The sequence below is a fragment of the Streptosporangium sp. NPDC002721 genome (genome assembly GCF_042888905.1).
Lineage (GTDB): Bacteria > Actinomycetota > Actinomycetes > Streptosporangiales > Streptosporangiaceae > Streptosporangium.
The window spans coordinates 268,892-326,562 of sequence record NZ_JBIAQI010000007.1; the positions used below are offsets into that span (position 1 = coordinate 268,892).

A 57,671-nucleotide genomic window follows, 5' to 3' on the forward strand; every position below is an offset into this window, starting at 1 on the left:
GACGATCGACTGGATCAACAACACCTACGGCGCCGCGATGATCGACGAGTTCACCGAGCGCGGGATCCCGTTCTTCAACCGCGACGTCTACGACATGTTCTACATGGGCTACGGCGACACGGTCCCGACGGCCGGGTTCAACGCGGCGGGCATGACGTTCGAGAAGGGGAACGCCTCCCCGATCGCGGCCCGAGCCTTCGAGCAGTGGCTGACCCAGTGGGTCTCGCTCTCGGCCGCGGCGGAGAAGAAGACCGAGATCCTCACCACCTGGCACCGCATGTACGCCGACGCGCTCAAGCAGGGGCTCGACGGCAAGCTGGAGCCGAACCAGGTCTACAACCCGGGCAACGAGGTCATCACCCAGGTTCCCGACCGCAAGGTGCGCCACTACTTCCTGCGCGCCGACGACCCGGCCAAGAAGGCCGAGACCGAGCTGATCGTACGGCGGCTCCAGCGCATGGACGTCCAGGTGTACAAGCTCGCCCTGCCGCTCACGGTCAGGGACTTCAAGGCGTACGGCAGGCCCGAGGCCAGGACCACCCTGCCCAGGGGCACCTACTGGATCCCGATGGCCCAGGGCCAGAAGCACTGGATCCAGGCCATGCTGAACGAGGACACCTACACGCCGTTCCCGTACTTCTACGACGTGACCGCGTGGAGCCTGCCGCTGCTCGGCAACGTCTCCGGCGGGTCCTCCGGCCAGGTGCTGCTGCCCCTCGCGACGCCGGTCCAGCCGGTGGGCGCCCCGTCGGCCAAGGTGACGACCTCCCGCAAGATCGGGGTCCTGCAGCTGTCCGGCGGCACGGCGCAGAACGCCGCCGAGTCCTCCGGCTGGCTGCGGCACCGCCTCGACCGCGACTGGAAGCTGCCCTACACGGTGCTCACCCCGGCCGACGTCGCCGCGGGCAAGCTGACCGGGCTCGACGTGGTGCTCGTACCCGACGGCTCGGCCAACGCGGCGAACACCACCCTCGGCGACGCCGGGCGCGCGGCGCTGCGCGACTGGGTCAGCGGCGGCGGACGGTACATCGGCTGGGCGGGCGGCACCCAGCTCGCCGTCCTGGCCGGGGTCTCCGGCGTGACGCTGACCGAGCCGACCTCGGACATCCCCGGCACGCTCTTCCGTACCACCGTGGCCGCCGGGCCGCTGAGCGGGAACGTCGGGTCGAGCGTCATGCAGTTCTACGCGTACGACCTGGTCATGCGCGCCGCCGACCCCGCGCACGTGGTGTCCTCCTACCCTGCCGCGAACTCGCCCGACTGGTACCAGTCCGGTTTCGCGCTGGGCGCCGAGGAGCTCGGCGGGACGGCGGCGGCGGTCGACGAGCCGGTGGGCGCCGGCCACGCGGTGCTGTTCGCCGCCGAGCCGAACTTCCGCGCCTTCACCGACGGCACAGCGAAGATCGTGTCCAACGCGATCACCGCCGACCTGCCGTCCGCCTCCGCGAGGGCGCGGGCGCTCCCCTCCACGCCCTCCGCACCCGAGGCCTCCCGGGCCGCCGCGGCCATCCCGGACCGCGGCGCGCCGATCCGCGTCACGGTCCCCGCGGCCGACCGCGACAAGGTCGCCGCGGCGCTGAAGGGCTTCGGCGCCACCTGGACCGAGCAGCCCGCCACCGGCGGGGCCGTCCGGTTCACGGTCGCCAACCCCGAGGAGCTCGACCTGCACGAACACCCCTGGGCCCGGAAGCTCCCCGGCGCCCTGCGCACCGCCGGGGTCTCCCCGCTCGCGGTGGTGATGCCTCAGTAGCCCTTCCTGTCAGCGGTACGGCTTGTTTAGCAGTGCGGCTTGTTTAGCAGTGCGGCTTGTTTAGCAGTGCGGCGCGCGTCTCCTTCCCCGGGACGCGCGCCGTCGCGTTTCGGTTTCGCGGGAGTCAGAGCGCCTCGGCCAGGGCGCGGGCCAGGTTGGCGGCGGCCCCGGGGGCGTACCGCAGGAACAGGTAAGGCTCGGTGAGCTCGACCTCGATGAGAGCCGGACTCCCGTCGGCCAGGCGGACCAGGTCCACCCGCGCGTAGAGCACTTCGGGGAACTCGCCGAGCACCCGCTCGGCCAGGGCGAACTGGTCGGGCTCGGGGACGCGGAGCTCCCCGTGGTCGTTCCCCTGCCCCGGCCTGCTCGCGCTCTCCACCAGCATCGCGTTGCGCCGGACGGCGTGACTGAACCGGCCGCCGAAGTACAGCAGCGAGGTCTCCCCCTCGCTCTCGACCATGTCCAGGTACGGCTGGATCATCGCGGTCCGCCCCCCGGCCGCCAGCCGGGCCGCGTGGGCCTCGGCCTCCTCCCGGTCCCGGGTCCTGATCGTGTCGCGGGCCCCCGCCGAGATCGAGGGCTTGACCACGTACTCGTCCAGGACGGGAAAGTCCACGGCCTCCCCCGCCCCAACCCAGTAGGTCGGGATGATCGGCGCGTCCAGCTCCCGCAGGTAGGTCTTGTCGGTGTTGCGCTCCAGCACGGCCGCCGGATTGAGCAGCCGGGTGACCGACTCCGTCCGATGGGCCCAGGCGAGGAACTCCGCCCGCCGCTCCACGTAGTCCCACGGCGTACGCACCACGGCGGCGTCGAACGCGGCCCAGTCGACCTCGGGGTCGTCCCACCGCACGATCTCCCCGGCGATCCCCTCCTCGGCCCACGCCGTGACGACGACCTCCTTCTCGTCGTCGAACCCGTCCGGGTCGGCGAAGGTCACGTACGCCACGGAAACGCCCACTGAAAGCCTCCTGCGTCAGCACCAAATCAATAGAAGGCACCTTACCTAGGAGCTTATGCCGGGTTATGGGCGGGATGTCGCGTATCTCCGGGCCATGCGGGGGCGGACTGGCCGCGCTTTCTGCACTGCCCGTGCTGCCTGAGCCGTCCGCGCTTTCTGCACTGCCCGTGCTGCTTGACCGTTCGCGCTTTCTGCACTGCCCGTGCTGCCTGAGCCGTCCGCGCTTTCTGCACTGCCTGTGCTGCTTGACCGTTCGCGCTTTCTGCACTGCCCGTGCTGCCTGAGCCGTCCGCGCTACTTGCGCGCCGTACGGGCTCGCGTCGTGCCGCCCGTGCGCGCTCCGGTGGGCGGGTGCTCCGGCCGGCCGTCTCAGTGGCCGTCTGTCAGTCAGGCCTCCGGCCTGGCGGGCGCGACGGTGGCGGTTTCTTATAAGCCGGCCGGAACACCCACCCACCTCCGCGCCTTCCGCCCCGCCGTACCGCGCGCGGACCGTAGCCGCTCCCTCTCCGGCCGCCCATCGACCTCGCCGTCGCTGAAGCCACCACGACGAGACCGCTCAGAGCGGGTCGCCGTAGCTGAAGCGTGTCTCTCCGACACAGCGCAGGGCTGATCGCCGTTCCACCGGGTGTACGCGGGACGTCACCCACGCTCCCGGCGGGCCGGAGACTTCGGGGACCGCTGTCAGATCGCGGACAGGTCCGCGGTGATGTCCGCCGCCGGCGCGTTCCGTGCCCGGCTCCAGGAGGTCCCGGCCCACAGGTGCAGTGTCTCGGCGTCCCCGCCGGCCGCGGCGGCGCGGCGCATGGGCGTCGTCAGGTGGTGAACCTGCGGATAGGCCGCGGGTGCCCGGCCGGAGTACTCCGTCATGAACCGGTTGACCAGGCCGCGCGCCGGACGTCCGGTGAAGGCCCTGGTGACGGCGGTGTCCGTGAAGCGGGGGTCGGTCAGCGCCGCACGGTGGACCGCACTGGTGCCGCTCTCGGGACAGAGCAGGTACGCGGTGCCCGCCGCGGCCGCGACCGCTCCCGCGGACAGGACCCGGGAGACGTCGGCGGACGAGGCGACAGCACCGGCCGCGATGAGGGGAAGCCGTGACGCCTCCCGTACCCGGGACAGCAGGCTCTCCAGGCTCATCGCCTCGGCGTCCGCGTTGGCGAACGACCCTCGGTGGCCACCCGCCTCCTCCCCCTGGACGCACAGCATGTCGGCCGCCGAGGCCAGCCGTGCCTCGGCCGCCGAAGTCACCGTGACCACCACGGTGGTCCCCTTGCGACGGAACGCCTGGATCAGCTCGTCCTCCGGGCAGCCGAACGTGAAACTCACCACCGCGGGCGGGTCCGCCAGCAGATCCTCGACCTTGGCCGTGAAATCGTCGTCGCCCCCGCGCGGGACTCCCAGGGGAGCGCCCAGCCGCCGCGCCTCCCCCTCTATTACCTTCGCATAGGCGTCGATCTCGGCCTGGTCGGCGTCGTCGGCCGTGGGCATGAAGACGTTCATCCCGAACGGGCGGGACGTGAGCTCGCGCGTCTGCTTGATCTCCTGGCGCATCTGGTCGGCCGTCTTGTAGCCGGCCGCGAGGAATCCCAGGCCACCGGCCTCTGACACGGCCGCGGCCAGTTCGGGCCTGGAAGCCCCACCGGCCATGGGAGCCTGCATGACCGGCAACCTGGACGGCCACGACACCGGATCGGACATCGGCTCCTCCTCCCCCAGCGCCCTCGTGGCCTGACCGTCGGCTCCACGACGATGAACAGGACCGGACGGCCACGGCACGGGCGACATCTCCATCGGCTTCTGGCAGCCTATGCCTCCGCCCGGCGCCACCTCGCTTCAGGTCAGACATCTGGCGGTGCTCTGCCAGGCAGTATCGGCGGCGGGTGGGGCGGTTCGACCGGGGCCGGATCGCATCACGGACATGGGCCGGGAACGCCTGACGAAGTGGGCCACATGCCCGGCGATGATATGGGGACAGCTCCCGTTTCGTCAGGGGCTCTGAGCCCCGAGAACCGGTTCCGGGTCGGGGGTGTCGACGAGGAGCTTGGCGACGGCGTCGCCGATGTCGGCGGGGTCCCAGCGGGCGCCCCGGTCGGTGCGGGGGCCGTGCCGCCAGCCGTCGGCGAGGGAGAGGGCCCCGCCCTCGACCTCGAAGACCCTGCCGGTGACGTGCCGGGACCCGGCCGAGCCGAGCCAGGCCACCAGCGGGGCGACGTTGGCCGGGTGCGTGGCGTCGAAGCCGCCCTCGGGCCCGGCCTCGGCGTCAAAATCGCCCTCGGGCCCGGCCGTCGCGGGCCCTTCGGTCATCCGGGTGCGGGCGGCTGGGACGATCGCGTTCACCGTGACGCCGTAGGGGCCGAGCTCCGCCGCGGCGACCTGGCTGAGGGCAGCGACGCCCGCCGTGGCCGCGGAGTAGTTGCCCTGGCCGACGCCGCCGAACAGGCCCGCCCCGGCGGAGGTGTTGATCACCCGGGCGTCCACGGGCTCGCCCGCCTCCGACCGCTCCCGCCAGTGGGCGGCCGCGTGCCGCAGCGGCAGGAAGTGGCCCTTGAGGTGGACCCGGATCACGTCGTCCCACTCCTGCTCGGTCATCGAGACCAGCATCCGGTCACGGACGAAGCCGGCGTTGTTCACCAGGACGTCCAGCCGCCCGAAGGCGCTCAGCGCCGTCTTGACCAGGCGGCCCGCGCCGTCCCACTCGGTGACGTCGTCGCTGTTGGCCACGGCCCGGCCGCCCAGGTCGCGGATCTCCTCGACCACAGCCAGGGCGGGGCCCGCGGAGCGACCGTCGCCCTCGCGGCCGGTGCCGAGGTCGTTGACCACGACCCTGGCTCCCTGCCTGGCGAACTCCAGGGCGTGCTCCCTGCCGATGCCGCGCCCCGCGCCGGTCACGATGACCACACGCCCGTCACAGATCCCGCGCATGCCAGGGCCCCTTTCGCCACGATCATGCAGAGTTTCCCGGCTGTTTACCTTTCATGTCTAGATGTGGCCCCGCACCGCGCCGGACTTCGAGGCGTCAGTTCACGGTGAGGCCCCGGTCGGCGAGGATGAGGGCGGCCTGGGTCGGGCTGATGACCGCTCCGCGCAGCGACCGGAGGCGGGTGTCGTCGACCTCGCCGAGGTCGGCGCCGCGCAGGTCGGCCTTGGTGAAGACCGTCTCGACGATCCGGGCGCCGATCATGCGGCAGTCCTCGAACACGGTCTTGGTGAAGTCACAGCCCGACAGGTTGGCGTCGTCGAGGCGGACGCCCCGCAGGTGGAGACCCCGGAACGAGCAGCCGGTGAGGTCGGCCAGCGCCAGGTTGGAGCCGTCGAACCGGTAGCCGGTGCCCCGGCAGGCGGAGAGCACCGCGCCGATCATGCGGCAGCCGGTGAAGGTGACGTCGGTGAGCAGGGCCAGCTCGAAGCGCGCGCCCGACAGGTCGACGTCGGTGAAGGTCGCGTCGACGAGCTCGGCGTTCGCGAACCTGAGGCCCGCTCCCCCGCCGCCGGAGAAACGCGCCCCGTCCAGGTCCGCGCGGCGGAAGTCGGCCCCCTCCAGCACGCACTTCTCGAACGACGCCTCCACCAGCGACGCCCCGGTGAGGTCGGCGCCGGTGAGGTCGCACTCCCTGAAGACATATGGCCCGTCACCGGTCAGATGATCGCCGAGCGAGAGCCCCGACAGATCGGCCCCGTGGATCTCCCGCTGGTCCCCCAGCAACTGTGCCGCGTTCATCCCGCGATTCAAGCAGCCCGCCCCGACAGAATCCTCAACGCCCTCAGTGCCCTCGGCGCCGTGCTCTTGGGAAAGCGCCGTACGCCGGAAAAGCGCCCTGTCCCGGGGGGAGCGCGACCGGTCAGGTGGTGGCCGTGTCTCCGGCGAGGAGTTCGGCGGCGGCCTGGCCGCAGACGCGGGCGGCCCCGTGGGTGGCGATGTGGACGGCGCCCAGGTCGGAGCGGCCCGGCAGTCCCATCTCCACCACGACGGCGTCGGCGCGGGCGGCCAGCAGGTGCCGGAGCGCGTCGGCCTGCCAGGGGTGGCGGTGCGCGTCGCGGACGACGATGACCAGGGGGCGCTCGGCCGCCGCGGCGAGCACGGCCTCGACGGCGCCTCCGGTGGCCGTGGGGGCGGTGAGCCGGGTGACCGTGGTGCCGGGGAGGAGCTTGCCGAGCGGCTCGCCGACGCCCCACGGGGTGTCCTTCTCGATGGCGAGGTTCATCTCGGGGGCGAGCTCGACGACGTGCGGCGGGGCGGGCAGGGGGAACACCGCGGCCGAGGAGCGGCGGGTGATCCGCAGTGCCCGCCGGGCCGCGGCCAGGCCGATCGACGGGGTGCCCGGGCCTCCGGAGGGACCCGAGGACGTGCTGGGACCGGTGGTCGTGGTCCAGAGGGCGAGCTCGCAGACGCGCCGGGAGGCGTCGGCGAGCCGCTCCTCGGAGAGCCTGCCCTCGATCACGGCGTCCACGATCGCGTCGCGGATGCCGATCGCGGTCTCCTCCCCCGCGTGCTCGCCGCCCACGCAGATCGCGTCGGCGCCCGCGGCGACGGCGAGGACCGAGGCCCCGCCGATGCCGTACGGGCCGGAGACGGCGGCCATCTCGATGCCGTCGGTGACGATGACGCCCTCGAAGCCGAGCTCGACCCTGAGCAGGTCGTGCAGGACCGGGCGGCTGAGGGTGGCGGGCATCGCGGGGTCCAGGGCGGGGACGAGCAGGTGCCCGGTCATGACCGTGCGCACCCCCTGCTCGACGGCCGCGCGAAAGGGCCGCAGCGCCATGTCGTGCAGTTCTCCGAGGGGGGCGGCGACGAGCGGCACGCCGTGGTGGGAGTCGACCGAGGTGTCGCCGTGGCCGGGGAAGTGCTTGGCGCAGGCGGCCACCCCCGCCGACTGCATTCCCCGGATCCAGGCGGCGGTGTGCCGGGCGACGAGATCGGGGTCCGCGCCGAAGGAGCGCAGGCCGATGACCGGGTTGTCGGGGTTGGAGTTCACGTCGGCCGAGGGGGCGAAGTTGAGGTTGACGCCCGCGCGGGCCAGGTCGCGGCCGAGGTCGGCGGCGAGCTCCTCGGTGAGGCCGACGTCGTCGGCCACGCCGAGGGCGAAGTTGCCGGGCCGGGTGCTCCCGCCCACGGCCTCCAGGCGGGTGACCTCACCGGACTCCTCGTCGATGCCGACCAGGACCTGGGGGTTCTCCTCGCGGAGCGCGGCCGTGAGATCGGCCACCTGGGAGGGGGTCGCGATGTTCCTGGAGAACAGCACCACCCCGGCCAGCCCCTCGCCGAGCCGGCGCCGGATCCAGTCGGGCGGGGACTTGCCCTCGAAGCCGGGGAAGACGACCGTCTCCGCCAGACGGAGCAGCTCTGGGCCGCGCTTCATTCACCCCTCCTCGCCTGACGGCCGGTCGGCGTTCCTGCCGAAGACGCGCAGACACCACGTGGTCACCGGACCCCTGGGGGAAAGCGCTCCCACAGCGGCTCTGCGCAAATCTAATAGGAAAGTTTCCTAATTGCTAGTGGGCTGACCATAGGCCTTTCGCTCAGGATTTTGCGGCCGGGGACGATGGACGGGGTCGGGATCCGCTGATACGGAGCCGAGAAAAGGGGGGGTCGGCGTACGACGGGAGCCGCCGTCACCCGCACGGAACGACGGATCCGCCGACGAAACCGACGAATCCGGTCGTACGGCCGACGAAACCGGCGGTTCCGGTCGCGCGGGCGGGTGGCGCCGGCGAGCTCGTCCGGAGGCGGGCGAGGCTTTCCCGTGGCCCGCACGGATTTCCGCCCGGTGCGGACCGCGTCGGAGACGCCCCTCGCGGCGGACGTGGCGAGCGTCCGGCCGGAGCCGGGAACGGGAATGAGCTGGCGCGTTCCGGTGAACAAGCGATTGCGCAAGGGCTCATAATGGGGGCGTGAACACGCGAAAGAACTCCGGCGGCGCGACCACGACCCCGGTCAGGCGCCAGGGCGGGAACAGGCGCGCGGCCACATCCGGCCCCGCCTCGGAGCGCCGCGACCATCTCGTCAAACTCGCCGCCGAGCTCTTCGCCCGCAAGGGCTTCCAGGCGACCACCGTGCGGGAGATCGCGGAGGAGGCGGGCATCCTCTCGGGAAGCCTCTATCACCACTTCGACTCCAAGGAGACGATCGTCGACGAGGTGCTGACCACCTTCCTCGACGACATCGTCGGCCGCTACCGCGCCGCCCTGGACCAGAACGGCGACCCCCGCACGATCCTCTCAGAGATGGTGCGCATCGGGTTCAGCACGCTGGAGCCGCACCGCGCGGCGATCACCGTCATGCAGAACGACTGGAACTACCTGAGGTCACTGCCCGGCGACCGCTTCGACTACCTGGTCAAGGCCGAGGACGAGGTCGAGCGCATGTGGGTCGAGCAGATCAAGCTCGGCCAGGCCGAGGGCCTGTTCCGGGCCGACGTCGACCCCAAGCTCACCTACCGCATGATCCGCGACACCATCTGGGTGGCGGTTCGCTGGTTCCGCCCCGGGGGCCGTCTCAACACCACCGGCCTCGCCGAGCACTACATCACCGTCCTGTTCGACGGCCTGGCGACCGGCGAGCGGAGCAGCCAGAAGACATGACGCCCGCGGAACCCGGCGCGTCGAGCGGCTCGGCCTGTGAGAATCAAGCGTCCGCGAAGCGAACGGGAAGTGGTGGGCGAGCATGGAGATACTGCAGAAGGCCGTGCGAACGGCGCTCACCGACGTGGCCGACCCCGCCAAGGCCCCGGTCATGCAGGCCTACATGAAGTCGTCGATGCCGTTCCTCGGCGTGCAGGCCGCCCCTCGGCGCGCCGCGCTGAAGCGGGTCTTCGCCGACTATCCCGTCGACGTGGCGTCCGCGTGGCGGGAGGCGACGCTGGGGCTGTGGCGCGGGGCCGAGTACCGCGAGGAGCGCTACGCGGCGATCGAGCTGTCCGGCTTCCGCCTCTACCGCGCCTTCCAGACGCTCGAAGCGCTGCCGATGTACGAGGAGATGATCGTCACCGGGGCCTGGTGGGACTACGTCGACGAGCTCGCCGTCCACCGCGTCGGCGGCCTGCTCGCGGCCTTCCCCGACACCATGCGCCCCCTCATGCTCCGCTGGGCCCGCGGCACCGACCTGTGGAAGCGCCGCACCGCCATCCTCAGCCAGAACCGCTTCAAGTCCGCCACCGACACCGGCCTGCTGTACGCCTGCATCGAGCCGAGCCTGTCCGACAACGACTTCTTCGCCCGCAAGGCGATCGGCTGGGCCCTGCGCGAGTACGCCAAGACCAACCCCGGCGAGGTCGTCCGCTACGTCGACCACACCCGAATCAGCGGCCTGAGCCGCCGCGAGGCCCTGAAGAACCTCCCGGCCCGATAACCTCCGGGTGCCGCCGAATCACACGATAAATCGGCACGCGTCATCCGTAACCGCGGCGATCCTTGACCAGGACGAAATCCGCGGCACTTAACGTCGTGTGCCACAGGTTTCGCCCCGGAATCCTGAGCCTGCGGGATCCGTCCCAGCCCGCCGTCTCGACCTTCGTCCGTCCCGCTCGGGCCGCCATTTCCAAGGCGGGCTCCATGTCGGTGTCATGCGAGGCTAGGATGACAACGTTGTACGGCCCAGCCTGGGCCTGTTGCACCAGCTCAAGGGCAAGCATGACGTCAATCCCCTTTTCCCGGGGGCGGTCAAAGCATGAGGGCTTCCCCCAGTCCGGCGGGTATCGAAGCGTGCGATATATCACGGAAACTCGCTCATCGCGCGTCCACGCCGCCCGCTGACGTTGGCTGATGCTGTAGAGAACCGGCTCTCTGGCGTTACTCGGAGCACCTCGGTAAACACAGACTTTGGCAAGGGCAAGCGCCTTCTGATTGGGCTGCTGGCGGGCGGCCCGGACCTGCAGCACGCGTTCGGCGAAAGCCAACGGGTCAATAAGTGCCTCTTTTTACCGGAACCCCGTAAGGTGGGCACAAATCCCATGCCGTGAGATGGATGTTCTGATAATCGATCAAAACACACGCGGCGAGCGTGTCATTGATCACCACTGTGCACCCCGGAAAAATAAAATGCCCGCCAGTTCCGGAGAACGGCGGGCAGCAACGAGTTAATGATAGTTCCACATGCGCGTCCGCGCAACATGCCCGAGTCAAGGCTAGATCAAATGACTCCAACGCGCATGGATATCGCTCGATAACAGAGGGTGCCCCCTCGCGACCTCGCACGACCACGTCTGGATGGACTTTTCACAAGGATCGCCCACAAAGATCAACAATGCTGGCGATCGCTTCCTTGCTGGTCGAGCGAACAGACAAGCCGCCAAACTTCATCGGAAAGAGGAGGAAATCGAGAGCCGACGTTCTCGTATCATCGACGATGACTCTCGTTATTCGAGAGCGTCGGCTGTTGTTCAAGAGCGTCAACGGCGCCCGTCGGGAGTGTCGCGGGGAGGCCCCGGCGGTGTCCCGTCCGCCGGGGCTCCGGGGGAGGTCAGCCGATCTTGAAGGGGTCTCCGTAGACCTTCCAGGACAGCGGGGTGTTCAGGTCGAGGTTGCCCTTGTCGAGGAAGACGCGCTGGGCGGTGTCGACGCGGCTGGTGTCCTCGTGGGCCTCCTCGGCCCTCATCGCGACCTTGCGGGCGTCGAGGAAGGCGTGCAGGTACTTCGTCTCGTCACCGCCCTGGGCGGGGGGCTTCGCCTTCTTCAGGGCGTTCTTGCGGATCGCGCCGAAGCTCTGGGGGTCGGTGCCGCCGCCGTGCGTGACGATGGCGTCGTAGTAGGCGAACTGCCCGAGGGCGCGCAGGCCGTCCTTCTTGGCCTGGTCGACAGCGGGGTTGAAGTAGACCCGGTCGCGCTCGTCGTTCTGGGCCTGCTGGAAGACCGTGTCCTTGGCGGCGGTGGCCCAGTCCTTGGGGTAGTTCGGGTCGAGGCCCTTGTGGGAGGCGGTTCCGTCGACCTTGCGCAGGGCGGGGAGATACTTGGCGAGCACGTTCCCCGGCTTGAGCCGGGTGTAGCGCTCGACGAGGTCGAGCATGTCCCCGGTGCCGGAGCAGAAGCCGATGATCCCGGCGGTGTAGCCGCGGCCGTCCTTGATGTCCTCGATGTACTTGTACTGCGCCTTCCAGTTCAGCGAGGAGTTCTCCGCGCTGGACACCAGCTGCATGGCGATGTCCTTCTTGCGCGGGTCGGTGAGGTCGACCGCGGCGGAGGACGACGAGGACGACGCCAGGCCGGCGGGCACCACCGCGGACCCCGGGGCGGGAGAGAGCTCGACGGTGTGCCCGGCACCGGCGAGGGTGATCAGGGCCGGGACGGCGACCGCGGCCGCGGTCGCGACCAGGAGGCGCGGGGTACGGCGGCCGGAGCGGGGGTTCGACGAGAAGGGCACGTGTCTCTCCAGGAAAGGGGACGGAGGAACGCCCGGAGGCTCTCCGGAGAGGAGAACACCCCTTCGCGGGGGCTCTCCGGAACGGGGGCGAGGAGCGCGGGCGGACAGAGGATACGGGGTGGAGGAGATGGCGCTGGGCGGAAACCCGCACCGCTCATTAGGAAACTTTCCTAACGAACTTACTCCTCACCACTCCCCGCGCGTCAACCCGTTCGCGCCGGAGGAACCTGAAGACAGCCTTATGGGAGGCTCAAGCGGCCCTACTTGAGCGCGCCCGCGGTGAGGCCCTTCTGGATCTGGCTCTGGAAAAGTGTGTAGACGATCAGCATCGGCAGGATGGCCATGCTCAGCGCGGCGAACAGGGCCGACCAGTCGGCGTCGTAGCCCGCGGCCGTGGAGATGTCGGCGATGCCCTGGGTGAGCACCCACTTGTCCCGGTCGGAGTTGAGCAGCACGAGCGGCAGCTGGTACTGGTTCCACTGGCCGAGCACGTTGAAGATGGTCACGCTGACGATGCCCGGCTTGGCCATCGGCAGCATGATCTGGAAGAACACCCGGGCGTGCGAGGCCCCGTCGACGAAGGCCGCCTCGGCCACCGCCCCCGGCAGCGTCCTGAAGAAGGCCGCGAGGAAGAAGACGGTGAAGGGCAGCGAGTAGGCGATGTAGACCAGGATCAGCCCGCCGTGCGTGTTCAGGCCGATGAACGGGCCGATCACCGGGACCGCCCCCATGTTCTGCACGACGAAGAACAGCGGGGTCAGCGCCAGATAGACCGGGAAGGCCAGGCCGGAGACGAACAGCAGGTAGATCGACCGGTTGCCCCGGAAGCGGTAGCGGGCCAGCACGTACGCGGCCATCGAGCCGAACAGCATGGTGCCGAAGGTGCCGAAGGTCACCACGACGACGCTGTTGACCATGTACTGGCCGATGTGCGCCTGTTCCCAGGCGCGGGCCCAGTTGTCGAGACGCAGGGACGCCGGCAGCGACCAGGCGTCGCCGAAGATCTCGTCCTCGCTCTTCACCGACGCGAGGAACGTCCACACGATCGGCACGACCACCAGGACCGTCCAGACCAGCAGCGCGACGTGCGTCAGGGCCGACAGGGGGCCCAGGCGCCTCCTGCGCTCCTCGCGGGCCAGGGCCCGGCTCCGGGGAATCACGACGTCCGCCACTAGAACTCGATCCGCTCACGCCGCGACAGGCGCAGGGCCAGCGCCGCGAACCCGATGGTGAAGAAGAACAGCACCACGCCCATCGCGGAGGCGTAGCCGAACTTGAAGTACTGGAAGGCGGTGCGGTAGATCTCCGCCGCCATCACGGTCGTGGAGTGGTCGGGGCCGCCGTGCTCGGCCGTCATCACCCACACGATGGCGAAGACGTCCAGCGCGGCGATGCCGAGATAGACCCAGCCGACCTGGATGGTGTCCCACAGCAGCGGCAGCGTGACCCGCAGGAACAGCTGCGGCCCCCCGGCGCCGTCGATCGCCGCCGCCTCGAACAGGTCGCGCGGGATGGAGGCGATGCCCGCCGAGAAGAGCACCACGTAGAAGCCGACCGCCTGCCAGACCAGCACGGCGAGGATCGACCAGAACGCGACGTCGGTGCTGGACAGGAAGCCGACCGGCTCGAACCCCAGGGCGATGAGCGGCGCGTTGAGCATGCCACTGCGGTCGGGCCTGAACACCTGCTGGAACAGGACGGCGACCACCGCGACGGCCAGCACCTGGGGGAAGAAGAACACCACGCGGTAGAACTTCGACCCCCGGATGCCCCCGGTGCCGCCCCGCCCGCCCGCGTTGAGCAGGAATGCGAAGAAGAGCGCGATCCCCAGCGTGAGGACCGGCATCAGGATCAGCAGGACGAGGTTGTGCCGGACCGCCTGCCAGAACACGTTGTCGTCCAGCAGCCGCCGGAAGTTCTCCAGGCCCACGAGGCGCGGGCTCGCGTTCACCCCGCGCCAGTCGGTGAACGCGATGTAGAAGGCCTGCGCGTAGGGCGCGATCACGTAGATCAGGTAGAGCGCCACGGGGATCGCGAGGAACCCCGTGACGAACCGTGCCCTGCCGTGGTTGATCACCGGATCACCGCTCCCGCTCCCGCTTTCCCGACGGCTCGCCGCCGCCCGGCGGCGTCGTCCCGCCATATGACCCGGTCACCGGCCCGCCGCCCCCGGACGCACCGCCACGCCGCGCCTCGTCACCGGCCGGCCGCCCCGCGGACACACCGGCACGCCGCGCCTCCTGACCGGCCCGCCGCCCCCGGGCGCACCGTCGCGCACCGTCGCGTGCCGTCGTCACCGGCTGAACTTCTTCACCGAGGAGTCCTTCTTGATGGCGTCGGCCTTGTTCTGCGCGCGCTCCGCCCACTGGTCGACGGTCAGCTTGCCCGCCATGAGCTGCCCGGTCGCGGCGGCCACCTCGTCGTGCAGCTCGACGTACCACTTGCGGAACAGGAACCAGACGGCGTTGTCGCCCGCCGCCTCCAGCGCGGTCGAGGCGCTCTTCAGGCCGGGCTTGAGCGTACGGCCCTCGTCGGCGCCCTTGACGACCGTGAGCGTGGAGACCAGCTCCATGAACTTGCCCGCGCCCTCCTTGGAGAGCATGGCGCGCATGTACTCCAGGCCCGCGCGGGGGTTGGCCGACCTCGCCGGGACGACGTACTCCTCCCCCGGCTGGGCGTGCAGGGTGCCGTACGGGAGGGCGTCGGAGGGGCCGAAGTCGGGGAGGGCGAACATCGCGTAGCCGAAGTCGGCCGGGGTGGAGTCCTTCTGCTCGTTCTCCAGCCAGGAGCCGCAGGGCAGCATGGCGACCTGGCCCTTGTTGTGCGCCGTCTGGGTCTGCACGTGGTCGAGGCCCGCGGTGCCCTGCAGCAGGTACTTCGACCCGATCTCGACGAAGGCCTCCGCGGCCTGCCTGACCGGCTCGGCCTTCCAGGCGCCGTCCTGGAGGTTGTCGATGTTCTTCAGCACGTCCTTGCCGCCGATCTTCGCGGCGAGCGTGAGGATGGCCTCGTAGATGTAGAACGGGTGCTTGCCCGCGTAGGTGAAGGGCGCCATCTTGCCCGACTTCTTGATGGTCTCGCACAGCGCCAGGAAGTCGGCCCAGGTCTTGGGGACCTGCCAGCCCTCGGCCTCGAAGAGCTTCCGCGAGTACCAGATGCCCCAGACGGTGTTGGCGTAGTTGAGGACGTACGGCTTGCCGTCGTAGCTGCCCAGCTCGATCGCGTTCGGGTCGATGGTGTCGCGCACCTTGACGGCGGGGTCGTCCCAGCTCGGCGCGTCGTACAGCGGCGTGAGGTCGGCGAGCTGGCCGTCCTGGACCAGGGCGCCGAAGTCCATCGCGTTGGCGCCGGAGTTGTTGACGAACTCCGGCGGGTCGCCGCCGGCGAAGCGCGGCTGGAGGGTCTTGGCGACCTCCTTGGTGGCGTTGTGCTTTATCTCCAGCTTGGGGTGCCTGGCCTTGAGCAGCGGCTCGTGGACGTCCGTGGCGTAGGCGTCGCCGAAACCGCCGTCGAAGATCCAGATCTCCAGGGGCCTGTCCTCGGCGAAGCCGAGCGGGTTGACCGCGCTGGTGGCCCCGACGACGGGCGCCGGGGAGGTGGCGCCGCCGTTGCCCGCGGGGGTGGCGCACGCGGACAGGACCGGCAGCGTGAGGCCGGCCAGGGCCGCGCTGCGCAGAAGCTCGCGCCTGGATAGCTGGGTCATGCTTCCTCCTGGAAGTGGCCTGGGAGTGGAAGGCGGTGGCCTGGGAGTGAGAGAGGGCCCGGGGGTGGGGGGCGGTGGTCAGGCACCTCGCCGGATCCTTCCGGCGTAGCGGTTCTCAAGGGCGCGGTTGTGCTCGTCGCCGCCGGTCACGTTGGCGGAGCGGTAGATCGGCGGGGTCAGGCCCGCCTCGGTCAGGCCGCGCACCACCTCGGCCACGACCATCTGGGCCAGCAGCGCCGAGGTGATCGTGGACACCGCCCCGAACGTGCCGCCGTCCCTGAGCGGGAGGACCGCGTCGCCGTACGGGGCCCGGTTGTCGAGCACCACGTCGGCGAGGTCGAGCAGCTTGCGGCCCGAGGGGTGGCGGGAGGTCATCGCGGTGCTGTGCCGCACCGAGGTCAGGGCGATCAGGTCGTGCCCGTGCTCCTTGACGATCGAGGCGAGCTCGACCACCGACCCGTTCACCCCGGAGCTGGAGATCAGCACGAACACGTCCCCCGGCCGGACGGGGGCCAGGTCGTAGATCCGCCGGGCGACCGAGGGGTCGCGCTCCAGCTCGCCGGACGGTCCGAGGAGGACGCCGACCGGGGCGTCCCCGTACAGGACGACGTCGCGCAGGGCCAGGCGGTTGCTGGGCACCAGGCCGCCGGCGCGCCCGGCGATCTCCATCGCGATCGCCTCGGAGTGGCCGGAGCCGAACGCCTGGACCACACCGCCGCCGGTCAGGGAGGCGACGATCAGCCCCGCCGCCGCCCCCACCGCGGCCGCCTGGGTCCTGGAGACCTCGTCCACCAGGGCCTTGACCTCGTGAACGTATTCGGAAGCACCGATCTCCACGGTCAGCTCCTCTCCACTCGGTGGCTCTCCAGAGCCCGGATCGTCAGCTCGAAGGCCTCGTTGGTCTGCTCGTAGGTGCGCTGCGCGACCGCGACATAGACGGTGTCGAGGACGAAGAGCTGGGAGTGGACGGCGGCCAGGCCGCCCAGCCGGAAGGTGGTCTCGCGGCTGGCGGTGGTCAGGACCAGGTCCGACAGCTCGGCCAGCGGGGAGCGGGCGAAGGAGGTGACCGCGACGGTCAGCGCGCCCCGGTCGCCGGCCTCGCCGAGGGACTCCAGCACCTCGCGGGTGCGGCCCTGGTGGGAGATGCCGATCGCGACGTCGCCCTCGCCGAGCAGCGCGGCGTCGGCGAGGGCCTCGTGCGCGTCGGCGTGGCTCCAGCAGGGGACCCGGATCCGGCGTAGCCGCCCGCCCATCATCAGGGCCACCGCCCCGCTGGTGGAGACCCCGAAGATGAGGACGCGGCGGGCCGCGACGATGGCCTCGGCGACCCTGGAGACGGTGCCCGCGTCCAGCTGGGCCGCCGTCTCCTGGATGAGCCGGGAGTCGGCGGCGGCCATCACGCCGATCGCCGCGTCGAGCGGATCGGTGGGGCCGATCTCGTGGCCCACCCCCGCGTCCCAGTTGGCCTGCGCGACGCGCCCGTTCTCGGTGGCCAGCGCGACCCGCAGCCCGGCGTACCCGGCGAAGCCGAACACCCGGCAGAAGCGGGTCACCGTGGCGGGCGAGCTACCGCTCCGCTCGGCCAGCGTGATGATCGTGGAGCGCGCCGCCTCGGCGGGGTCGGCCAGGATCGCCTCCCCCACCCGGCGCAGTGCCTCGGGCAGCGCGGGCGTCTCGGTCTGTATGCGTCCGAGCGCGCCTGCGGCCACAAGCATTCCTTTCATCGGAAGTCATCTGGGTGAAAATTATTCTCAAGTCAAGCTCGCGTCAAGGCTGTCGAGGGCACGGTTGGGGGCACAACGCCCACGGCGCCGGGGCTTCGGGAAAAAATTCCGACAACCTCCGGCGCCTTTCGAGCGTCGTTCCTAACAGAGGTTCCAGAAAAGGAGCCGCCTGACGGAGGCGAACCCCACGATGACTCCACGTCCGGCCGACACGCCGCACCAGGTTTCCAGCACGCACGTCCACGACGAGCTGGCCGCCCGGCGCGCCCGGCGCGCCAGGGACCAGAGACTGCGCAACGACCCCCATATCCGGCTGCTGGAGCGCGAGCACGGCGTCCGCTTCACCGTCGAGGAGCTCCAGGCGGCGGACCGGCAGGCCGAGGAGATGCTCGCGCCGATCCGCCAGGAGCCGCCCGTCGACGAGGAGACCCGCTCCCTGCAGCTGCTCGTCTGGCGCCGTCTGGGCCCGAGGGGGTTCCAGGGGTTCATGCGGGAGCTGGAGGAGATGGAGGCCGAGCTGGCCAGGGCCCGGCACGACGGCTGGGGCGACATCAGCTAGACCCTCTCCCCGAGAGTTCTCCACCCCGGCAGGCCCTCACGCCCGCGCGCCCGCCGTCGCGATCTCACCTGTTCACGGTGACGCGACCACCCCCCAGGCAAATGATTGCTTGTTTTCGTGCGCGGTAAGGTGATGGAAGGTTCCACTGTCACGTGTTAGGCGACCATGCTCCATCAGCGACTCCAGCCCTCCACGCCGTACGCCGCCCTGATCTTCGACTGCGACGGGACCCTCGTCGACACCGCCGCCGCCAACGAGAGCGCCTGGCGGACCGCGCTGGCCGGATGGCAGGTCGACCTCGACTCCACCTGGTACCAATCCCGCACCGGCCTGTCCGCCGATCGCCTGCTCGCCGAGCTGGAGACCGAGACAGGGGCCGAGCTCGACTACCGGGCGGTGCAGGCGGCGGCCCTGGACGCCTACCAGTGGCTGATCCCCACCATCACCCCGCACCAGACGGTCAGCGCCGTCGCCGAGGCGCACCGGGGACGCGTGCCGATGGCCGTGGCCTCGGGAGGCGCCCGCCAGGCCGTCGAGGAGACCCTGCGTCTCACCGGCCTGCTCCCCCTCTTCGACACCGTGGTCACCAGGGACGACGTCCGCTACGGCAAGCCCGCCCCCGACGTCTACCTCCTCGCGGCCCGTCGCCTCGGCGTCGCCCCGCACGCCTGCGTCGCCTACGAGGACACCGACGAGGGGGTGGCCTCCGCCCTCGCCGCCGGGATGACGGTCATCGACGTCCGCCCCTCGCTCCGCTGAGGCGGTCCTCGCATTGGCTACCTGTACTATCCAACGATGCGGATATCCGAGCTCAGCGCCGCATCGGGCGTGCCCATCCCGACGATCAAGTACTACCTGCGCGAGGGCATGCTCCCCGCCGGGGAGCAGACCTCGGCCACCAGGGCGCGGTACGGCGAGGAGCACGTGCGCAGGCTGCGGCTGATCCGGGCACTGCTGGAGGTGGGGCGGCTGCCCATCGCCGCCATCGGCAAGGTGCTGGCCGCCATCGACGACCCGGACCTGAACCTGCACCACGTGCTCGGCGTCGCGCAGTACGCCATCGCCCCGGCCGTCGAGCAGCACGCCTCCGACGAGGAGTGGGCGCGCGCCCGCGCCGACGCCGACGCCATGATCGACGATCTCGGCTGGGAGGTGGATCCCGGCGCCCCGGCCCGCGACGAGCTGGCCCAGGCCGTCCTCACCCTCGGCCGGCTCGGCATGCCCGCCGACGGCCAGGCCCTGCGGCCCTACGCCGACGCCGCCATGCGGCTGGTGACCGAGCACGAGATCGGCACCATCCCGCTCGACGGCTCCCGCGAGGCCGCGGTCGAGGCCATGGTCCTCGGCACCGTCCTGCACAGCAGGGTGCTCGACATCATGCGGAGGCTCGCCCACGAGTCGGTCTCGGCTCGCGTCTTCGGCGCCATGTGACCTCCCCCAGTACGTCCACGGCCGTTCCATATGAGACAAAAGCGACGAAAGCGGCCTAGAGCAATAATCCGTCTTCGCTGTGACCGATGTCTCCATCGTTCCAATCGTCCCGCGAAATGGCAGCTCACAGCCCTGAAACGAGGGCTGTGCGGCTTTCGGGACGGCCACTGCCTGCTCATATAGGGCCGGGTAACACCCTGTTCACATACGGGCAACAGATGCGAAATCGCGACTTGCGAATCTTTGGGGGCAGCAGATCCCTCCATCCTCAAGGACTCCGCCGATGACCTTCAAGGCTGAATACATCTGGATCGACGGCACCGAGCCGACCGCCAAGCTTCGTTCCAAGACCAGGGTGATGGCGGACGGCGCGGAGCTCCCGATCTGGGGCTTCGACGGGTCCAGCACGAACCAGGCCGACGGCTCCTCCTCGGACCGGGTGCTCAAGCCGGTCTTCACCTGCCCGGACCCGATCCGCGGCGGTGACAGCGTGCTGGTGCTGTGCGAGGTGCTCAACATCGACATGACCCCGCACTCCAGCAACACCCGCGCCGCCCTCGTCGAGGTCGCCGAGAAGTACGCCGACCAGGAGTCCTGGTTCGGCATCGAGCAGGAGTACACCTTCTTCAAGGAGGGCCGCCCGCTCGGCTTCCCGATCGGCGGCTTCCCGGCCCCGCAGGGCGGCTACTACTGCGGCGTCGGCGCCGACGAGGTCTTCGGCCGCGAGATCGTCGAGAAGCACCTCGACTACTGCATCGAGGCGGGCCTGGCCATCTCCGGCATCAACGCCGAGGTCATGCCCGGCCAGTGGGAGTTCCAGATCGGCCCGGCCGGTCCCCTCGAGGTCTCCGACCACATGTGGATCGCCCGCTGGCTGCTCTACCGCACCGCCGAGGACTTCAACGTCGCCGCCACCCTGGACGCCAAGCCGGTGAAGGGTGACTGGAACGGCGCGGGCGCGCACACCAACTTCTCCACCAAGGCGATGCGCGAGGGGTACGACCCGATCATCACCGCCTGCGAGGCCCTCTCCGCGAACGCCCTGGAGCACGTCAAGCACTACGGCTCCGGCATCGAGGACCGTCTCACCGGCCTGCACGAGACCGCCCCCTGGAACGAGTTCAGCTACGGCGTCTCCGACCGCGGCGCCTCGGTCCGCATCCCGTGGCAGGTCGAGGTGGAGAAGAAGGGCTACATCGAGGACCGGCGTCCCAACGCCAACGTCGACCCCTACCTGGTCACCCGCCTCATCGTGAACACCTGCTGTTCCGCCCTGGAGAAGGCCGACCAGGTCTGATCCCGAGCGACGGACTCGAAGGCCGCGGACGCCCTGCCGGGGGCGCCCGCGGCCTTCGGCGTTCCAGCCGGGGCGGGGGAACCCGAGGGCCGGGCTCGCGGGTCGCCGCGCGAAGATAGGTCAGGCGACGCCCATAAAGCAAGACGAGACGTTTCGACTCGCAAATGCTACATTCGGGCACGTGAAGACACCGAATCCGGCCCGTCGCAGCGAGCAGTCGCGCCGGGCCATCCTGAGCGCCGCCTTCGACCTGGTCGTCGAGTCGGGATACGGCAAGCTGACGGTGGAGGCGATCGCCGCCCGCGCGGGGGTGGGCAAGCAGACGATCTACCGCTGGTGGCCGTCCAAGGGCGCCGTGTTCGTCGACGCCGTCCTCGCCGTGACCGGGGACGAGAAGGGGCACCACGCGCTGCCCGACACCGGCGACCTCGGCGCCGACCTGCGCCTCGTGCTGCGGGCCATCGTCGACGAGTACAACGACACCAGGCTCGACACGATGAGCCGGGCGATGACCATCGAGGCGCTGAACGACCCCGCGATCAACACCGAGATCACCAAGCGGATCATGGGGCCGCACCTGGAGGCGACCAGGGAGCGGCTGCGCAGCGCCCAGCGGGCGGGCCAGGTGGCCGGGGACGCGGATCTGGACGTGGCCGTCGAGCTGCTGTACGGGCCGATCTACCACCGCTGGATGCTGCGCACCGCCCCCCTCACCCACGGGTACGCCGACACGGTCGCGGAGTTCGCCCTCAGGGCGCTGAGGCCGCTGTAGCGGCGCCCGGGAGTTCGGATCGGACCGAAATTACCGGGAGCGCCGCCCGCCCGGCACGGGCCCCGGCCGCACGGCGCGCCCCCGCCGGGACCGCGACCGGCCGGGGCGGGGTCGGGGCCGCAAGCGGTTGCGGTCCGCGCCCGTCACCGGGCGTCTGAGCACGCACGATGAATCCACCGGACCAGAACAAAAGTAAAATGTTTCCCCGGGGAGCGCTCCCCGCTTCCGTTACCCCTGTTCCACGGGCCGGAACGACTTCACGTCACGAAAATCCTACAAAACAGGTGCTTTAGGACAGCGCTAAACGGGTACCTCGCGCCGTACCATAACTGCGATGCGGGACGTAGTGGAGCAATTACAGCGCTTGGGCATGTCGGGTTACGAGGCCAAGGCTTACGTCACCCTGGTCGGTGCCGGGCAGCCTCTCAACGGCTACGAGGTGGCCAAGCGTTCAGGCGTGCCACGCAGCACCGTCTACGAGACGCTCGGCAAGCTGGTGGCCAAGGGGGCGGCCTACGAGCTGCGCGGCTCCGACGACGCCACCGACTACCTGCCGCTGCCGCCGCGGTCCCTGCTGGAGCGCATGCGCAGGGAGTTCACCGACTCGATCGAGTCGCTGGAGGTCTCGCTGCCCGCGATCGTGGCGCCCCCCAAGGCGTACCTGATCCACAACCTCAAGGACGCCGGAGCGCTGCTCGCCAGGGCCGAGGACGTGGTGGCCGGGGCGCGCGGCGACCTGTTCCTGTCGATCTGGCCCGAGGAGATGGCCCTGCTCTCCCCGCTGATCAGGCGAGCGGCCGAGCGCGGGGTCGAGACCTCGGTGATGCGCTTCGGGGCGGTCCAGGAAGGGGCTGCGCAAGAAGGGGCGGCGCGGGAGCCGGTCGGCAACCTGTACGAGCACCGCTTCCCCTCCCCCGAGGGCGAGGGGGCCGCGAAGGAGAGCCCCGACCACCGGCTGCTCGTCGTCGCGGGCGACCGGCGGGAGGCCCTGATCGGCGGCTTCGCCGGGGGCACCGCGTGGGGCGTCTACACCGAGGACCCGGCCGTCGTCGCGATGGCGGTCGAGTACGTCAGGCAGGACATCGCCCTGCAGATCGTCGCGAGCCGGGTCGGGCACGAGGCCATGCGCGAGATCTGGGCCGCAGACCCCGACCTCAGGCGGTTCCTCGCCGACCGCGACCGCCCGGCCGCCCTGCTGCGCGCCGCCGGGATGCCCGGTCACCGTCCCTACGGTTCCCCCTCGTCACCGGGGGCCCCCACACCCCACGATCACTTCTGACCAGATGTTTGGTTTAACAGCGATGTGACATCCTTCGTAGAGATTGTCTCCATATCGGATGTCTCCATCTCGGGGGAAGGCAGGACATGGAAAAACCGGTCATCATGACGGTCGACGACGATCCCGGCGTGTCCCGTTCCGTCGCCCGCGACCTGCGGCGGCGCTACGGCCACTCCTACCGGGTCGTCCGGGCCGACACAGCGGCCGAGGGCATGGCCAGCGTCCGCGAGCTGCGGCTGCGGGGCGACGACGTGGCGGCGATCCTCGCCGACTACCGGATGCCCCAGATGAACGGCGTGGAGTTCCTGGAACAGGCCATGGACCTGTATCCGTACGCCCGCCGCCTGCTGCTGACCGCCTACGCCGACACCGAGGCCGCGATCCAGGCGATCAACGTGGTCGACCTCGACCACTACCTGCTCAAGCCGTGGGACCCGCCGGAGGAGAAGTTCTATCCGGTGCTGGACGCCCAGCTCGACGCCTGGCAGCGGACGGACCGGCGCGAGTCGGACGAGCTGCGGGTGGTGGGCGCGCGCTGGTCGGCCCCGTCGTACGAGGTCAGGGACTTCCTGTCGCGCAACCAGGTGCCCTATCGCTGGATGCTGGCCGACTCCCCCGAGGGCGTCGAGCTGCTCGCGGCGGCCGGGGAGAAGGCCACCGGGGAGAAGGCGGCCGCCGTCAGCCCGGCCAGGCTGCCGCTGGTCGTCACCGGCGACGGCACCAAGCTCGTCGCGCCGAGCCCCTCGGAGCTGGCCCAGGCCGTGGGGCTGTCCACCGCCCCGGCCACCGACTTCTACGACCTGATCGTGATCGGGGGCGGTCCCGGTGGGCTGGGCGCCGCGGTCTACGGCGCCTCCGAGGGGCTGCGCACCGTGATGGTCGAGCAGCACGCCTCGGGCGGGCAGGCGGGCCAGAGCTCCAGGATCGAGAACTACCTGGGCTTCCCCGACGGCGTCTCCGGCGCCCAGCTCGCCGACCGGGCGCGGCGCCAGGCGGCGAAGTTCGGCGCCGAGCTGCTCACCGCCCGCACGGTCACCAGCCTGGAGGTCAAGGGCCGGGCCCGGGTGGTCGGCTTCGCCGACGGCGGCACGATCGCCGCGCACACCGTCATCCTGGCCACCGGCGTCTCCTACCGGAGGCTGAACGCCCCCGGCCTCGACGACTTCATCGGCTCCGGCTGCTACTACGGCGCGGCCCTGACCGAGGCGCCCGAGTGCGCGAACCGCGACGTCTACATCGTCGGCGCCGCCAACTCGGCCGGCCAGAGCGCGGTCTACCTGTCGGGCTACGCCAGCAAGGTCCACCTGATCGTCAGGAGCGACGGGCTGGAGCGGACCATGTCGCACTACCTGATCGAGCAGATCGCGCGGATCCCGAACATCGAGGTGCACACCGAGACCGAGGTGGTCGGCGCCGAGGGCGAGGGCCACATGGAGCGGATCACGCTGAAGGGCCCCGAGGGCGAGCGCACCGTCGAGGCCGAGTGGCTGTTCGTCTTCATCGGCGCCCAGCCGATCACCGACTGGCTCGGGGAGACCATCGAGCGCGACGAGAGGGGCTTCGTCCTCACCGGCCCCGACCTGACCGCCGACGAGAACAGGCCGCGCAACTGGCCGCTGCGGCGGGAGCCGTACCACCTGGAGACGAACGTGCCGGGGGTGTTCGCCGCCGGGGACGTCCGGGCCGACTCGATCAAGCGGGTCGCCTCGGCCGTCGGTGAGGGCGCGATGGCCGTGGCCCTCGTCCACCGCTACCTGGAGAAGACATGACCACTCCGGACCAGGTCCCTTCCGGCGCCCGCGAGGGAAAGAACATGATCGACATCGAGGTGCTCCGCGGGCTCTTCCTCTTCGAGAAGCTCGACGACGACAAGCTCCGGTGGCTCGCGCGGTACGGGGACGAGGAGGAGTACGACGCGGGCGAGGCGATCGTCAAGCAGGGTGACCCGGCCGACTGCTTCGCCGTGCTCGTCGAGGGCGAGGTGGTGATGATCACCGAGACCACCGCCGGGCCGGTCACGATGACCCCGACCTCGCAGTCCGGCGCCTACGCCGGCGCGGTCCTGGCCTACCTGGGCGACCGCGCCCCGGCCACCTACGGTCACACGCTGCGCGCCACCAAGCCGACGCGCATGTTCATGCTCCCGGCCAGGAAGTACGGCATGATCATGGCCGAGTGGTTCCCGATGGCGGTGCACCTTCTGGACGGGGCCCGGCTGGGCGGGATGGCCCAGCGGGAGTTCATCGACCGGCGGCAGCGGCTCACCGCGCTCGGCACGATCACCGCCGGGCTCACCCACGAGCTCAACAACCCGGCCGCGGCGGCCGTACGGGCCGTGGACGACCTGCGGGAGAAGGTGAAGAGCACGCGCAGGAGGCTGGCCACGCTGGCCGAGGACGGCATCGAGCCCCAGCGGCTGCGCGCCCTGATCGACCTGCAGGAGGCGTGCGCCGCCAGCATCTCCGAGGCGCCGTCCCGCTCCCCGCTGCAGATCTCCGACGCCGAGGACGAGCTGGCCGACGCCCTGGAGGAGGCCGGGGTGCAGGACGCCTGGGAGATCGCCCCGCCGCTGGTGGCGGCCGGGTTCAAGGTCGCCAAGATGGACAAGGTCCGCGACGCGCTGGGCGAGCGCTACCTGGACGAGGCGATGCACTGGCTGTCGGAGGCCATCGAGATCACCCAGATGCTGAACGAGGTGACGGACTCGACCGAGCGGATCTCCTCCCTGATCGCCTCCGCCAAGCAGTACTCCCAGATGGACCGGGCGCCGTACCAGACGGTGGACGTGCGGGAACTGCTGGACAGCACCCTCACCATGTTCCGCGGCAAGATCCCGCCGGGGATCACCATCGCCACCGACTACGACCCCGAGCTGCCGCCCATCCCCGCCTACGCCGGGGAGCTCAACCAGGTGTGGACCAACCTGATCCACAACGCGCTGGACGCGATGGCCGGCACCGGCATCCTCACCGTCCGCACCCGGCTCGAACACGACACGATCGCGCTGATCGAGATCTGCGACACCGGCCCCGGCGTCCCCGAGGCCCTGCGCGAGCGGATCTTCGAGCCGTTCTTCACCACGAAGGCGGTCGGCGAGGGCACCGGGCTCGGCCTGGACATCTCCTTCCGCATCGTCGCGGGCCGCCACGGGGGCGACCTGCGCGTGGAGTCGAAGCCGGGCGACACCCGCTTCGAGGTGCGCCTGCCCCTCACCGAGACGGCCGCCCCCGCCTGAGATCCCCTCACCGAGACGGCCGCCCCCGCCTGAGACCGGCGGTCAGGAGCCGTGGACGCCCTTGGCGATGTCCATCAGGCGGGCGAGGACGCCGCCCCCCGAGACGCGGACCCCGTCGTGCTGCCACTCGTTGGTCACCCAGGTCCGCACGTTGCCCACCGCCCGCGCGGTGCGCATGGACAGGCCCTCGTCGACGTACATGTCGTCGTAGTAGACGGCGGCGACCACAGGGACCCGGTTGGCGGCGAGCCGGGCGGGGTCGTAGAGGGCGGGCCAGTCGGTGGTCGCGGCGAGGATCTCGGCGGCGCCCTTGAAGGGGCGGAGCGCGGCGATCTCGTCGAACATCCAGGGGTAGATCATCTCCCCGGTGGGCAGCGTCGTCGCCGCGTCCTCGCGGAACTCCCCGGGCAGCAGCCGGTGCGCGGCCCAGGCGGTGGCGGCACCCTGGGCGTAGATCGACTCGTGCAGGACCGCGTAGAGCGGGTTGCCCACGAAGCCGGTGGCCATCATGACCTCGTACAGGAACAGGTCGGAGAGCCTGTCGCCGGTCCAGGCCTCCTCCAGCACCCAGTGCAGGTATTCGGCCCCGTCGCTCATGCCCAGGCACATGCCGAGGGTCTGCAGGCGGCGTACGGTCAGCACGTCGCCGTCGGGGAGCAGGACCTCGTTACGGCGCAGGTGGGCGGCTATCGCGTCGAGGCGGCCCGAGTCGTGCGGGTAGCGGGCGAAGTGGCGGTTCACCTTGTCGCGGACGCGCGGGTAGGTGCGGGAGTAGACGTCGTCGGCGGTGGCGTCGAGCCCGGACAGCCCGCCGGTCACGTAGCAGGTCGCCAGGCCCTCGGGGGCCCGCGAGAGGTAGGTCAGCGTGATGAAGCCGCCGTAGCTCTGGCCCAGGGTCTCCCACGGCCGGTCGCCGCAGAGCTCGCGCCGGATCAGCTCGGCGTCGGCCACGATCGAGTCGGCCCGGAAGTGCCCGAGGCGGGCGGCGAGCTCGGCGTCCGTGCCATGGGCGGTCTTCGCGGTGATGGGGGTGCTGCGGCCGGTCCCCCGCTGGTCGAGCAGGAGGACCCGGTGGGTCCTGAGCGCGTGCCCCAGCCACCCGTCGGCGGCGGCCGGGCGCGGCGACTTGCCGCCGGGACCGCCCTGCAGGAACAGCAGCCACGGCAGGTCCTCCCCCCGCCGCGCCGGGTCGACCGCCTCGCGGGCGAAGACCTCGATCGTCTCGCCGCCGGGGTCGGCGTGGTCGAGGGGAGCGGTGAACACGTGGTCGGTGAGCGCCACACCGGGCAGAAGGACAGTCACTCACGGAAAGCTACCGGACACCGGCGGCGGCTTCCGCCCCAGGTGGCGGGTGGCGGCCGGGGGTCCCGGCGTCTCTCCGGCACGGAGCGGCACGGTCCGTAACCTGGGAAACGACTCGATAACGCCACCTTGACGCAGACGGAGCTTTTCCTCTTAAATTTCAATATGAATTAAGCCTCGAAGTTGAGCAGTCACCACTCCCCGTGAGCGCTCACGAAGCGCGGGAGGGTGACTCGACGCTCAGGGGACACCGGTTGGGCGCCCGCTGGGCACCCACTGGGCACCGCCCCGCCACCGACCGTCGTCCCGGCGCTGCTCGTCAGGCGACACATCCGCGTAACCACGCAAGGAGCGATCAAGGGATGACCCAGACCGACGACCGGACCGGCACCGGCCTGGCCCTGTTCCCGCCCGCTTTCCGCTGGGGGGTCGCCACCGCCGCCTACCAGATCGAGGGCGCCACCGCGGAGGACGGCCGCACCCCCTCCATCTGGGACACCTTCTCCAGGACCCCGGACCGGGTGCACCTCGGACAGACCGGCGACGTCGCCTGCGACCACTACCACCGCTACGCCGAGGACGTCGCCCTCATGAGGGAACTCGGCGTCGACACCTACCGCTTCTCCATCTCCTGGCCCCGGATCAAGCCCGACGGCACCGGACCGGTGAACCCCCGCGGCCTCGACTTCTACGACCGGCTGGTGGACACCCTGCTGGCCGCCGGGATCAACCCCATGGCCACGCTGTACCACTGGGACCTGCCGCAGGTCCTGGAGGACCGGGGCGGGTGGACCGCGCGCGACACCGCCCACCACTTCGCCGGGTACGCGGAGGCGGTGTACGACCGGCTCGGGGACCGGGTCAGGACCTGGACCACCCTCAACGAGCCGTGGTGCTCGGCCTTCCTCGGGTACGGCACCGTCGACCAGGCTCCCGGCCGCGCCGAGCCGGCCTCGGCCTTCCTCGCGGCGCACCACCTGCTGCTCGGCCACGGCCTGGCGGCCCGCGCCCTGCGCGCGGCCGGCGCCAGGGAGGTCTCGGTCACGGTCAACCTCACCCCGGTCTCCCCCCGCGACCCGCAGGACCGGCACGACGTCGCGGCGGCCAGGCTCGTCGACGGCCTGCACAACCGGATCTTCCTCGACCCGATCGTGTACGGGCGCTACCCGGCCGACATGCTGGAGCACACGGCCCGCTTCACCGGCCTGGGCCACATCCTCGACGGCGACGAGGAGCTCATCGGCGCCCCGATCGACTTCCTGGGGGTCAACTACTACGCGCCGACCCACGTCGCGGCGAAGGTGGGCACGCCCTCCTCCGACCGCTTCCCCGGCACCGAGGGCGTCGAGCACCCCGAGCCCGACCTGCCGGTGACCGCGATGGGCTGGCCCGTCGAGGCGGACGGCCTGCGCAGGCTCCTCGTGCGGCTGGCCCGGGACTACCCGTCCACCCCGCTGATGATCACCGAGAACGGCGCCGCCTACCACGACTCCGCCGAGGACGGCAGGGTGGCCGACGCCGAGCGCGTCGACTACCTGCGCACCCACCTGCTCGCCGCCCACCAGGCGATCCAGGAGGGGGTCGACCTGCGCGGCTACCTGGCCTGGTCGCTGATGGACAACTTCGAGTGGGCCTACGGCTACGACAAGCGGTTCGGGCTGATCCACGTCGACTACGACACCCAGACGCGCGTCCTCAAGGACAGCGCGCTGTGGTACAGCGGGGTCATCGGCAGGAACGGGATCTGACCCCGGGAGTCCCGCGCGTCACCTGACACGGATGCTCCCCGCCCCGGAAAGGGGAACATCCGTGTCAGGCGGTTCAGGGCGGCTCCGGCCGGTCACACGGTGGTCGATCCGCGGACGGCCCCGCCGTGTCACGCGGTGATCGCCAGCAGGTCCGGGTCCACCGGGTGGCGCAGCGGCCGGCCCGCCAGCGCCAGGAGCACCTCCTCCACCGCGCACGCCCCCAGCCTGGCCAGCTCGTTGCCCAGCGCCCCGGCGACGTGCGGGGTGAGGATGACGTTGGGCAGGTCCCACAGCACCGAGTCCGCGGGGACGACCTCCGGCTCGGTCACGTCGAGCACCGCCGACAGCCTGCCGGTGGCCAGCTCGGCGACGAGCGCCCCCTGGTCCACCAGGGAGCCCCTGGCGGTGTTGATGAGCGTCGCGCCGTCACGCATCGCGGCCAGGCGGGCCGCGCCGACCATCCCGATCGTGGCCTCGGTGGCCGGGGCGTGCAGGGAGACGATGTCGGCGGCGGCGAACAGCTCGTCGACGTCGACCAGGCGCGCGCCGAGCTCCCGCGCGCCCCGGACGTCCAGGTACGGATCGGCGATCAGCACCTCCAGGTCGAAGGGGGCGAGCAGTTCCGCGACCCTCCTGCCGATCCTGGAGGCCCCGACCAGGCCGACGGTCCTGCCGTAGTTGCCGTAGTCGCCGTAGTCGCGGTGGCCGTCGCGCCCCTGGTACAGGCGCAGGTCCACCTTCCTGTCGCGGTACTCGCGGGCGAGCGCGAGGACGGACTTGCCGGTGAGCAGGATCATCGCCACGGTGTACTCGGCGACCGGCAGGGCGTTCGCCGAGGCGGCCGAGCTCACCCGGATCCCCCGGGCGAACACGGCCTCGCCGACGTGGCCCTTGACGCTCCCCGCGGCGTGCACGACGGCCCGCAGGCGCGGCGCGTGCCGCAGCACGGGCTCGTCGATGAGCGGGCAGCCCCAGCCGGTGACCAGGACCTCCGCCCGCTCCAGGCGCGCGAGCGCCTCGTCGGAGGCGAAGTCGGTGAGCGGCGCCGCCAGGTCGGCCTCGGCGACCGCGCGCAGGCGGTCGGCGACGGCCGGGGGAAACAGGCGGGCGGGCAGCCCCGGGTACATCGCCGGCACCACCGAGGGCAGCACCGGGTACGTCGCCGGCACCACCGAGGGCGGACCGGCGGTCACCGGCCGGCCCAGATCAGGCCGCGCCGGGTGAGCTCGTACACGGTGGGGTGCCGCAGGTCCTCCATCCGGTGGCCGACGGCGGAGAAGAAGACCTTCCCCCTCCCCCACCGGCGGGTCCAGACGACGGGCATGACGGTCTCCGGGGAGACGAACCGGGTGGTGGCGAGGACCTCGTTGTGGGCGTCGGTGAGCATCCAGTACTGCTCGGTCTCGACGGTGAAGTCGTCCAGCCCGGCGACGATCGGGTGCGCGGCGTGCGCGGGGTCGATGACGACGTCGTAGGTGAGGAAGTCCTCGGGGTGGTGCAGGAAGAGCCCGCCGACCATCCGGAGATAGTCGTGGCTGCCGTCGAAGGTCGCCACCAGGCCGCCGTGCCAGCCCGCGAAGCCGGTGCCCGCGCGGACCGCCGACACCAGTCCCGCCTCCTGCTCCCGCGTCAGGACGCCGCCCGTCCAGCACTGCACGACCAGGTCGGTCCCGGCCAGCAGCGGCCCGTCGGCGTAGACCTCCAGGTCGTCGGCGGTCGTCACCTCGAAGCCCGCGGCGGCCAGCTCGGGGACGAACAGCTCGGTCGCCTCGACGGGGACGTGCCCCTCCCAGCCGCCGCGGACGACCAGTGCCCTCCTCATCGGCGGCCGGCCGGGTCGCTCGCCCAGGCGGGCAGGGTGAGCGGGGTGCGCTGGACCCCGATCCACTGGCGCCTGGTGAAGCCCGGCATCTGGTTCTCCGCCCCGTGGCGGGCGTGCGCGTCGTTGACGTGGACCTCGCCCGCCCGCAGCCGCTCGGCCACGTCCATGCCGCGCATCAGGTCGGCGGTGAACACCGAGTCCATCATCATCGGGTGCCGGTTGGCGAGCTCGACGGCCTCGTCCTCGGAGTCGACCACCGTCACCGGGATGACCGGCCCGAAGATCTCCTCGGTGAACGCGGGCATGTCCGGGGTCACGTCGGCCAGCACGGTGGGGCGGTAGAACAACCCGTCGTAGGTGCCGCCGGTGACCAGCCGGGCGCCCTTGGCGATCGAGGGCGCGACGATCCGCCCGTGCAGCCGGTCCCGCTGGCCCTCGCTGATCAGCGGTCCCAGGTCGGTCTCCGGCGACATCGGGTCGCCCAGGCGCAGCGCCTCGACCCGCCTGGTCACGGCCTCCAGGTAGCGGTCGGCGACCTCGCGCACGACGATGTGCCTGCTGGAGCTGATGCACGTCTGTCCCTGGAACTCCAGGGAGGCGATCATGGCGTGGGACGCGGCCAGCTCGACGTCTGCGTCCTCCAGGACGATGAAGGCGTTGTCGCCGCCCAGCTCCAGGCGGATCGCGCGCAGGTCGGTGGCCGCGGAGGCCGCGATGGCCAGGCCGACCTCGCGGGAGCCGGTGAAGTCCAGCAGGTCCAGCCCCCGGTGGTCGGCCAGCGCCCAGCCCGCCTCGGGGCCGTCCCCGGTGACCACGTTGAACACCCCGGCGGGCAGCCCGACTGCCTCGGCGGCCTCGGCCAGCACGTGGCCGCCGACCAGCGGGGTGAGCTCGGCGGGCTTGAGCACGATGGTGTTGCCGAACGCCAGGCCGGGCGCGACCATCCGCATGGCGAGGTTCATCGGGTAGTTCCACGGCGTGATGACGCCGATCACGCCCAGCGGCACCGCGCGCGACAGCGAGAGCTTGCCCGCCTTGTACGGGGGCAGGACGTCCCCGGCGTTCTCGGTGGCCTGGACCGAGGAGATGAGGAGCTGGCGGATGCTCGTGCCCACCTCGTCCTCGGCCTTGGCCCGCACCCCGCCCGTCTCGCGCATGCTCAGCTCGACCAGCTCGTCGTAGCGGCTCTGCAGGTGCTCGGCGAGGCCTCGCAGGTATCCGGCCCGCTCAGGGGCCGAGAGGGCGGCCCAGGCGGGCTGCGCGGCGCGGGCGGCGGCGACGGCCCGGTCGACGTCGGCGGGACCTCCCAGCGCGTACGTGCCGATCGGCGCGCCGGTCGCCTTCTCGTGCACGGGGGCGGTGCCTCCTGAGGCGGCGTCCTGGAATGTCCCGTCGATGTACAACCTGCCCACAGCCATCCCCTACGTCATCATCACTCTTAGTACAGAATGCAAAATAAGTGCTGAACGGAGACGGCGTCAACAGTCCCGGGGTTCCCGGAAAGCGTTTGCCGACCCCCCCGCCCGGATTGCGGGACGCCGCGCCCGGAGTCAGGCGGGCGCGTGTCCGGCCGGGGCCGGGGTCGCGACGCGGCCCGCGGGGCGCACCACGTGGCTGCGCAGCAGGAAGTCCTCGACGACCAGGGTGGCCGCGCCCAGGGCGACCGCCTCGGCGCCGAGCCTGCCCAGCTCGATCGACGCCTGGGAGAAGGGCAGCGGCAGGGCGTACCGGGCGGCGGCGGCGCGGATCTCGGGCAGGAACCTCCGCCCGAGGAGGGACCCGGCCCAGCCCCCGAGGATGACGCGCTCGGGGTTGAAGAGGTTGATCAGGTTGGCCAGCCCGGCCCCCAGGCAGCGGACGGCCTCGTCGAGCGCGGGCCGGGCCAGCGGGTCGGCGAGGAGTTCGGCGAAGACGCGCTCCTCGTCGTCACCCCCCAGGTCCCTGCCCGCCCCGGCCAGGATCGCCTCGGCGCCGATGTAGGCCTCCAGGCAGCCCTGGCCGCCGCAGCGGCAGGGGCGTCCGTCGAGGACGATCTTCGTGTGGCCCCACTCGCCCGCGCCGCTCGCCGTCCCCCGGTAGGTGACGCCGCCGTTGATGATGCTCGCCCCGGCCCCCGTGCCGATGAAGGTCATGACCAGGTGCTGGGCGCCCTTGCCCGCGCCGAACCAGAGCTCCGCCTGGCCGGTCGTCTTGACGCCGTTGTCGGCGAAGACCGGCAGCGAGGTGCCCTCGCGGATGAGCGCGCCCAGGGGAACCCCGTCCCAGCCGAACGCGCGGGCGTGGATGAGCAGGTCGGAGCCCTGCTCGGCGACGCCGGGGACGCCGAGGCCCATGCCGAGCACCTCGGACTCCGTGGCGCCCGCGTCGGACAGGACCGCCTGGAGGCCGTCGAGGATGTGCCGGGCCACCACGGCCGGTTCGTGGTGGCTGGGGTCGAGGGCGAACTCCTTCCTCGCCCGCTCCCCCATCGCCAGGTCGTACAGCTCCACGCGGACGCGCGTCTCCCCGACGCCCACCCCGACCACGTATCCGTACGAGGGGTCGACCCTGAGCATGATCCGCGGCCGTCCGCCGTCGGAGTCGACGGAGCCGGTCTCCACCACGATGCCGTCCGTGATGAGGTCGCCGATCACGTTGCTGACCGTGGCGGCGCTGAGCCCGGTCAGCTGGGCCAGGTCGTGCCTGCTCAGCTCGCCGGCGAAGTACAGCGTCCACAGGACCACGGACCGGTTGCCCTTGCGCACATCGCGAAGGGTCCCCCGCTGTGGACGGCTCATGCTTCTCCCCGGGGAAGTAATTTCAGATGTTAGTACAACTACTCTAGCCACTGCCCGACCTGGCTTTTCTGCCGCGCCCCACCTGGCGGGGAACGGTCCGCCCGCGTCGCGCGTGAGGAGAGTTTCCCAGGTCGCGCCGCGCGTCGCCACGCCCGCCGGGACCATGGGACGGCCAAGGAGAGGACCCCGCTCTCCTGTGCCCGGACGGCTCCGGTTGTTAGGCTCGACCACCAAGCAAGTGCTCACTTTAAGACACCGGGACGGGCGATGGCGGAAGAGGGCGGGACCAGGGGCCGCGTGGACACGTACGGGCACTGCGACCCGCGGTTCTCGCGGGTGCGGGAGGTGTTCGACGCGCACTTCGCCGGCGGCGAGGAGCTGGGCGCGTCGTTCGCGGTCTTCCTCGACGGCGAGCCGGTCGTGGACCTGTGGGGCGGGGTCGCCGACCGCCGCAGCGGGCGGGCCTGGGAGCGCGACACCCCCGTGCTGGCGTACTCGTGCACCAAGGCGGTGACCGCGACGGTCGCGCAGCTGCTGGCCGAGCGCGGCCTGCTCGACGTCACCGCGCCGGTCGCGGACGTCTGGCCGGAGTTCGCGCGGCGCGGCAAGGATCGCGTCACCGTCGAGCACCTCCTCACCCATCAGGCGGGGCTGCCCGCGATCGAGGAACCGGTCCCGGTCGAGGAGTTCGAGGACCAGGCCGCCATCGCCGACCGGCTGGCCGGGCAGGAGCCGATCTGGGAGCCGGGCACCGCGCACGGCTACCACGCGCTGACCTACGGGTTCCTGGTCGGCGAGGTGGTCCGCAGGGTGTCGGGCAAGTCCGTGGGCGAGATCGTGGCCGCCGAGATCTCCGGACCCCTCGGCCTGGAGCTCTGGATCGGCGCCCCGGACGACGTGGCGGCGCGGGCGGCCCGGCTGTCCGCCGGGGAACGCCCCACGGCACCTACAGAGACTGCGCCCGCGGAACCCGCGCCGGTGGCGGAGCTGCCGGGGCAGGGGCCGGGGGACCCGGTCTACGAGATGGCCAGGGCCTCGCTCGACAGGGACAGCCTGATGAACCGGGCCCTGGGCAACCCGCCGATCCACAGGCTGCGGGGCGGCGCCAACCACCCGGTCGTCCTGCGCGCCGGCTGGCCCGCGATGGGCGCCGTCACCACCGCGCGGGCCCTGGCGGGCTTCTACCGCGACCTGGTCTCCGGGCGGATCCTGCGCCCGGAGACCCTGGCCGGCGCGACGCGCAGGAGGGTGAGCGGCCCGGACAGGGTGCTGTTCGTCGACAGCTCCTTCGGGCTGGGCTACATGCGCCCGTCGATGACCTTCCTCACCCCCGCGAGGGGCGCGGAGAGCGCGTTCGGCCACACCGGCATGGGCGGGTCGCTGGGCCTCGGCGACGCCGAGCACGGCCTGGGCCTGGCGTACACGATGAACAGGATGGCGGGCGCCGCCGCGGGGAACCTTCGCGCCTACCGCCTGGCCGAGGCCGTCTACGAATCACTCCCTTAGGCCTCCCCGGCTCGCCGAACCCCGGCACGCTCCGCTACCGAGCACGATTCCAGCATCACCCTCCGCAAAAGTTGACCAATCGTGACAACCAACCGCATGGGTGAGACCGTCGAACAAGTCGACGGCACTCGGAAGGGGACGGGATGGTTCCGGGATACCGCGAGGTTCGGGAACTCGGCGCCGGCGGGGGCGGGCGCGTGGTGCTGGCCACGTACGCCCCCACCGGTGCCTACGTGGCCATCAAATACCTCAACGCGACCCTGAAGGACGATCACCGCTTCCTGACGCGCTTCCGCGCGGAGGCGCGCGTCATGGTGGAGCTCCAGGATCCGAACGTGGTCCAGCTCTACGAGTACTACGAGGACGTCCTCGAGGCCGCGATCGTGATGGAGCTCGTCGACGGGGTCGCGCTCAGGCGGATCCTGTCCGAGCACGGCAGCACGAGCCCGGAGGCGGCGCTGACCGTGCTCAAGGGCTCGCTGCTCGGCCTGGCCTTCGCGCACGACGCCGGGGTCGTGCACCGCGACTACAAGCCCGAGAACGTGCTGATCCAGGCCGACGGCGGCAGCAAGCTGGCCGACTTCGGCATCGCCGCCCACGTCGGGGAGGCCGGGATGACCGCCGGCACCCCGGCCTACATGGCCCCCGAGCAGTGGGAGGGGGCACCGGCGAGCACGGCGACCGACGTCTACGCGGCCACGTGCGTGTTCTTCGAGTGCCTCACCGGGCGCAGGCCCTACCTGGCCGACCACCGCCTGGTGCTGATGCACCGCCACCGGCACGAGGCGATCCCGGCTGAGGAGGTGCCCGGCTCGGTGCGCGGGCTGGTCATGCGGGGCATGGCCAAGAACCCGGCGGACCGGCCGCAGAGCGCGCGGGCGTTCCTGGAGGAGCTGGAGACGGCGGCGCTGGCGGCGTACGGGCCGGATTGGGAGCAGCGCGGGCGGCGGCACCTGGCCGAGCTCGCCACGCTGCTGGCACTGGCGTTCCCGCTGGCCAAGCCCGCGCCGAAGGCCTCCTCCTCGGTCGCCCAGACGGTGCTCGGCCGGGTGGGGCGGGTGCGCCGGCCCCGGCTGGGGCCCAGGACCCTGGCCGGGCTGGGGGTGATCACCGTCGCGATGACCGCGGGGGTGATCGCGGCCAACCGGCCGCAGGACCGGCTCTCCGCCGACACGATCTTCACCCCGCCGCCCAGCTCCGCGATGATCGAGGAGACCCCCGCGCAGCGGCGGCGGAGCGAGGTCCCGCCGCCTCCCGAGCCCTCCACCGGGCCGGACCGCCCCTCCGGGAGCGCCGCCGCCAGGAAACCCGCGTCCCCCTCCAGCGGCGCGAACCCCGGCCAGGTCACAGCGCCCCCGTCGCCCCCGTCACCCCCGCCGCCCCCGTCCCCGGTCCCCACGCGGACGCCGGTCTCCCCGCCTCCCTCACCCCCCTCCCCGACCGGTTCGCAGCCGCCGCCCCCGCTGCCCACGCCCTCGCGGACCGCGCCCCCCACCGGCAGGCCCACGCCCCTGCCCACGTCCACCCGGTCGCCGGCACCGGACCCCACCGGGACGGGGGCGCCGGGGGCCGTGCACGCGGTCAGCGGCCTGAGGATCGTGGGGATCGACGGGCACGGGACCACGGTCGGCTTCCGCGCCTCCACCACGGGTGACGTCGGGGTGACCATCACCTTCGCCGAGGGGCCCGACCGCGACCGGCTCGCCCGGACGGGCTCGCAGACCTCCGTGATCGGCGGGCTGAGGACCTACTCGCACACCGTCCCGCACACCTTCGCCGTCCCGGCCTGCGGGCAGACCCTCTACCGCCGGGTCACGGTCTCGACCTCGCCCCGCTTCCCGGGCGGGACGGTCAGCCGCACGCAGAGGGTACGCGGCGAGGCGTGCGCGCCCCCCGAGGTCTCGATCACCTCCTTCGACGGCACCACGGTCGGCTTCCGGGTGAGGACCCCCAGCGCCTCGGCGGTGATCGTGCGGCTCGGGTTCGCGCAGCGGCTCGGGGACACGCGCGAGGTGCTGCCCGGCGGTACGCGGGAGCTGGAGCTGTCCGGCGACACCGAGTACGAGCGGGAGGTGACCGGGGAGTTCGCCGATCCGCCCCGGTGCGGGGGGTACGTCACCCGGCTGGTGACGATCACCACCGTGCCCGAGGGCGACGCGCCCTCCCGGACCGCCCGGATCGACCTGCCCTCCTGCGACCCCGACCCGGGCACGAGCCCTGACACCGGCCCCGAGACGACCCCGGCCCCGGACACGAGCACGGACCCGGGACCGCGTGACCCCCGGGACTCGGAGGGTCCTCCCGGGAACGGGCCGGCCCTGGTGGACATCGACCTGGGCGGCCTCCTGGACCGCCTCCTGTGACGTGACCGGGGCCGCGCCGGTGCGGCGGCCCGTGCCCAACCGGCTCCCGCCCAGCTCACGGGGTACGCGCGGGCGAACGACCTGCGCATAGTGTGGACTGTGCCGGCCGGATGCCGAAGCCGGCGTGAGGCGCTGATGGACGCTGATGGATGAGGTGACCCCGAAGCGGTGGCAGGCGACGGACCTGCCCCCCGAGGTGACCAGTTTCGTGGGGCGTCGGCACGAGATGGCCGAGGTCAAGCGACTGCTGTCCGCGGCGCACGTGGTGACCCTCACCGGCCCCGGCGGGGTCGGCAAGACCCGGCTGGCCCTGCGCGTCGCCGCCGACGTCCAGCGGGCGTTCCCCGACGGGGTGTGGCTGGTCGAGCTCGCCGGCCTGGAGAACCCCGAGCTGCTCGCCGGATCGGTGAACGAGGCCCTGGCGATCAGGGACGTCTCCCACCGGCCCCCGGTGGAGGTGCTCATCGACCACCTGCGGGACAAGCGGGCGCTGCTGATCCTCGACAACTGCGAGCACCTCCTGCGGGCCTGCGCCGTACTGGCCGGGACCCTGGTCCGTGCGGCCCCCTCCCTGCGCATCCTCGCCACCAGCCGGCAGACGCTGGGCATCTCCGGCGAGCAGACACTGGTCGTGCCGACCCTGCCGCTGCCGCCACCGCCGGGCCCCGGCCGTCCGGGGCCGTCCGCGGAGCCGCCGGCGCAGTCGGAGGCGGTACGCCTGTTCGTCGAGCGGGCCACCGCCGTACTGCCGGACTTCACGCTCACCGCGGCGAACCGGTCGGCGGTGGAGCGGATCTGCCGGCGGCTGGACGGCATCCCGCTCGCGATCGAGCTGGCGGCCGTGCGGCTGCGCGCCCTCTCCCCCGAGGAGCTGCTGGCCCGGCTGGACGACCGGTTCCGGCTGCTCACCGGCGGTTCGCCCGCGACGCTGCCCCGCCAGCAGACACTGCGCGCGCTGATCGACTGGAGCTACGCCCTGTGCACCGAGAAGGAGCAGCTGCTGTGGGAGCGCGCCTCGGTGTTCACCGACGGCCTGGACCTCGCGGCGGCCGAGGCGGTCTGCTCGGGGGACGGCATCGACCGCGAGGAGGTGGTCGACCTGGTGATCGGGCTGGTGGGCAAGTCGATCCTGATACGGGAGGACCCTCCCCCGGCCTCCACCGCGACCCGCTACCGGCTGCTGGAGACGATCAGGCAGTACGGCAGGGAGAAGCTCGTGGCCTCCGGGCAGGAGGGGGCCCTGCGGCGGCTGCACCGCGACCACTACCGGCGGCTGGCGGCGGAGGCGTACGCGGCGCGGTTCGGCCCGCTCCAGGTGTCCTGGCTGGGCAGGCTGAAGCTCGACCACGCCAACCTGCGCACCGCGCTGGAGTACTGCTTCGGCGAGCCCGGGGAGGCCACCGCCGGCCTGGGCATGGCCGCCGACCTGCTCTACCACTGGATCACGAGCCACTACCTCAGGGAGGGGCGCCACTGGCTGGACCTGAGCCTCCTGTGCGGTACCGGCTCCGACGAGGTCCGGGGCCGCGCGCTGTGGTCCGACAGCTGGCTGGCCATCATCCAGGCCGACATCGTCTCCGCCGCGGCGATGCTGGAGGAGGCCGGGAAGCTCGGCAGGAGTCCCGGGCACGGGCCGGTCCTGGCCTACGTCGCGCTCTACTCGGGGATGATCGCCATGTTCCGGGGAGACTCCGACCTCGCGATCGGCCTGTACGAGGAGGCGGCGGCGCGCCACCGCGACGACGACGACCCGGCGGGCCAGGCGCTGGCGCTCGTCCGGCTCTGCCTCGCCCACTCCTTCCGTGACGACTGGTCCGGCTCCATCGCCGCCGGGGAGGAGTGCATCGCGCTGTGCGACGCCCACGGGGAGGGCTGGCACCGGGCGTACGCGATGATGGCGCTCGGTCTCGGGGTCTGGCGCCAGGGCGACACCTCGCGCGCCGCCGAACTGGAGAAGGAGAGCTTGAGGTTCAACCGCTCCCTCGACGATCTCCTGGGCGTCGGCGTCAACCTGGAGGTGCTGGCCTGGATCGCCGCCGCGAACGGCGACCACCGGCGGGCGGCCAGGTTGCTGGGGGTGCTGGAGGCGGTCTGGCAGGCCATCGGGGCTCCGCTGTCCGGTTTCGGGCACCTGACGCGCTACCACGACGAGTGCGAGGAGCGCAGTCGCGAGGCCCTCGGCAGGCAGGGCTTCGACGCCATGGTCAGGCAGGGCTCGAGGATGCGGTGCGAGGAGGCCGTCGCCTTCGCCCTGGAGGAGGAGGCGCCCCGCGACGAGCCCTCCGGCGAGGCCGAGGCGCCCTCACCGCTGACCCGCAGGGAGACGGAGATCGCCAAGCTCGTCGCCCGGGGACTGAGCAACAAGGAGATCGCGGCCTCGCTGACGATCGCCCAGCGCACCGCCGAAGGTCACGTCGAGCACATCATGACCAAGCTCGGCTTCCACTCGCGGGCCCAGATCGCCGTCTGGACCGGCGAGCGCATCCGGAACGCGAACGGCGACCATCCGCCCGACGACTGACGGGGACCCGCGAAAAAGGCGCCGGAGCCGACGAGTGCGATGATCCCGTCGGCTCCGGCGCCCGGCCGGAACCGGGTCGGGGAACCTGGCTTCGGCCTTCGGAGGTGGTATGTGCGCCCGGCCTCTCAAGGAGCCGGGCGGTGGTCGCGCGGTCCGAGCCCGGGGCGGCGCGTGCGGCCGATCTCGCGCGGTCGGCTCTCGGCGGAGGCGTCCGGCCCGTTGGCCGTACGTCGCGGAGGCGGCGCGTCGATCGACCTCGCGGTCAGGCCTCGGTGGAGTTCGCGGAGCAGTTCGCGGTGGAGTTCGCGGTGGTGAGCTCGAACCAGACGGCCTTGCCGTCGGTCGTGCGGGCGCTGCCCCAGCAGCAGGACAGGAGTTCGAGCAGGTGAAGCCCTCGTCCGCGCTCCTCGTCGTCGCGTGCCCGGTGCGCGCGGGGCAGGGAGGAGTCCGCGTCCGCGTCCCCGACCTCGCAGCGCAGCAGGCCGTCCTCGAAGGAGAGGGCGAACCTGATGGTGCCCCGCGAGTGGCACAGCGCGTTGGTGACCAGCTCGCTGACGAGCAGCTCGGCGACCGTACTGTGCTCGTGCAGTCCCCAGTCCGCCAGGCAGGCGCGGGTCAGGTGGCGTGCCCGGGGTACGGACACCGACTCGGGCGCGAAGGAGCACGACGTCTTCTGCCCGTACGACCCTTCGAGAAGGGAGTTCATGAGCGTTCACCTATGTGGTCGGCGTTTGTCCCGATCAGGCGTGGCCCGCACGCGTGTCCGCCACCGGAGGCCGTCGGCCGCCGCGGGACGGTCCGCCCGCGCGGCGCGTCCGGTCCCGATCCGGCGGGCACGCGCGGCGAGATCATGCCGCCTGACCCAGGGAGACTCGGTGCAGGGGCATACCGTGGACGGGAGTGCTGCGACCGTCGGGCAGGAGCGCTCCGGTGTCGTCGAAGACCACCACACCATTGCAGAGCAGGCCCCACCCCTGCTCGGGGTGGAAGGCCACGAGAGACGCGGCTTCGTGATCGGGTGCGCTTGCGAGCGGGCAGCGCGGCTGGTGTTGACACATGGCTCGTACCTTTTGACCTTCGTTGGTTGCTTGTGAGCCTTTCCTGATGTGACCAGCATCTCCCAGCGCCCATACGCGCATAGCGGGATAAATACCCATATGTCTACCCATTTCGCCAGAAGGTAAAGAAACCGGACGCGGACGCAAAGAACGATCGGCAAGATCGAACGGCGCGGATACGGCGTTCCTGGCCCCGATCGCGGCGAACCGGTAGATCTTTTTACCGGGCGTTTTACCATCGGAGATCATCCGGCAACCTCCTGACGTCGTCTTTTGTCCGCATGCGTGGCGCCGAGCGACTTGACGCGCCCTTTAGCATGTCGTGACCTGTCCTTGGGGCCGGGTAACCTCCCTCGTCACGGAAGACAACTGGCCAGTGGTGCCGCCACATGCGTCCCTCCACACCCTCGGTGGGCTCGCGTGAACGCGCCGTCGCTCAACCCTGTCTCCCGGTGGCCAGGTCGCGAGGCGGAGCGACCATGCCCGCACGGCCGCCGGGGGTCCCCCGAAACTCTCAATGACACCTGAGATGCACAAGTTCATCGAGCTGCTGGAGAGCCAGCTCGGATACTCCGAGAAGAGTGGCGGCTACACCAAGTTCGGTGACTGGTACGGCAAGAACGTCGAGTTCGACGCCGACTACACCGCCGCCCCCTGGTGCGACATGTACCTGTCGTGGGCGGCGGAGAAGCTCGGCTACCAGGAGTGGGTCGGCCAGTTCGCCTACACCGTCCACCACGCCCAGTGGTTCAGGCAGCAGGACGCCTGGGGCACCGTCCCCAAGCCCGGGGCCATCGTCTTCTTCGACTGGAGCGGCTCGAACAGGATCGACCACATCGACCACGTCGGGATCGTCACCGGGGTCGAGGGGGGCAGGATCCACACGATCGAGGGCAACATCGACGGCGGTGTCGCCAAGCGCAAGGAACGCGACACCGGCAAGGTCGTCGGCTACGGGTACCCGGAGAAGATCAAAGCCCGGCTGGACCGGGAGGCCACCGAGAAGCAGACGGTCGTCAAGCCCGCCGCGGCCGGGGACAACACGGTGGTGATCGGTCCCGGCCCCGACCTGCTCGCGATGCTCCCCGCTCCCCTGGCCACGAGGGAGACCCCGACGTCCACGGGCCCGGCCAAGCAGCCGAGACCGGCTCCCAAGCACGCCGCCGGGACGACGCCCGGGAAAACCGGGCGAGACGGCAGGGAAGGCAAGGAAGGTAAAGCCGCTTCGGCGGACGACGGCAGGACCTCCTCCGGCGGGAACCCCGCCGCGAGCGCCCAGGGCACCCGGCAGGGCGACCAGGCGAACGACCGGACGAGCGCCGGGGCACCCGCCAGGCCCCAGGCACCGGCCCCCGCCGGCCGCACCTCGCCCGGCAAGCACGCCAAGGCCGCCACCGCCGACACGAGCGCGCTCGCCGTCACGCCCACCGCCACCGTCCGCGACCTGGCCACGCCCGCCCCGGGCCTCGACACCCCCGCCGTGCTCGCGCCGGTGCTGCTCGCCGCGGTCGCGATCCTCGCGCACGGCAAGGCCAGGCAGTCGAGGACCCGGCTCCTCGCCCCCGCCCTCGCCGCCCCCTCCCCCTCGTCCCGCAGGACCCCGGGCCGCCGCCGCGCCCCCGGCCGCCGCCGCCTGCCCAGGAACGCCCCGGCCCGCGACCTCTCGCACACCTCGAACACCCCGCCCCGCGAGCTCTCGCACACCTCGAACACCCCGGCCCGCGAGCTCCCGCACGTCCCCGCCCGCGACCTCCCGGAAACCGCCACCCCCTTCTCCCGCGACCTCCCAGAGACCTCCGCCACCCCGGCCCCCTTCTCTCACGGCCTTCCGGAGACCCGCGCCTCCTTCTCCCACGGCCTTCCGGAGACCCTTTCCGCCTCCGAAGCCGAGAACCTGTTCGCCACACCCCCCGGCCCCGCCCTCCACACCTCGGCGCACACGCCCGTCCCGGCCCGAGGGCCCGTCGCCTCCCCGGGCCTCGGCGCCGAGAGCACCGGAAGCACTGAGAGCACCGCGGCCCCGGTCGCGAGCACCGGATTCCCCTCGGTCACGACCCCCGTCGCCCACGTCGAGGAACCCCGCGTGCCGGACCGTCGCGACGACCGTCGCGGCGCCCCCTACCGGGGCAGGCGTCGCCTGCACGAGCATGCCGTGGTGGAGTCGTCGACCCTGGTCCAGGACGCCCCGCCGCGTGGCCGCCGCCACCGCCGGACCGACTCCGTGGCCACCACCGCCGTCCCGGTCGTCCCGGCGCGTCCCGCCCGCCCTACCCGCCCTACCCGCCCTGCCCGCCCCGTCCGGTCCGCCGCTCCCGCCCGTTCCGCCGCATTCGCCCGCCCGGACACCGGACCGGGGGCGGGCGTCCCGATCGCCGCTGCCGAGCCCCCCGCCGAGCCGGGCGACATCCTGGTCCACAGCGGTTACCGAGGACGCCGCCGGGCGGCGTTGGTCTAACCGGGACGGAACGCCAGGTCACCGCCTCCATAAACGACGGGCCGATTTGCCTAAAGGTATTAGGCAAATGCATAATGCTTGTCGGCATACAGGAGGAAGCTCATGGTTAGAGCAGGGCTGACCCCGGAGCGTCTGACCAGGGCGGGGGCGGAACTCGCCGACGAGGTCGGCTTCGAGCAGGTGACCGTCTCGGCGCTCGCCCGGCGCTTCGACGTCAAGGTCGCGAGCCTGTACTCGCACGTGAAGAGCTCCCAGGACCTCAGGACCAGGATCGCCCTGTTCGCGCTGGAGGAGCTCGCCGACCGGGTGGCCGCCGCGCTGGCCGGGCGTGCGGGCAGGGACGCCCTGGCCGCGTTCGCGGACGCCTACCGCGACTACGCCCGGGAGCACCCCGGCCGCTACGCCGCCGCCCGGCTCCGGCTCGACCCCGAGACGGCGGCCGCCAGTGCCGGCGTCAGGCACGCGCGGATGACGCGGGCGATCCTGCGCGGCTACGACCTCGCGGAGCCGGACCAGACACACGCGGTCCGGATGCTGGGCAGCGTCTTCCACGGCTACGTCAGCCTGGAGGCGGCCGGGGGCTTCAGCCACACCGCCGTCGACTCGCGCGAGTCCTGGGACTGGATCGTGGACTCCCTCGACGCCCTGCTGCGGAACCGGGCCTCCTCCTGACCCACGACAGCCCACCGCACCGCGCACCGCGCACCGACGCGTACGAACATCCCCGAAGCACTCAGATCAACAGGTTGAGACGATGAGCACCGAGCACGACTGGATCTCCACCCCCGTCACCGCGGACATGCTGCGCGGTCACCTCGACGTGGAGGTGACCGCGAACGGCCTGCTGCCGCACCGGCTGCCCGCCCGGGCGCGCCGGCAGATCCCCGACGACCGGCTGGCCGTGGCCGAGGCGCAGCCCTCCGGCGTGCGGCTGGCCTTCCGCACCCGAGCCACCGCGATCGAGCTGGACACGCTGCCCACCAAGCGGGTCCATCAGGGTTTCCCACCCCCCGCGGACGGCGTGTACGACCTGCTGGTCGAGGGCCGTCTCGCCGCCCAGGCCACGGTGACCGGCGGCAGGGTCCGCACGATCGTCGACATGGTCACCCAGTCCGCCGAGGTGCGCGAGGGGCCCGCGGGCACCGCCCGGTTCGCCGGCCTACCCGCGGGTGACAAGAACGTCGAGATCTGGCTTCCGCACACGGAGATCACCGAGCTGATCGCCCTGCGCACCGACGCCCCGGTCGAGCCGGCGCGGGACGGCGGGCGCGAGGTGTGGCTGCACCACGGCAGCTCCATCAGCCACGGCTCGAACGCCGCCCACCCGACCGCCACCTGGCCGGCCCTGGCAGCCGCCGGGGGCGGGGTGGAGCTGGTCAACCTGGGGTTCGGCGGCAGCGCGCTGCTGGACCCGTTCACCGCCCGCGCGATGCGGGACACCCCCGCGGACCTGATCAGCGTCAAGCTCGGCATCAATGTCGTCAACGGCGACGTGATGCGCCTGCGCGCCTTCACCCCCGCGGTCCACGGCTTCCTGGACACCATCCGCGAGGGGCATCCGGCGACTCCGCTGCTGGTCGTGTCCCCCATCCTGTGCCCGATCCAGGAGGACACCCCGGGCCCGCTCGCGCCCGACCTCGACGGCGGGACCCTGCGGTTCAGGGCCACGGGCGACCCGGCCGAGCGTGCCGCCGGGCGCCTGACACTCAACGTCATCCGCGACGAGCTCGCGCGGATCGTCGAGCAGCGGGCGGCCGACGACCCGAACCTGCACTACCTCGACGGCCGTGACCTCTACGGCGAGACGGACTACGCCGAGGTCCCGCTGCCCGACGAGGTTCACCCCGACCCCGAGGGACACCGCCGCATCGGCGAGAACTTCGCGCGGCTCGTGTTCGGCGCCGGCGGCCCCTTCGCCACCGGGACCGGCTGACCACGGCCGCACCGACCCGATTCCGCGTACCCGGCCGATCGGGCGGGCCCGCTCAGCGCTGCTCGGGCAGGTGCGCTCAGCGCTGCTCAGGAAGGTGCGCTCAGCGCTGCTCGGGCGGGCGTCCGATGTTGCGGCGCAGCTGCTCCAGCTCCGCCTCCAGCCCGGCGATCCGGGTGTTGGCCCCGGGCCCCCTGGAGCCTCCGGAACTCCCCGGCGGCGGGCCGTAGGGCGAGTGCGGGCGGACCGCCCGGGTGTCCTCGGGCGCGGCCGGGAGCGGGTGGGGCGCTCGCTGCTGGTACTGCTGCGGCGCGCCGTACGGCTGTCCCTGCTGGCCGTACGGCGGCTGGCCGTACTGGGCGGCGCCGTGGACCTGCGCCGGGTAGCCGGGCTGCGCGCCGTACGGAGCGGGCGGGAACGGGGCCGGCCCCCTGGAACGGCGCTTGCCCCTGGCGACCGAGGCGAGCGTGCCGATCACGAACAGGGCGACCAGGCCGCCGCCGCCCCACAGCAGCCACGGCAGGATCGGCGTGCCGCTCTCGTCCTTGCCCGCGGTGATGGCCTGCTGGGAGTCGCTGACGTACTTGGCGACGTACGGGTGGTTCGGCTGCAATGCCTGCGTCTCGCGGAACTTGGGCAGCGCGTCGGAGTACTTGTTCTGGAAGAACAGGTCGAGCGCCTCGTTGTAGGCCTTCGTCGTCGTCGACTCGGCCGGCTTGATGTTCTTCTCGTTCAGCTTCTCCTTGACGATGCTGACCGGCAGCACGAAGCTCTCGCCCTCGGTGGAGCCACCGTCCTGCTGGATCAGGCCGCCGACGAGGATGCCGATGACCCTGCCGTCCTTGCTGAACACCGGCCCGCCCGAGTTGCCCGGGTAGGAGGGCGCCTGGGTCTGGATGTACGGCACCCCCTCGGGGGTCTGGCGGGCGGCGTTGTAGGGACCCTCGGTGAACGCCGGGTCGAGCTTGGACTCCAGGTTGAAGATCGAGGTCTGCGTCACCGTGCCGGGGAACCCGCTGATGTAGAGGGTGTCGCCGACGCGCACGTCGGAGTCCTCGCCCAGCGGCACGGTCGGCAGGTTGTTCTGCCCGTTGGCCTTGAGGATCGCGACGTCCTTGCCCGGGTAGACCGTGCCCTTGGCGACCAGCTCGATGGGCACCGTCTTGGTGGTCTTGTCGACACCGCCGCCCGGCAGGCTCTGCAGCAGCGAGAGCGAGCTCTTGACGTTGCGGATCTTGATGTTGTCCGCGTTCCAGACCTGGAAGATCTTCGTCGCCGTCCTGAGGATCTCCTCGTCCGAGGCGATGTCGCCGAGGTCGGCGACCAGGTCGGCGGCGTCCTTCTCATTGATCTTCGTGAGGGCCTGGGCCGCGAAGGTCCGCGCCAGCTCGGTCTCCTCCTGGCCGACGCAGTGCGCCGCGGTGACCATGTAGCCGTCCGGCGTGACCCACCAGCCGGTGCACAGCCCGCCCGCCGTCGCCTCGACCACCCGCTCCTGCCCGCCGGGCGAGAAGTAGCGGCCCGGGTCCTTGGCCATCTGCTGTACGACCCAGCGGTAGATGCTGTTCTCGTCGGAGGAGATCTTGCCGCTCTGCACGGCGTCGACCCCCTGCTGGGTGAGGGTCCTGATCGCCTCCAGGTTCGCCTCGGGCGTCGGCACGGCCACGTCGGCCGTGTAGGACACCGAGGTCAGCTGGACGGCCGGATGGGTCCTGGCCGCCAGCCACGTCCCGACGGGGACGTCCACCTCCTTGGGCTTCGCCATCGCGGTGCCCGGCAGGGCCAGCGTGCTCGCCAGCACCAGTCCGGCGACGGCGCCGATTCTTCCCCACATCTTCGTACTCTCCCCAAACTCGCTTCCCGGGCGAGAGCCTGGCGGAGACTACTTGGGGAGGACTTGGAAGCGACTGGGACACCGGCCGGCGTTCCTCGCGCCGTACGCACGGACCACCTGCCCCGCGGCCCTTCCGGCGGCCGGAACCGGGACCGACCGGCCCTGCACGGTACCGGGGACCGGCGGGCCCTGGACGGGACCGGGGACCGGCGGACGGGACCGGGGACCGGCGGACGGGACCGGGGACCGGCGGACGGGACCGGGGACCGGCGGACGGGACCGGGGACCGGCGGGCCCTGGACGGGACCAGGGCCGGCGCCCGCCCCCGTCAGCCGTGACCGGCGCCGACGAGCTCCCTGCGCGGACGCTCCGGCCCCTCCGGCCCCTCTTCCAGCTCGTCCTCCTCGTGGCCCTCGACCGAGAGGTCGGGCAGGATGCGGTCCAGCCAGGCGGGGCACCACCAGTTGGCCCTGCCGAGCAGGGCCATGGTCGCCGGGACCAGCAGGCCCCGGATGATCGTGGCGTCCACCGCGATGGCCACCGCGAGACCGACACCGAAGATCTTGACCATCGGGTCCGGGTAGGCGACGAACGCGACGAAGACCGCGACCATGATCAGGGCGGCGGAGGTGATGACCCTGCCGGTCGACCCCAGCCCCTCGGCCACCGCCCTGCGGTTGTCCCCGTGCCTCAGGTACGCCTGCCGCACGGCGGTGAGCAGGAAGACCTCGTAGTCCATCGACAGGCCGAACAGGATCGCGAACAGCATCAGCGGGATGTAGCTGTCGATCGGCACCGTGAAGAACACCGTGCTCAGGTAGGAGCCGTCCGCGCTGACCGGGGTGTCCATGCCGACCAGGCTGCTGCCCAGCCCCAGGGAGAAGACCAGCGACAGCGCGCCGAACGCGGCCCCCAGGGAGACCAGGTTCATCAGCGCGGCCTTGATCGCGACGACCGGCGAGCGGAACGCCAGGAGCAGCAGCAGCGCGCTCAGCAGGACCACGACACCGACGACCAGGGGCGTGCGCCCGGCGATCCTGTCACCGGCGTCGGCCATGCCGGCGACCTGCCCGCCCACGTGCACCTGGGCTCCCTCGACGTCGAGCGCGCGCACGGCCTTGACCACGTCGAGCGCCCGGGGGTCACCGGGGGCGTAGGCGGGGATCGCCTGCAGCAGCGCCGCCGTACCGCCCCTGTTGAGGATCGGGTCGCCGACGTGGACCACTCCCTCGACGTCCGCGACGCGGTCCTTCAGGTTGCCCAGTACGGCCGGGGCCGGCTCCCGGTCGACGACCCTGGTGTCCAGGTCCGCCACCACGACGAGCGGGCCGTTCATGCCGGGCCCGAACCCGGCCTGCAGGAGCTCGTAGGAGCGCCGCGTGTCGGTGCCGCGGTCGGCGTAGCCGTTGTCGAGCGTGCCCAGCTTGAGCGCGAGCGCGGGCGCGGCCAGCGCGGCCAGGATGGCGACGCTGAGCGCGAGCACGCTCCACGGCCGCCGGGCCACCCAGTTGCCCAGCGAGGTCCAGCCGGAGGAGCCGTGGCTGCCCTTCCGCGCGGTGAACGGCAGGCGCAGCGCGTTGACCCGGTGACCGAGCAGGCCGAGCAGCGCGGGGACCAGCGTGACCGAGGTGACCACCGCGCAGACGACCGAGATGCCGGTGATCCAGCCGAGCGTCTGCAGCAGGGGGAAGCCCGCGAGCATGAGCGCGCTGAGCGCGATGATCACGGTGCCACCCGCGAACACCACCGCGCCGCCGGAGCTGGAGGCCGTCCGGCGGACCGCCTCGTGGACCGGCAGGCCGTCGGCGAGCAGCTTGCGGTGCCTGCTGAGCAGGAAGAGCGCGTAGTCGATGCCGACACCGAGGCCGATCATCGTCGCCATGATCGACGCCTGCTTGGGCACGTCCACGATGTGGCCGAGCAGGCTCACCACGCCGAGCCCGGTCGCGATGCTGACCAGCGCGGTGAAGATCGGGATCATCGCGGCGACCAGGGTGCCGAACGCGAGCAGCAGCACCAGCAGCGCGCAGACCACCCCGATGATCTCGCTCGTCCCGGTCTTGATCTCCTTGTCCGCCGGGCTGCCCGAGGACGCGGGGACCGCCTCGAGGCCCGCCTCCCGCGCGGGTTCGGCCGCCTCGGAGAGGAGCTTGGTGGTCTCGGCGATCTTGGCGGTGTCGTTCCCCTCCAGCTTGATCGCGATGATGCCGATCTCCAGGCTGGGGGCGATGCCGCCGCCCTCGTAGGGGGACTTCACCTCCTTCACGTGCGGCACCTCGCGGATCCGGTCCGCGGCGCGCTCCACGGCGCGCTTCCTGGCGTCGGTGATGAGGGGGCCGTCCGGCGAGTAGAGGACGATCTGGGCCGAGCCGCCCGCCCCGTACCCGGGACCGAAACCGTCCTTCATCAGGTCGACGGCCCGCTGGGCGTCGGTGCCGGGAATGCTGACGTCGTTGCTGACCGGGCCGGGGAAGAACACCGATCCCGCCGTCAGCAGCACCGCCGCGACCACCCACAGGGCCAGCACGGCCCTGCCGTGCCGCGCGCACCAGCTTCCCAGCCGCCCCAGCAAACCAGACATCGGCGAACCGCCCCGCTTCAGTATCAAATGTCCTGAAATGCCGTACTGTACGCTCGTACAGTACCTACGGTATGAGCGTAGGGGGACAAATCTGTAAATGCTCTAGAGAGCGTGGGAATGAGACGATGACCACACTTGAGCACGGGCACGACACGCGTGAACGGATCCTCGACGCCGCCCGCCGGCTGTTCGCCGAGCGCGGCTACGCGGCGACCTCACTGGCCGACATCGCCTCCGCCGTCGGCCTGACGAAGACGGCCGTCGCCTACCACTTCCACCCCAAGGACCGCCTGGCCACCGAGCTGATCGCGCCCGCCGCCGAGGACATCGTGGCCCTGATCGAGGGCGACTTCGACGACGACCGCGCCTTCGTCGAGGCCCTGGTGACCTTCGTGGTCAGGCACCGGGCGATCATACGGCTCATCCTGGAGGACATCAGCGGCGCCGACGACGCGCCTCCCGGCTCCCCCGGCGAGGCCATCCGCGTCTTCCGCGACGTGATCTACCATCGCCTGGCCGGCCACGAGCCGGACGCCACCCGCCGGATCTGGGCCTGGGCCGTGCTCGGCTCACTCCAGTCGGTGGTCAAGACGATGGACCTCCCCCAGGAGGACGTCAGGCGGACCCTCCTGGCCACCACCCTGGCCTCCCTCTGAGGACCGCCCTTCCCGGCCGGACGCCTCACCCCGAGGGGGCGGCCTCCCCGGGAACGGGCGCCGGCGAGGCCGTGGGATCGGGAGGCTCGGTGCTCTCCCCCGGATCGGGTCCGGGCCCCGGTCCGGGTCCGGGCCCGTTCTGGCCCCCGACACCGACCGTGATCACGACCGTCGCCCCGGACCTGGCGCAGGTGCCGGGCGCCGGGCTCTGCGCGAGCACCACCCCGTCCTGGCCCTCGCCGGTGACCAGCCGCGCCCGCGTCCGTACGGCGAACCCCGCCCCGCCCAGGGTGTTGGAGGCGTCGCCCGCGCTCTGACCGGTGACCGGCGGCACCGGGACACCGCGCCTGGAGACGACGAGATCCACCGCGCTGCCCGGGGAGACGCTCCTGCCCGCGCCGGGGGTGCTCGCGAGCACCCGTCCCGCCGGCTGGTCCGAGCAGCGCGCGCTGACCCCGCCGACGACCAGCCCGGCCTGGGCGAGCGCCGCCTGGGCGCCTCTCCTGGCGAGGCCGACCAGCGCGGGAACCTGGATGCCGCCGGAGACCCGCAGGTCGACCCTGCCCTTCTTCGGCAGCGCGGTCCCCGGCGCCGGGTCGCTCGCGAGCACCTCGCCGAGCGGCCGGTCCGAGGTGACCGCGGTGACGGACCCGGCGACCAGCCCGGCCCGTTTGATCAGACGCGCCGCCTCGGAACGATCCAGTCCGACGAGCGCGGGCACGACCACCGTGGCGGCGGGGGGCGGCAGGGGGGAGGACCTGACCTCCTCCGCGCGCGGGGGCCTGGCCGGGGTCGTCGGCAGGGGCTGGAGCGGCTTGATCGGAGCGCTCGTCCTGCCCGCGTGCGGCACGGTCTCCCCCTGGGAGGTGGACTCCACCGCCGGGACGACCGGCGGGGCGGGCGCGGCTCCCGGCGAGACGCCGCTCAGCGCCGGGACCAGGACCCCCACCAGCACGGCGGCGCTGATCAGCAACGCGCCGGAGACCGCGACCGAGGCCCGGGTGGCCGCCTGCCCGGGGTGGGTCCGGGGCTCGTCGAAGTCCTCGCCCCCGGCGAGGAACGCCCGCACGCCGCGCCTCGCGCCCGCCGAGGAGGTGCCGCCCGGCTCACCGGCCCCGCCGGACCAGGCCCGCCAGGCGGCCCCCGACGCACCCGACGCACCCGACGATCTGGAACGGCCCGGGGCGCCGGGCTCGGCGGAGAAGCCCGAAGGGGCGGAGACGTGCCACGGGCCGGAGGACTCCGGCCCGCCGGACACGGGCGGGAACCCCGGCACCGGCGAGGACCGGGACACGCTCACCGACCGGCCCCCGTCGTCGCCGAGCAGCGCGAGCAGCAGCTCCCTGCTGGTGGGGCGGTTGCGGGGGTTCTTGTCCAGGCAGTCGACCACCAGCGCGCCGAGCAGCCCGTCGAGACGGCCCAGCTCCGGGGCCGCGGTGAGGATCCGGTTCAGGACGGCCGCGATCGAGTCCTGGCCGAAGGGCGCCTGGGCGTTGGCGGCGAAGCACATCGTGGCGCCCCAGGCGAAGACGTCGGCCGCCGGGTTGATCTCGGCGCCCTCCACCTGCTCGGGCGCCATGTAGGCGGGGGTGCCCGCGCCGCGCCCGCTCTGGGTGGCCGCGGCGTCCAGCGCCCTGGCCAGCCCGAAGTCGATGACCCTCGGCCCGTCGGGGCCGAGCAGCACGTTCTGCGGCTTGAAGTCGCGGTGCACGATCCCGGCCCGGTGGATGGCGGCCAGCGCGGTGGCCGTGCCGATGGCGAGGCGTTCCAGCCTGCCCCCCTCGCGCGGGCCGCTGACCGCGACCTCGCGGTGCAGGGAGGGGCCGTCGACGTACTCGCTGACGATGTAGGGCCGGTCGCCGTCCAGTCCGGCGCCGATCACCTGGGCCGTGCAGAACCTGGCCACCTGCTTCGCCAGCTCGACCTCGCGCAGGAAGACCTCCGGGTCCTCCCCCACCGAACCGTGCAGAAGCTTGACCGCGTAGGGCTCGGAGCCGGTGTCGGGGCGCACCCCGACGTAGACCACCCCCTGCCCACCCTCTCCGAGACGCCCGATGATCTCGTACTCACCGAGCGCCGCCGGATCCCCCGTTTTGAGCGGCTGCGCATACGGCACGCGAGCCTCCCCTCGCCGCCACCCTTCTCACTCAAGAAGAAGCATCGCCGACAGTCAACGGGGGTGAAGGTCTTGTCTCCCTCACCGTGACACTCATGTGATGCTCAGGTCAGGGCAAGACACAACACATTCGTACGAATCTTCAACCGCTTCTCCGCCCGTCCCCTCCTCCTTCCTCACGAGTTCCTCACGAGTTCCTCACGAGCCCTCTCCTCGCGAACGGTGGCCCTCACCTGGGCCGAACCCGGCGGCCTCCCGGCGCGGACGGCACCCTCGGGCCGACCGGGTAGCCTGGCCAGGTGCTCGAAGCGATCAAAGCCACCCGTTACGTGACACCGCTGCGCGAGGGCGGCTCGCTGCCCGGCGTCATGGAGGCGGACGACCTCGGCACCCACGTCGTGAAGTTCCGCGGTGCCGGGCAGGGTCGCCGGGTCCTGGTCGCGGAGATCGTGTCCGCCGGGCTGGCCCGGCGCCTGGGATTCCGTACGCCCGAGCTGAAGGTGATCGACGTCGATCCGCAGCTCGGCGCCCGCGAGCCCGACGAGGAGATCCAGGACCTGCTCAAGGCCAGCGAGGGCAACAACCTGGCGGTCGACTTCCTGCCGGGCGCGCTGGGCTTCGAGCCGCTGGCCTGGCCCCCCGAGCCCGCCTTCGCCTCCCGCCTGCTCTGGTTCGACGCGCTGATCCACAACGTCGACCGGAGCTGGCGCAACCCGAACCTGCTCCTGTGGCACGGCGACACCTGGCTGATCGACCACGGCGCGGCGCTCTGGTTCCACCACAACTGGCCCTCGGCCAACCCGCTGCGCGGCTTCGACGCGGGCGACCACGTGATGGCGCCCTTCGCCACCCGGATGCCCGAGGCCGACGCCGAGCTCAGCGAGCTGATCACCAGGGACCTGCTCGACGGGGTGGTGGACGAGGTCCCCGACGAGTGGCTGGAGGACGAGCCGGGGTTCGACGGGGCGCAGGCCGTGCGGCAGGCGTACGTCGAGCACCTGCTGGCCCGCGCGCAGGGGCCGCGCACCTGGCTGCCGGAGCCGTCGGGCCCGTCTGACCGGCACCCCCGTCAGGACCAGGAGAGGAAGACCGGCTCGGTGGGCGCGTTCTGGAAGGACAACCGGTGAAGGACGTCTACGAGTACGCGATCATCCGGGTCATCCCCCGCGTGGAGCGCGGCGAGCTGATCAACGCCGGCGTGCTGCTGTACTGCCAGCCCCGCGGCTACCTGTGCGCCCGCGTCGAGCTGGACGAGGCGCGCCTGCGCGCCCTCGACACCGGCGTGGACCTCGACGGGGTACGGCACGCGCTCGGCGCCTACCAGCGCTCCTGCGACACCGACTCCGGCCCCCTGACCAGGGAACCGCTGGGCAGCCGCTTCCGCTGGCTCACCGCCCCGCGCAGCACGATCGTGCAGACCGGCCCGGTCCACGCGGGCCTCACCGCGGACCCGGAGACGGAGCTGGAGCACCTCGTGACCCGGCTGGTCCGCAGCCCCTGACCGGACGGACGCCTCGCGGGAGCACCGGGCTTCGGAAAAGCACCGGGCCTCGGAGAAACACCGAGCTTCGAAAGAGCACCGGGCTTCGAAAGAGCACCGGGCTTCGAAAGAGCACCGAGCCTCAGAAGAGCACCGACATGAACGTGCCGACCTCGACGAAACCGGCCCTGCGGTAGGCGGCCCTGGCGGGGGCGTTGTAGTCGTTGACGTACAGCGACACCACCGGGGCGAAGTAGTCGAGCGCGTGCTTGACCACCGCGGCCATCCCGGCCACCGCGTGGCCGCGGCCGCGCATCTCGGGGTGGACCCAGACGCCCTGGATCTGGCAGGCGTGCGGCGTCACCGCGCCGATCTCGGCCTTGAAGACGACCCGGCCGCCCTCGATGCGGGCGTAGGACCTGCCGATCCTGATCAGCTCGGCGACCCTGGACCGGTAGAGGGCGCCGCCGTCCCCGGCCTCCGGGGAGACGCCCACCTCCTCGGTGAACATCGCCACGCAGGCCGGGAGCAGGATGTCGAACTCGTCGGGCCGCACGCGCCGCACCAGCGGGTCGGCGGGGACGGGGGACGGCTCGCCGATCACCATGACCGGCTGCGCCCAGCGGATCGCGCGGGCGGCCCCCCAGTACGGCTCCAGCCGCTCCCAGAGCACCTCGACCGCGTCCGCCGGGCCGACGATCGAGGAGCAGCGGCGGCCCTGCTTGCGCGCGCGATCGGCGAAGGCGTAGACGGCGTCCGTACCGGCGTTGACCGGGACCAGGTTCGCCCCGGCGTAACAGAGGGAGGTCAGGCCGCCGCGCGGCCCGAACCCCCACATCTGGCCACCGAGCCTGGCCGGATTGAGCCCGACCGAACGGACCCTGGAGGCGACGAAGACATTGCCGACGGGGTCGGTGTCGAGAAGCGCCAGGACCTCGTCTCGATCGTTGTCGTCGAGCACGCGCGACGCCGTTGTGCGCAGCATCACGTGCTCAGCCTACGCGACCCCCTCGAATTTGGCAGGAACCAACACAGAGCCTCTCATCTACCTGCTTCGGTCATCTCGTACCGCCGTGTGCCCGGCGGGCACCCGGACGGTCGCGGGGGCGACCACCGGCACGGGCGCGGGGATTCCCGGGCACCGGGCGTCCGGAGCGTCCGGGGCGTCCGAGCCCTGGCGGGCGCCGGGCAGGGTGCCCTCCCTGAGGTAGGCGGCCAGGCGCCGGTCGACGCAGGCGTTCCCGTTGAGCGCGACCCCGTGGTTGCCACCGGGCACGGCCAGCAGCCGGGAACGCTGGAACAGGGCGCGCATCCGCACCGCCCCGGCGTACGGGGTGGCGGCGTCCCGCTCGCCCTGGATCAGCAGGATCGGCGGCAGCGCGGCGTTGTCACGGATCTGCACGGGAGTGCCCGCCTGCTGGGGCCAGAAGGCGCACGGCGCGTTGTACCAGGCGTTGGGCCAGGTCAGGAAGGGCGCCCTGGCGTTGGCCCTGGTCATGTCGGTCCGCCAGCGCGCCCAGTCGCGCGGCCAGGCGGCGTCGCGGCACTGCACCGCCAGGTAGACCGCGTAGCTGTTCTCGTCCTTGGCGTCGTTCACCGCGTGCTTGCGGTAGGTGTTGACCAGGGGGGTCGCCTCCCCCTTCTTGACGTAGGCGGAGAACGCCTTGGCCAGTTGCGGCCACACGGCGTCGGAGTAACCGCCGAGGGTGTAGACGTCGTCGAGCTCGCTCGGGCCGACCACCCCTCCGGCCGGGCGGTCGCCCAGCCGGTCCCGCATGGCGTCCCAGGCGAAGGAGACCGCCCTCTCGGTGGCCCCGAGCCGGTAGACCGGGTTGTGGCGGGCGATCCACTTCAGGAAGTCCCTGTGCCTGTCCTGGAAGGCGATGCTCTGGTCGAGGTTCGAGCGGTACCAGATGCCGCGCGGGTCGACCACGCTGTCCAGGACGAGCCGCTTGAGCCGGTCGGGGAAGAGCGTCGCGTAGACCGCGCCCAGGTAGGTCCCGTACGAGTAACCCAGGAAGCTGATCTTCGACTCGCCGAGCGCCTCCCGGATCACGTCCATGTCCCTGGCGGAGTTCTCGGTGGTCATGTGGGGCAGCATCCAGCCCCACCGCTCGCCGCACGCCTGGGCGTACTTGCGGGCCCGGGCGATCAGCACGCCCTCGTCGCGCCTGGTCGCCGGCACCTGGTCGGGGCGGGGCGCCGCGTAGTACCGCTCGGGGTCGACGCACCTCAGCGCGGGCTCGCTCGCCCCCACCCCGCGCGGGTCGAAGCCGATCACGTCGAACCGGTCGGCCAGGCCGTCGGGCAGCCCCGCCGCCACGCCCCTGACCAGGTCGCGGCCCGACGCCCCGGGGCCGCCGGGGTTGACCAGCAGCGCGCCGAGACGGTCGTCGACGGCTCTCCCCCTGATCCGGTTCAGGGCGATGCCGATGGTCCGCTGCGGGTTGGCGTAGTCGAGCGGCACCCTCAGGGTGGCGCACTCCATCGAGTTGTCCGCCCGCCCGGCGGAAGGGGGCACCGCCCCGCCGCCCCCCAGGGCCGCCCCCTCGCAGGGCCCCCAGACCAGCCCCTGTCTCTCCTGGGCCACCGCCCCCTGCGGCACCCCCACCGCCGCGGCCAGCATCGCGATGCTCGCGGCGATCCCGACGACCCTCTTCTTCACTGTGTGATCCCCCTACTCGTACGGCAGAGGCGATGGTCTCCCGAGGGCGGCGCGATCATCCGGAACACAGCCGGATGCCTGGCAAAGTGTAGTCAGATGATTGCTAAGTGTAATGACACGAGGTGGAGCGGAGCCCCGGCGCGAGGAAGGGCGCACACACGGACCCGCCCGCACCCCGGTGTGATCCCGGGAGCGAGCGGAGGTCCTTCTGTTCGGGTCGCCGGGCGGCCGGTCGGCCGGGGCGGTTCAGCTGACGACGACCTGCGGGCCCGGGGCGTCGTCGTCGAGGTCGACCTCCACGCCCATCTCGTCGGCGAGGCGCAGGGCCTCCTCGATCAGGGTCTCCACGATCTGCGACTCGGGGACGGTCTTGATGACCTCGCCCTTGACGAAGATCTGGCCCTTGCCGTTGCCGCTCGCGACGCCGAGGTCGGCCTCGCGGGCCTCGCCGGGGCCGTTGACGACGCAGCCCATCACCGCGACGCGCAGCGGGACCTTCAGCCCTTCGAGCCCCGCCTGGACCTGCTCGGCCAGGGTGTAGACATCGACCTGGGCGCGCCCGCAGGAGGGGCAGGAGACGATCTCCAGGCCGCGCTCGCGCAGGTTGAGCGACTCCAGGATCTGGTTGCCGACCTTGACCTCCTCGACCGGAGGGGCCGACAGCGACACGCGGATGGTGTCGCCGATGCCCTCGGCGAGCAGGGCGCCGAACGCGACCGCGGACTTGATCGTGCCCTGGAAGGCCGGGCCCGCCTCGGTGACGCCGAGGTGGAGCGGGTAGTCGCAGCGAGCGGCGAGCA

The 57,671-nt window shown here is 71.8% G+C and carries 46 protein-coding genes (2 of these 46 running past the window's edge); 21 read left to right on the forward strand and 25 right to left on the reverse strand.

Annotation, left to right across the window (positions count from 1 at the left end; translation table 11 throughout):
* Positions 1-1,750 carry the 3' portion of a M14 family zinc carboxypeptidase gene (locus tag ACFYWM_RS11910; protein ID WP_389912535.1) on the forward strand. 791 nt of this gene lie to the left of the window's left edge, so the window shows 1,750 of its 2,541 coding nt (coding positions 792-2,541); the start codon falls outside the window, past its left edge; the stop codon is at positions 1,748-1,750.
* 124 nt (positions 1,751-1,874) lie between these two features.
* On the opposite strand, the gene ACFYWM_RS11915 is transcribed toward ACFYWM_RS11910, so the two are convergent.
* The 5 genes from ACFYWM_RS11915 to ACFYWM_RS11935 form a co-directional block, all read right to left on the reverse strand.
* On the reverse strand, positions 1,875-2,708 hold the full coding sequence (locus tag ACFYWM_RS11915) for a RimK family alpha-L-glutamate ligase (RefSeq protein WP_389912538.1): 834 nt from the start codon (positions 2,706-2,708) through the stop codon (positions 1,875-1,877).
* 681 nt (positions 2,709-3,389) lie between these two features.
* Positions 3,390-4,403 carry a nitronate monooxygenase gene (locus ACFYWM_RS11920; RefSeq protein ID WP_389912540.1) on the reverse strand — a complete coding sequence of 338 codons (1,014 nt, stop codon included), beginning with the start codon at positions 4,401-4,403 and terminating at the stop codon, positions 3,390-3,392.
* 288 nt (positions 4,404-4,691) lie between these two features.
* Positions 4,692-5,627, reverse strand: a complete 936-nt coding sequence (locus ACFYWM_RS11925; RefSeq protein ID WP_389912543.1) for an SDR family oxidoreductase — start codon at positions 5,625-5,627, stop codon at positions 4,692-4,694.
* A gap of 94 nt (positions 5,628-5,721) precedes the next feature.
* Positions 5,722-6,423: a pentapeptide repeat-containing protein gene (locus tag ACFYWM_RS11930; protein ID WP_389912546.1), complete on the reverse strand. Its 702-nt coding sequence runs from the start codon at positions 6,421-6,423 to the stop codon at positions 5,722-5,724.
* Between the two features lie 121 nt (positions 6,424-6,544).
* Positions 6,545-8,062: a glycoside hydrolase family 3 protein gene (locus ACFYWM_RS11935; protein WP_389912549.1), complete on the reverse strand. Its 1,518-nt coding sequence runs from the start codon at positions 8,060-8,062 to the stop codon at positions 6,545-6,547.
* Between the two features lie 532 nt (positions 8,063-8,594).
* Between ACFYWM_RS11935 and ACFYWM_RS11940 the strand changes: the two genes are divergently transcribed.
* Together ACFYWM_RS11940 and ACFYWM_RS11945 are read left to right on the forward strand one after the other, a co-directional pair.
* The gene (locus ACFYWM_RS11940) at positions 8,595-9,284 is read left to right on the forward strand and encodes a TetR/AcrR family transcriptional regulator (RefSeq protein ID WP_389912551.1); all 690 of its coding nucleotides are present in this window, start codon (positions 8,595-8,597) and stop codon (positions 9,282-9,284) included.
* 82 nt (positions 9,285-9,366) lie between these two features.
* Positions 9,367-10,050 (forward strand): DNA alkylation repair protein, encoded by a 684-nt coding sequence (locus ACFYWM_RS11945; protein ID WP_389912553.1) that lies wholly within the window; start codon positions 9,367-9,369, stop codon positions 10,048-10,050.
* Positions 10,051-10,090: 40 nt separating this feature from the next.
* On the opposite strand, the gene ACFYWM_RS11950 is transcribed toward ACFYWM_RS11945, so the two are convergent.
* From ACFYWM_RS11950 to ACFYWM_RS11980, 7 genes are all read right to left on the reverse strand, one after another.
* Positions 10,091-10,333, reverse strand: coding sequence for a hypothetical protein (locus ACFYWM_RS11950; RefSeq protein WP_389912556.1), 243 nt, complete (start codon positions 10,331-10,333; stop codon positions 10,091-10,093).
* An 827-nt stretch (positions 10,334-11,160) separates the two neighbouring features.
* The gene (locus ACFYWM_RS11955) at positions 11,161-12,057 is read right to left on the reverse strand and encodes a chitosanase (protein ID WP_389912559.1); all 897 of its coding nucleotides are present in this window, start codon (positions 12,055-12,057) and stop codon (positions 11,161-11,163) included.
* A gap of 260 nt (positions 12,058-12,317) precedes the next feature.
* Positions 12,318-13,229 carry a carbohydrate ABC transporter permease gene (locus ACFYWM_RS11960; RefSeq protein ID WP_389912562.1) on the reverse strand — a complete coding sequence of 304 codons (912 nt, stop codon included), beginning with the start codon at positions 13,227-13,229 and terminating at the stop codon, positions 12,318-12,320.
* Positions 13,229-14,134 (reverse strand): carbohydrate ABC transporter permease, encoded by a 906-nt coding sequence (locus ACFYWM_RS11965; protein ID WP_389912565.1) that lies wholly within the window; start codon positions 14,132-14,134, stop codon positions 13,229-13,231. The genes ACFYWM_RS11960 and ACFYWM_RS11965 overlap by 1 nt, the downstream gene beginning before the upstream one ends.
* Before the next feature lie 216 nt (positions 14,135-14,350).
* A complete protein-coding gene (ngcE, locus tag ACFYWM_RS11970; protein ID WP_389912568.1) occupies positions 14,351-15,760 on the reverse strand; it encodes an N-acetylglucosamine/diacetylchitobiose ABC transporter substrate-binding protein in 1,410 nt (469 codons plus the stop codon).
* A 78-nt stretch (positions 15,761-15,838) separates the two neighbouring features.
* Positions 15,839-16,597 (reverse strand): sugar isomerase domain-containing protein, encoded by a 759-nt coding sequence (locus tag ACFYWM_RS11975; protein ID WP_389912571.1) that lies wholly within the window; start codon positions 16,595-16,597, stop codon positions 15,839-15,841.
* A gap of 2 nt (positions 16,598-16,599) precedes the next feature.
* Entirely contained in the window at positions 16,600-17,484 is an 885-nt protein-coding gene (locus ACFYWM_RS11980; RefSeq protein WP_389912574.1) for a MurR/RpiR family transcriptional regulator, read from the reverse strand.
* A gap of 190 nt (positions 17,485-17,674) precedes the next feature.
* On the opposite strand from ACFYWM_RS11980, the gene ACFYWM_RS11985 reads away from it, so the two are divergent.
* The 8 genes from ACFYWM_RS11985 to ACFYWM_RS12020 all read left to right on the forward strand — a co-directional run bounded on the left by ACFYWM_RS11985 (position 17,675) and on the right by ACFYWM_RS12020 (position 26,057).
* Positions 17,675-18,043: a hypothetical protein gene (locus ACFYWM_RS11985; protein ID WP_389912577.1), complete on the forward strand. Its 369-nt coding sequence runs from the start codon at positions 17,675-17,677 to the stop codon at positions 18,041-18,043.
* 165 nt (positions 18,044-18,208) lie between these two features.
* Complete coding sequence (locus tag ACFYWM_RS11990) at positions 18,209-18,802, forward strand: HAD family hydrolase (RefSeq protein ID WP_389912580.1); 594 nt, start codon at positions 18,209-18,211, stop codon at positions 18,800-18,802.
* Between the two features lie 36 nt (positions 18,803-18,838).
* Positions 18,839-19,474, forward strand: a complete 636-nt coding sequence (locus ACFYWM_RS11995; RefSeq protein ID WP_389912583.1) for a MerR family transcriptional regulator — start codon at positions 18,839-18,841, stop codon at positions 19,472-19,474.
* Between the two features lie 283 nt (positions 19,475-19,757).
* On the forward strand, positions 19,758-20,771 hold the full coding sequence (glnII, locus tag ACFYWM_RS12000; RefSeq protein ID WP_389912586.1) for a glutamine synthetase: 1,014 nt from the start codon (positions 19,758-19,760) through the stop codon (positions 20,769-20,771).
* 181 nt (positions 20,772-20,952) lie between these two features.
* Positions 20,953-21,543, forward strand: coding sequence for a TetR/AcrR family transcriptional regulator (locus ACFYWM_RS12005; protein WP_389912589.1), 591 nt, complete (start codon positions 20,953-20,955; stop codon positions 21,541-21,543).
* A gap of 334 nt (positions 21,544-21,877) precedes the next feature.
* On the forward strand, positions 21,878-22,822 hold the full coding sequence (locus ACFYWM_RS12010) for a TrmB family transcriptional regulator (protein ID WP_389912591.1): 945 nt from the start codon (positions 21,878-21,880) through the stop codon (positions 22,820-22,822).
* Positions 22,823-22,908: 86 nt separating this feature from the next.
* A complete protein-coding gene (locus ACFYWM_RS12015; RefSeq protein WP_389912594.1) occupies positions 22,909-24,591 on the forward strand; it encodes an FAD-dependent oxidoreductase in 1,683 nt (560 codons plus the stop codon).
* The gene (locus tag ACFYWM_RS12020) at positions 24,588-26,057 is read left to right on the forward strand and encodes an ATP-binding protein (protein WP_389912596.1); all 1,470 of its coding nucleotides are present in this window, start codon (positions 24,588-24,590) and stop codon (positions 26,055-26,057) included. The genes ACFYWM_RS12015 and ACFYWM_RS12020 overlap by 4 nt, the downstream gene beginning before the upstream one ends.
* A 42-nt stretch (positions 26,058-26,099) precedes the next feature.
* Here the strand turns inward: ACFYWM_RS12020 and ACFYWM_RS12025 are convergent, their stop codons facing one another.
* A complete protein-coding gene (locus ACFYWM_RS12025; RefSeq protein WP_389912599.1) occupies positions 26,100-27,359 on the reverse strand; it encodes an alpha/beta fold hydrolase in 1,260 nt (419 codons plus the stop codon).
* A gap of 362 nt (positions 27,360-27,721) precedes the next feature.
* Between ACFYWM_RS12025 and ACFYWM_RS12030 the strand changes: the two genes are divergently transcribed.
* On the forward strand, positions 27,722-29,107 hold the full coding sequence (locus tag ACFYWM_RS12030) for a GH1 family beta-glucosidase (protein ID WP_389912602.1): 1,386 nt from the start codon (positions 27,722-27,724) through the stop codon (positions 29,105-29,107).
* Between the two features lie 128 nt (positions 29,108-29,235).
* Here ACFYWM_RS12030 and ACFYWM_RS12035 read toward each other — a convergent pair whose 3' ends face one another.
* The 4 genes from ACFYWM_RS12035 to ACFYWM_RS12050 all read right to left on the reverse strand — a co-directional run bounded on the left by ACFYWM_RS12035 (position 29,236) and on the right by ACFYWM_RS12050 (position 33,706).
* On the reverse strand, positions 29,236-30,300 hold the full coding sequence (locus ACFYWM_RS12035) for a hydroxyacid dehydrogenase (protein ID WP_389912605.1): 1,065 nt from the start codon (positions 30,298-30,300) through the stop codon (positions 29,236-29,238).
* A complete protein-coding gene (locus ACFYWM_RS12040) occupies positions 30,297-30,929 on the reverse strand; it encodes a ThuA domain-containing protein (RefSeq protein ID WP_389912608.1) in 633 nt (210 codons plus the stop codon). The genes ACFYWM_RS12035 and ACFYWM_RS12040 overlap by 4 nt, the downstream gene beginning before the upstream one ends.
* Positions 30,926-32,341, reverse strand: a complete 1,416-nt coding sequence (locus tag ACFYWM_RS12045; RefSeq protein ID WP_389912611.1) for an aldehyde dehydrogenase family protein — start codon at positions 32,339-32,341, stop codon at positions 30,926-30,928. The genes ACFYWM_RS12040 and ACFYWM_RS12045 overlap by 4 nt, the downstream gene beginning before the upstream one ends.
* A 138-nt stretch (positions 32,342-32,479) precedes the next feature.
* Positions 32,480-33,706: an ROK family protein gene (locus tag ACFYWM_RS12050; protein ID WP_389912614.1), complete on the reverse strand. Its 1,227-nt coding sequence runs from the start codon at positions 33,704-33,706 to the stop codon at positions 32,480-32,482.
* 267 nt (positions 33,707-33,973) lie between these two features.
* On the opposite strand from ACFYWM_RS12050, the gene ACFYWM_RS12055 reads away from it, so the two are divergent.
* The 3 genes from ACFYWM_RS12055 (at position 33,974) to ACFYWM_RS12065 (ending at position 40,096) form a co-directional block, all read left to right on the forward strand.
* Positions 33,974-35,212, forward strand: coding sequence for a serine hydrolase domain-containing protein (locus ACFYWM_RS12055; protein WP_389912617.1), 1,239 nt, complete (start codon positions 33,974-33,976; stop codon positions 35,210-35,212).
* A gap of 143 nt (positions 35,213-35,355) precedes the next feature.
* A complete protein-coding gene (locus tag ACFYWM_RS12060; RefSeq protein WP_389912620.1) occupies positions 35,356-37,575 on the forward strand; it encodes a protein kinase in 2,220 nt (739 codons plus the stop codon).
* Positions 37,576-37,720: 145 nt separating this feature from the next.
* Positions 37,721-40,096, forward strand: coding sequence for an ATP-binding protein (locus tag ACFYWM_RS12065; RefSeq protein WP_389912623.1), 2,376 nt, complete (start codon positions 37,721-37,723; stop codon positions 40,094-40,096).
* A 262-nt stretch (positions 40,097-40,358) separates the two neighbouring features.
* Here ACFYWM_RS12065 and ACFYWM_RS12070 read toward each other — a convergent pair whose 3' ends face one another.
* Together ACFYWM_RS12070 and ACFYWM_RS12075 are read right to left on the reverse strand one after the other, a co-directional pair.
* Positions 40,359-40,802 carry an ATP-binding protein gene (locus tag ACFYWM_RS12070; RefSeq protein WP_389912626.1) on the reverse strand — a complete coding sequence of 148 codons (444 nt, stop codon included), beginning with the start codon at positions 40,800-40,802 and terminating at the stop codon, positions 40,359-40,361.
* 142 nt (positions 40,803-40,944) lie between these two features.
* Positions 40,945-41,154, reverse strand: coding sequence for a DUF5999 family protein (locus tag ACFYWM_RS12075; protein WP_389912735.1), 210 nt, complete (start codon positions 41,152-41,154; stop codon positions 40,945-40,947).
* A 529-nt stretch (positions 41,155-41,683) separates the two neighbouring features.
* Between ACFYWM_RS12075 and ACFYWM_RS12080 the strand changes: the two genes are divergently transcribed.
* The 3 genes from ACFYWM_RS12080 to ACFYWM_RS12090 all read left to right on the forward strand — a co-directional run bounded on the left by ACFYWM_RS12080 (position 41,684) and on the right by ACFYWM_RS12090 (position 45,542).
* Complete coding sequence (locus ACFYWM_RS12080) at positions 41,684-43,609, forward strand: CHAP domain-containing protein (RefSeq protein ID WP_389912628.1); 1,926 nt, start codon at positions 41,684-41,686, stop codon at positions 43,607-43,609.
* 102 nt (positions 43,610-43,711) lie between these two features.
* On the forward strand, positions 43,712-44,281 hold the full coding sequence (locus ACFYWM_RS12085) for a TetR/AcrR family transcriptional regulator (RefSeq protein ID WP_389912631.1): 570 nt from the start codon (positions 43,712-43,714) through the stop codon (positions 44,279-44,281).
* An 82-nt stretch (positions 44,282-44,363) separates the two neighbouring features.
* Entirely contained in the window at positions 44,364-45,542 is a 1,179-nt protein-coding gene (locus ACFYWM_RS12090; RefSeq protein ID WP_389912634.1) for a GDSL-type esterase/lipase family protein, read from the forward strand.
* Between the two features lie 100 nt (positions 45,543-45,642).
* Here ACFYWM_RS12090 and ACFYWM_RS12095 read toward each other — a convergent pair whose 3' ends face one another.
* Both ACFYWM_RS12095 and ACFYWM_RS12100 read right to left on the reverse strand, forming a co-directional pair.
* Positions 45,643-47,373 carry a trypsin-like peptidase domain-containing protein gene (locus tag ACFYWM_RS12095; protein ID WP_389912637.1) on the reverse strand — a complete coding sequence of 577 codons (1,731 nt, stop codon included), beginning with the start codon at positions 47,371-47,373 and terminating at the stop codon, positions 45,643-45,645.
* Positions 47,374-47,701: 328 nt separating this feature from the next.
* Positions 47,702-49,954, reverse strand: coding sequence for an MMPL family transporter (locus ACFYWM_RS12100; protein ID WP_389912640.1), 2,253 nt, complete (start codon positions 49,952-49,954; stop codon positions 47,702-47,704).
* A gap of 125 nt (positions 49,955-50,079) precedes the next feature.
* Between ACFYWM_RS12100 and ACFYWM_RS12105 the strand changes: the two genes are divergently transcribed.
* Positions 50,080-50,610: a TetR/AcrR family transcriptional regulator gene (locus tag ACFYWM_RS12105; RefSeq protein ID WP_389912643.1), complete on the forward strand. Its 531-nt coding sequence runs from the start codon at positions 50,080-50,082 to the stop codon at positions 50,608-50,610.
* A gap of 25 nt (positions 50,611-50,635) precedes the next feature.
* On the opposite strand, the gene ACFYWM_RS12110 is transcribed toward ACFYWM_RS12105, so the two are convergent.
* Complete coding sequence (locus ACFYWM_RS12110) at positions 50,636-52,726, reverse strand: PASTA domain-containing protein (protein ID WP_389912646.1); 2,091 nt, start codon at positions 52,724-52,726, stop codon at positions 50,636-50,638.
* A 299-nt stretch (positions 52,727-53,025) separates the two neighbouring features.
* Here ACFYWM_RS12110 and ACFYWM_RS12115 point away from each other — a divergent pair, with 299 nt between their 5' ends.
* Positions 53,026-53,853, forward strand: a complete 828-nt coding sequence (locus tag ACFYWM_RS12115; protein ID WP_389912648.1) for a HipA family kinase — start codon at positions 53,026-53,028, stop codon at positions 53,851-53,853.
* Positions 53,850-54,227, forward strand: coding sequence for a DUF3037 domain-containing protein (locus ACFYWM_RS12120; RefSeq protein WP_389912651.1), 378 nt, complete (start codon positions 53,850-53,852; stop codon positions 54,225-54,227). The genes ACFYWM_RS12115 and ACFYWM_RS12120 overlap by 4 nt, the downstream gene beginning before the upstream one ends.
* A gap of 121 nt (positions 54,228-54,348) precedes the next feature.
* Here ACFYWM_RS12120 and ACFYWM_RS12125 read toward each other — a convergent pair whose 3' ends face one another.
* The 3 genes from ACFYWM_RS12125 to ispG form a co-directional block, all read right to left on the reverse strand.
* A complete protein-coding gene (locus tag ACFYWM_RS12125; RefSeq protein ID WP_389912738.1) occupies positions 54,349-55,191 on the reverse strand; it encodes a GNAT family N-acetyltransferase in 843 nt (280 codons plus the stop codon).
* A 60-nt stretch (positions 55,192-55,251) separates the two neighbouring features.
* On the reverse strand, positions 55,252-56,871 hold the full coding sequence (locus tag ACFYWM_RS12130; RefSeq protein WP_389912654.1) for an alpha/beta hydrolase: 1,620 nt from the start codon (positions 56,869-56,871) through the stop codon (positions 55,252-55,254).
* 246 nt (positions 56,872-57,117) lie between these two features.
* On the reverse strand, positions 57,118-57,671 hold the 3' portion of the coding sequence (gene ispG / locus ACFYWM_RS12135) for a flavodoxin-dependent (E)-4-hydroxy-3-methylbut-2-enyl-diphosphate synthase (RefSeq protein WP_389912657.1). It continues 613 nt past the right edge of the window; 554 of the gene's 1,167 nt are visible here — the last part of the coding sequence; the start codon falls outside the window, past its right edge; its stop codon occupies positions 57,118-57,120.

Excerpts from the sequence above, each read along its gene's own strand:
- ACFYWM_RS12095 (WP_389912637.1), bottom strand. The coding sequence starts at position 47,373 with ATGTGGGGAAGAATCGGCGCCGTCGCCGGACTGGTGCTGGCGAGCACG.
- ACFYWM_RS11980 (WP_389912574.1), bottom strand. The coding sequence starts at position 17,484 with ATGAAAGGAATGCTTGTGGCCGCAGGCGCGCTCGGACGCATACAGACC.
- ACFYWM_RS12020 (WP_389912596.1), top strand. The coding sequence starts at position 24,588 with ATGACCACTCCGGACCAGGTCCCTTCCGGCGCCCGCGAGGGAAAGAAC.
- ACFYWM_RS12100 (WP_389912640.1), bottom strand. The coding sequence starts at position 49,954 with ATGTCTGGTTTGCTGGGGCGGCTGGGAAGCTGGTGCGCGCGGCACGGC.
- ACFYWM_RS11925 (WP_389912543.1), bottom strand. The coding sequence starts at position 5,627 with ATGCGCGGGATCTGTGACGGGCGTGTGGTCATCGTGACCGGCGCGGGG.
- ACFYWM_RS11995 (WP_389912583.1), top strand. The coding sequence starts at position 18,839 with ATGCGGATATCCGAGCTCAGCGCCGCATCGGGCGTGCCCATCCCGACG.
- ACFYWM_RS11945 (WP_389912553.1), top strand. The coding sequence starts at position 9,367 with ATGGAGATACTGCAGAAGGCCGTGCGAACGGCGCTCACCGACGTGGCC.
- ACFYWM_RS12030 (WP_389912602.1), top strand. The coding sequence starts at position 27,722 with ATGACCCAGACCGACGACCGGACCGGCACCGGCCTGGCCCTGTTCCCG.
- glnII (WP_389912586.1), top strand. The coding sequence starts at position 19,758 with ATGACCTTCAAGGCTGAATACATCTGGATCGACGGCACCGAGCCGACC.
- ACFYWM_RS12040 (WP_389912608.1), bottom strand. The coding sequence starts at position 30,929 with ATGAGGAGGGCACTGGTCGTCCGCGGCGGCTGGGAGGGGCACGTCCCC.
- ACFYWM_RS12105 (WP_389912643.1), top strand. The coding sequence starts at position 50,080 with ATGACCACACTTGAGCACGGGCACGACACGCGTGAACGGATCCTCGAC.
- ACFYWM_RS11990 (WP_389912580.1), top strand. The coding sequence starts at position 18,209 with ATGCTCCATCAGCGACTCCAGCCCTCCACGCCGTACGCCGCCCTGATC.
- ACFYWM_RS11930 (WP_389912546.1), bottom strand. The coding sequence starts at position 6,423 with ATGAACGCGGCACAGTTGCTGGGGGACCAGCGGGAGATCCACGGGGCC.
- ACFYWM_RS12080 (WP_389912628.1), top strand. The coding sequence starts at position 41,684 with ATGCACAAGTTCATCGAGCTGCTGGAGAGCCAGCTCGGATACTCCGAG.
- ACFYWM_RS11985 (WP_389912577.1), top strand. The coding sequence starts at position 17,675 with ATGACTCCACGTCCGGCCGACACGCCGCACCAGGTTTCCAGCACGCAC.
- ACFYWM_RS12070 (WP_389912626.1), bottom strand. The coding sequence starts at position 40,802 with ATGAACTCCCTTCTCGAAGGGTCGTACGGGCAGAAGACGTCGTGCTCC.
- ACFYWM_RS12060 (WP_389912620.1), top strand. The coding sequence starts at position 35,356 with ATGGTTCCGGGATACCGCGAGGTTCGGGAACTCGGCGCCGGCGGGGGC.
- ACFYWM_RS12015 (WP_389912594.1), top strand. The coding sequence starts at position 22,909 with ATGGAAAAACCGGTCATCATGACGGTCGACGACGATCCCGGCGTGTCC.
- ACFYWM_RS12065 (WP_389912623.1), top strand. The coding sequence starts at position 37,721 with ATGGATGAGGTGACCCCGAAGCGGTGGCAGGCGACGGACCTGCCCCCC.
- ACFYWM_RS12075 (WP_389912735.1), bottom strand. The coding sequence starts at position 41,154 with ATGTGTCAACACCAGCCGCGCTGCCCGCTCGCAAGCGCACCCGATCAC.
- ACFYWM_RS11920 (WP_389912540.1), bottom strand. The coding sequence starts at position 4,403 with ATGTCCGATCCGGTGTCGTGGCCGTCCAGGTTGCCGGTCATGCAGGCT.
- ACFYWM_RS12010 (WP_389912591.1), top strand. The coding sequence starts at position 21,878 with ATGCGGGACGTAGTGGAGCAATTACAGCGCTTGGGCATGTCGGGTTAC.
- ACFYWM_RS12050 (WP_389912614.1), bottom strand. The coding sequence starts at position 33,706 with ATGAGCCGTCCACAGCGGGGGACCCTTCGCGATGTGCGCAAGGGCAAC.
- ACFYWM_RS11935 (WP_389912549.1), bottom strand. The coding sequence starts at position 8,062 with ATGAAGCGCGGCCCAGAGCTGCTCCGTCTGGCGGAGACGGTCGTCTTC.
- ACFYWM_RS12125 (WP_389912738.1), bottom strand. The coding sequence starts at position 55,191 with ATGCTGCGCACAACGGCGTCGCGCGTGCTCGACGACAACGATCGAGAC.
- ngcE (WP_389912568.1), bottom strand. The coding sequence starts at position 15,760 with ATGACCCAGCTATCCAGGCGCGAGCTTCTGCGCAGCGCGGCCCTGGCC.
- ACFYWM_RS11950 (WP_389912556.1), bottom strand. The coding sequence starts at position 10,333 with ATGCTTGCCCTTGAGCTGGTGCAACAGGCCCAGGCTGGGCCGTACAAC.
- ACFYWM_RS12055 (WP_389912617.1), top strand. The coding sequence starts at position 33,974 with ATGGCGGAAGAGGGCGGGACCAGGGGCCGCGTGGACACGTACGGGCAC.
- ACFYWM_RS12090 (WP_389912634.1), top strand. The coding sequence starts at position 44,364 with ATGAGCACCGAGCACGACTGGATCTCCACCCCCGTCACCGCGGACATG.
- ACFYWM_RS12085 (WP_389912631.1), top strand. The coding sequence starts at position 43,712 with ATGGTTAGAGCAGGGCTGACCCCGGAGCGTCTGACCAGGGCGGGGGCG.